The sequence below is a fragment of the Billgrantia campisalis genome, assembly GCF_022341425.1.
Classification (GTDB): Bacteria; Pseudomonadota; Gammaproteobacteria; order Pseudomonadales; family Halomonadaceae; genus Halomonas; species Halomonas campisalis.
In genome coordinates, this window is sequence record NZ_JABFUC010000020.1 from 1 (window position 1) to 55,895 (window position 55,895).

Annotated in this window: 51 protein-coding genes (1 of these 51 running past the window's edge); 19 read left to right on the plus strand and 32 right to left on the minus strand. The window is 68.0% G+C overall.

From position 1 onward, the window contains the following. Positions 1 to 215: 215 nt before the first annotated feature. Entirely contained in the window at positions 216 to 1,094 is an 879-nt protein-coding gene (gene pssA, locus HOP52_RS18170) for a CDP-diacylglycerol--serine O-phosphatidyltransferase (RefSeq protein ID WP_238978919.1), read from the minus strand. Between the two features lie 149 nt (positions 1,095 to 1,243). After that, entirely contained in the window at positions 1,244 to 2,260 is a 1,017-nt protein-coding gene (gene ilvC / locus HOP52_RS18175; protein ID WP_238978921.1) for a ketol-acid reductoisomerase, read from the minus strand. A 174-nt stretch (positions 2,261 to 2,434) separates the two neighbouring features. Here ilvC and ilvY point away from each other — a divergent pair, with 174 nt between their 5' ends. Next, positions 2,435 to 3,322 carry an HTH-type transcriptional activator IlvY gene (gene ilvY / locus HOP52_RS18180; protein ID WP_238978923.1) on the plus strand — a complete coding sequence of 296 codons (888 nt, stop codon included), beginning with the start codon at positions 2,435 to 2,437 and terminating at the stop codon, positions 3,320 to 3,322. 85 nt (positions 3,323 to 3,407) lie between these two features. Here ilvY and ilvN read toward each other — a convergent pair whose 3' ends face one another. From ilvN to rluD, 5 genes are all read right to left on the minus strand, one after another. Further along, complete coding sequence (gene ilvN / locus HOP52_RS18185) at positions 3,408 to 3,899, minus strand: acetolactate synthase small subunit (RefSeq protein ID WP_102652887.1); 492 nt, start codon at positions 3,897 to 3,899, stop codon at positions 3,408 to 3,410. Further along, complete coding sequence (locus HOP52_RS18190; protein WP_238978925.1) at positions 3,899 to 5,623, minus strand: acetolactate synthase 3 large subunit; 1,725 nt, start codon at positions 5,621 to 5,623, stop codon at positions 3,899 to 3,901. Before HOP52_RS18190 ends, ilvN begins: the two co-directional genes overlap by 1 nt. 581 nt (positions 5,624 to 6,204) lie before the next feature. Beyond that, entirely contained in the window at positions 6,205 to 8,787 is a 2,583-nt protein-coding gene (gene clpB / locus HOP52_RS18195; protein ID WP_238978927.1) for an ATP-dependent chaperone ClpB, read from the minus strand. Between the two features lie 149 nt (positions 8,788 to 8,936). Continuing rightward, the gene (gene pgeF / locus HOP52_RS18200) at positions 8,937 to 9,692 is read right to left on the minus strand and encodes a peptidoglycan editing factor PgeF (protein ID WP_238978928.1); all 756 of its coding nucleotides are present in this window, start codon (positions 9,690 to 9,692) and stop codon (positions 8,937 to 8,939) included. A gap of 10 nt (positions 9,693 to 9,702) precedes the next feature. Further along, positions 9,703 to 10,662 (minus strand): 23S rRNA pseudouridine(1911/1915/1917) synthase RluD, encoded by a 960-nt coding sequence (gene rluD, locus HOP52_RS18205; RefSeq protein ID WP_238978929.1) that lies wholly within the window; start codon positions 10,660 to 10,662, stop codon positions 9,703 to 9,705. Between the two features lie 125 nt (positions 10,663 to 10,787). Between rluD and HOP52_RS18210 the strand changes: the two genes are divergently transcribed. Next, entirely contained in the window at positions 10,788 to 11,609 is an 822-nt protein-coding gene (locus HOP52_RS18210; protein ID WP_238978931.1) for an outer membrane protein assembly factor BamD, read from the plus strand. A 112-nt stretch (positions 11,610 to 11,721) separates the two neighbouring features. Here the strand turns inward: HOP52_RS18210 and HOP52_RS18215 are convergent, their stop codons facing one another. Then, positions 11,722 to 13,353 carry an NAD+ synthase gene (locus HOP52_RS18215; protein WP_238978933.1) on the minus strand — a complete coding sequence of 544 codons (1,632 nt, stop codon included), beginning with the start codon at positions 13,351 to 13,353 and terminating at the stop codon, positions 11,722 to 11,724. A 98-nt stretch (positions 13,354 to 13,451) separates the two neighbouring features. Here HOP52_RS18215 and HOP52_RS18220 point away from each other — a divergent pair, with 98 nt between their 5' ends. Together HOP52_RS18220 and HOP52_RS18225 are read left to right on the plus strand one after the other, a co-directional pair. Then, positions 13,452 to 13,715: a PP0621 family protein gene (locus tag HOP52_RS18220; protein WP_238978935.1), complete on the plus strand. Its 264-nt coding sequence runs from the start codon at positions 13,452 to 13,454 to the stop codon at positions 13,713 to 13,715. Positions 13,716 to 13,861: 146 nt separating this feature from the next. Then, positions 13,862 to 14,407: a GspH/FimT family pseudopilin gene (locus HOP52_RS18225; protein WP_238978936.1), complete on the plus strand. Its 546-nt coding sequence runs from the start codon at positions 13,862 to 13,864 to the stop codon at positions 14,405 to 14,407. Positions 14,408 to 14,442: 35 nt separating this feature from the next. On the opposite strand, the gene HOP52_RS18230 is transcribed toward HOP52_RS18225, so the two are convergent. Continuing rightward, positions 14,443 to 14,622 (minus strand): PLDc N-terminal domain-containing protein, encoded by a 180-nt coding sequence (locus HOP52_RS18230; RefSeq protein WP_238978938.1) that lies wholly within the window; start codon positions 14,620 to 14,622, stop codon positions 14,443 to 14,445. Positions 14,623 to 14,825: 203 nt separating this feature from the next. On the opposite strand from HOP52_RS18230, the gene HOP52_RS18235 reads away from it, so the two are divergent. Both HOP52_RS18235 and HOP52_RS18240 read left to right on the plus strand, forming a co-directional pair. Next, on the plus strand, positions 14,826 to 16,109 hold the full coding sequence (locus tag HOP52_RS18235) for a TIGR04086 family membrane protein (RefSeq protein WP_238978939.1): 1,284 nt from the start codon (positions 14,826 to 14,828) through the stop codon (positions 16,107 to 16,109). Positions 16,110 to 16,228: 119 nt separating this feature from the next. Next, positions 16,229 to 18,055, plus strand: a complete 1,827-nt coding sequence (locus tag HOP52_RS18240) for a monovalent cation:proton antiporter-2 (CPA2) family protein (RefSeq protein WP_422677727.1) — start codon at positions 16,229 to 16,231, stop codon at positions 18,053 to 18,055. A gap of 7 nt (positions 18,056 to 18,062) precedes the next feature. Here the strand turns inward: HOP52_RS18240 and HOP52_RS18245 are convergent, their stop codons facing one another. From HOP52_RS18245 to HOP52_RS18275, 7 genes are all read right to left on the minus strand, one after another. Beyond that, positions 18,063 to 20,351: an ATP-dependent DNA helicase gene (locus HOP52_RS18245; RefSeq protein ID WP_238978941.1), complete on the minus strand. Its 2,289-nt coding sequence runs from the start codon at positions 20,349 to 20,351 to the stop codon at positions 18,063 to 18,065. Then, complete coding sequence (locus tag HOP52_RS18250) at positions 20,344 to 22,080, minus strand: VRR-NUC domain-containing protein (protein WP_238978942.1); 1,737 nt, start codon at positions 22,078 to 22,080, stop codon at positions 20,344 to 20,346. Before HOP52_RS18250 ends, HOP52_RS18245 begins: the two co-directional genes overlap by 8 nt. A 32-nt stretch (positions 22,081 to 22,112) precedes the next feature. After that, complete coding sequence (locus HOP52_RS18255; protein ID WP_238978943.1) at positions 22,113 to 23,156, minus strand: NAD(P)H-dependent flavin oxidoreductase; 1,044 nt, start codon at positions 23,154 to 23,156, stop codon at positions 22,113 to 22,115. A gap of 75 nt (positions 23,157 to 23,231) precedes the next feature. Further along, positions 23,232 to 23,759: a retropepsin-like aspartic protease family protein gene (locus tag HOP52_RS18260; RefSeq protein ID WP_238978946.1), complete on the minus strand. Its 528-nt coding sequence runs from the start codon at positions 23,757 to 23,759 to the stop codon at positions 23,232 to 23,234. A 227-nt stretch (positions 23,760 to 23,986) separates the two neighbouring features. After that, complete coding sequence (locus HOP52_RS18265; RefSeq protein WP_238978947.1) at positions 23,987 to 25,375, minus strand: MFS transporter; 1,389 nt, start codon at positions 25,373 to 25,375, stop codon at positions 23,987 to 23,989. A gap of 75 nt (positions 25,376 to 25,450) precedes the next feature. Continuing rightward, the gene (locus HOP52_RS18270; RefSeq protein ID WP_238978949.1) at positions 25,451 to 27,487 is read right to left on the minus strand and encodes a CocE/NonD family hydrolase; all 2,037 of its coding nucleotides are present in this window, start codon (positions 27,485 to 27,487) and stop codon (positions 25,451 to 25,453) included. A gap of 10 nt (positions 27,488 to 27,497) precedes the next feature. Next, positions 27,498 to 28,802 carry an ATP-grasp domain-containing protein gene (locus HOP52_RS18275; protein ID WP_238978951.1) on the minus strand — a complete coding sequence of 435 codons (1,305 nt, stop codon included), beginning with the start codon at positions 28,800 to 28,802 and terminating at the stop codon, positions 27,498 to 27,500. Between the two features lie 200 nt (positions 28,803 to 29,002). Between HOP52_RS18275 and HOP52_RS18280 the strand changes: the two genes are divergently transcribed. Together HOP52_RS18280 and HOP52_RS18285 are read left to right on the plus strand one after the other, a co-directional pair. After that, positions 29,003 to 30,412, plus strand: a complete 1,410-nt coding sequence (locus HOP52_RS18280; RefSeq protein WP_238978953.1) for a substrate-binding periplasmic protein — start codon at positions 29,003 to 29,005, stop codon at positions 30,410 to 30,412. Next, complete coding sequence (locus HOP52_RS18285; RefSeq protein WP_238978955.1) at positions 30,409 to 31,683, plus strand: GGDEF domain-containing protein; 1,275 nt, start codon at positions 30,409 to 30,411, stop codon at positions 31,681 to 31,683. Before HOP52_RS18280 ends, HOP52_RS18285 begins: the two co-directional genes overlap by 4 nt. Before the next feature lie 6 nt (positions 31,684 to 31,689). Here the strand turns inward: HOP52_RS18285 and HOP52_RS18290 are convergent, their stop codons facing one another. Genes HOP52_RS18290 through HOP52_RS18300 form a run of 3 tightly spaced genes read right to left on the minus strand, consistent with a single transcriptional unit; the run spans position 31,690 to position 34,132 of the window. Beyond that, a complete protein-coding gene (locus tag HOP52_RS18290) occupies positions 31,690 to 32,925 on the minus strand; it encodes a toxic anion resistance protein (RefSeq protein WP_238978956.1) in 1,236 nt (411 codons plus the stop codon). A gap of 51 nt (positions 32,926 to 32,976) precedes the next feature. Then, positions 32,977 to 33,924, minus strand: coding sequence for a cobyrinic acid a,c-diamide synthase (locus tag HOP52_RS18295; protein ID WP_238978958.1), 948 nt, complete (start codon positions 33,922 to 33,924; stop codon positions 32,977 to 32,979). 34 nt (positions 33,925 to 33,958) lie between these two features. Next, a complete protein-coding gene (locus HOP52_RS18300; protein WP_238978959.1) occupies positions 33,959 to 34,132 on the minus strand; it encodes a hypothetical protein in 174 nt (57 codons plus the stop codon). Positions 34,133 to 34,444: 312 nt separating this feature from the next. Here HOP52_RS18300 and HOP52_RS18305 point away from each other — a divergent pair, with 312 nt between their 5' ends. The 3 genes from HOP52_RS18305 to HOP52_RS18315 all read left to right on the plus strand — a co-directional run bounded on the left by HOP52_RS18305 (position 34,445) and on the right by HOP52_RS18315 (position 35,973). Continuing rightward, positions 34,445 to 35,161, plus strand: coding sequence for an AzlC family ABC transporter permease (locus tag HOP52_RS18305; RefSeq protein ID WP_238978961.1), 717 nt, complete (start codon positions 34,445 to 34,447; stop codon positions 35,159 to 35,161). After that, a complete protein-coding gene (locus HOP52_RS18310) occupies positions 35,158 to 35,466 on the plus strand; it encodes an AzlD family protein (protein ID WP_238978963.1) in 309 nt (102 codons plus the stop codon). Before HOP52_RS18305 ends, HOP52_RS18310 begins: the two co-directional genes overlap by 4 nt. A 102-nt stretch (positions 35,467 to 35,568) precedes the next feature. Then, complete coding sequence (locus HOP52_RS18315) at positions 35,569 to 35,973, plus strand: hypothetical protein (RefSeq protein WP_238978965.1); 405 nt, start codon at positions 35,569 to 35,571, stop codon at positions 35,971 to 35,973. A 331-nt stretch (positions 35,974 to 36,304) separates the two neighbouring features. On the opposite strand, the gene HOP52_RS18320 is transcribed toward HOP52_RS18315, so the two are convergent. The 6 genes from HOP52_RS18320 to trmB form a co-directional block, all read right to left on the minus strand. After that, complete coding sequence (locus HOP52_RS18320) at positions 36,305 to 37,228, minus strand: branched-chain amino acid transaminase (RefSeq protein WP_238978967.1); 924 nt, start codon at positions 37,226 to 37,228, stop codon at positions 36,305 to 36,307. Between the two features lie 117 nt (positions 37,229 to 37,345). Beyond that, positions 37,346 to 40,327 carry a bifunctional [glutamate--ammonia ligase]-adenylyl-L-tyrosine phosphorylase/[glutamate--ammonia-ligase] adenylyltransferase gene (gene glnE / locus HOP52_RS18325; RefSeq protein WP_238978968.1) on the minus strand — a complete coding sequence of 994 codons (2,982 nt, stop codon included), beginning with the start codon at positions 40,325 to 40,327 and terminating at the stop codon, positions 37,346 to 37,348. A 232-nt stretch (positions 40,328 to 40,559) separates the two neighbouring features. Continuing rightward, positions 40,560 to 40,931, minus strand: coding sequence for a diacylglycerol kinase (locus HOP52_RS18330; protein ID WP_238978969.1), 372 nt, complete (start codon positions 40,929 to 40,931; stop codon positions 40,560 to 40,562). Between the two features lie 56 nt (positions 40,932 to 40,987). Continuing rightward, positions 40,988 to 42,415, minus strand: a complete 1,428-nt coding sequence (dacB, locus tag HOP52_RS18335) for a D-alanyl-D-alanine carboxypeptidase/D-alanyl-D-alanine endopeptidase (protein WP_238978970.1) — start codon at positions 42,413 to 42,415, stop codon at positions 40,988 to 40,990. A gap of 54 nt (positions 42,416 to 42,469) precedes the next feature. After that, positions 42,470 to 42,799 carry a DMT family transporter gene (locus HOP52_RS18340; protein ID WP_238978972.1) on the minus strand — a complete coding sequence of 110 codons (330 nt, stop codon included), beginning with the start codon at positions 42,797 to 42,799 and terminating at the stop codon, positions 42,470 to 42,472. A 65-nt stretch (positions 42,800 to 42,864) separates the two neighbouring features. Then, on the minus strand, positions 42,865 to 43,569 hold the full coding sequence (trmB, locus tag HOP52_RS18345; protein WP_238978974.1) for a tRNA (guanine(46)-N(7))-methyltransferase TrmB: 705 nt from the start codon (positions 43,567 to 43,569) through the stop codon (positions 42,865 to 42,867). Positions 43,570 to 43,877: 308 nt separating this feature from the next. Here trmB and HOP52_RS18350 point away from each other — a divergent pair, with 308 nt between their 5' ends. From HOP52_RS18350 to HOP52_RS18375, 6 genes are all read left to right on the plus strand, one after another. Beyond that, a complete protein-coding gene (locus tag HOP52_RS18350) occupies positions 43,878 to 45,755 on the plus strand; it encodes a beta-ketoacyl synthase (RefSeq protein WP_238978997.1) in 1,878 nt (625 codons plus the stop codon). Between the two features lie 83 nt (positions 45,756 to 45,838). Next, positions 45,839 to 46,318 carry a pantetheine-phosphate adenylyltransferase gene (gene coaD / locus HOP52_RS18355; RefSeq protein WP_238978975.1) on the plus strand — a complete coding sequence of 160 codons (480 nt, stop codon included), beginning with the start codon at positions 45,839 to 45,841 and terminating at the stop codon, positions 46,316 to 46,318. Positions 46,319 to 46,422: 104 nt separating this feature from the next. Next, positions 46,423 to 46,671: a YfhL family 4Fe-4S dicluster ferredoxin gene (locus HOP52_RS18360; RefSeq protein WP_238978977.1), complete on the plus strand. Its 249-nt coding sequence runs from the start codon at positions 46,423 to 46,425 to the stop codon at positions 46,669 to 46,671. A 98-nt stretch (positions 46,672 to 46,769) separates the two neighbouring features. Beyond that, positions 46,770 to 48,119, plus strand: coding sequence for an MATE family efflux transporter (locus HOP52_RS18365; RefSeq protein ID WP_238978979.1), 1,350 nt, complete (start codon positions 46,770 to 46,772; stop codon positions 48,117 to 48,119). Positions 48,120 to 48,239: 120 nt separating this feature from the next. Then, a complete protein-coding gene (locus tag HOP52_RS18370; protein ID WP_238978981.1) occupies positions 48,240 to 49,550 on the plus strand; it encodes a short-chain fatty acid transporter in 1,311 nt (436 codons plus the stop codon). Between the two features lie 87 nt (positions 49,551 to 49,637). Further along, on the plus strand, positions 49,638 to 50,141 hold the full coding sequence (locus HOP52_RS18375) for an acyl-CoA thioesterase (RefSeq protein WP_238978982.1): 504 nt from the start codon (positions 49,638 to 49,640) through the stop codon (positions 50,139 to 50,141). Between the two features lie 6 nt (positions 50,142 to 50,147). Here HOP52_RS18375 and HOP52_RS18380 read toward each other — a convergent pair whose 3' ends face one another. Both HOP52_RS18380 and HOP52_RS18385 read right to left on the minus strand, forming a co-directional pair. After that, positions 50,148 to 50,474, minus strand: a complete 327-nt coding sequence (locus HOP52_RS18380) for an I78 family peptidase inhibitor (RefSeq protein ID WP_238978984.1) — start codon at positions 50,472 to 50,474, stop codon at positions 50,148 to 50,150. Between the two features lie 158 nt (positions 50,475 to 50,632). Beyond that, complete coding sequence (locus HOP52_RS18385; RefSeq protein WP_238978986.1) at positions 50,633 to 50,764, minus strand: entericidin A/B family lipoprotein; 132 nt, start codon at positions 50,762 to 50,764, stop codon at positions 50,633 to 50,635. Positions 50,765 to 50,925: 161 nt separating this feature from the next. Here HOP52_RS18385 and HOP52_RS18390 point away from each other — a divergent pair, with 161 nt between their 5' ends. Then, positions 50,926 to 51,348, plus strand: a complete 423-nt coding sequence (locus tag HOP52_RS18390; protein WP_238978987.1) for an HIT domain-containing protein — start codon at positions 50,926 to 50,928, stop codon at positions 51,346 to 51,348. A 7-nt stretch (positions 51,349 to 51,355) separates the two neighbouring features. On the opposite strand, the gene HOP52_RS18395 is transcribed toward HOP52_RS18390, so the two are convergent. The 4 genes from HOP52_RS18395 to HOP52_RS18410 are packed head-to-tail and all read right to left on the minus strand — an operon-like array spanning position 51,356 to position 54,177. Further along, positions 51,356 to 52,429, minus strand: coding sequence for a nickel/cobalt transporter (locus HOP52_RS18395; protein WP_238978989.1), 1,074 nt, complete (start codon positions 52,427 to 52,429; stop codon positions 51,356 to 51,358). After that, a complete protein-coding gene (locus HOP52_RS18400; RefSeq protein ID WP_309675203.1) occupies positions 52,420 to 53,244 on the minus strand; it encodes a DUF1007 family protein in 825 nt (274 codons plus the stop codon). Before HOP52_RS18400 ends, HOP52_RS18395 begins: the two co-directional genes overlap by 10 nt. 10 nt (positions 53,245 to 53,254) lie before the next feature. Continuing rightward, on the minus strand, positions 53,255 to 53,632 hold the full coding sequence (locus HOP52_RS18405; protein ID WP_238978991.1) for a hypothetical protein: 378 nt from the start codon (positions 53,630 to 53,632) through the stop codon (positions 53,255 to 53,257). Continuing rightward, positions 53,629 to 54,177, minus strand: a complete 549-nt coding sequence (locus HOP52_RS18410) for a hypothetical protein (protein ID WP_238978992.1) — start codon at positions 54,175 to 54,177, stop codon at positions 53,629 to 53,631. Before HOP52_RS18410 ends, HOP52_RS18405 begins: the two co-directional genes overlap by 4 nt. Before the next feature lie 324 nt (positions 54,178 to 54,501). Between HOP52_RS18410 and HOP52_RS18415 the strand changes: the two genes are divergently transcribed. After that, positions 54,502 to 54,975, plus strand: coding sequence for a Dps family protein (locus HOP52_RS18415; protein WP_238978993.1), 474 nt, complete (start codon positions 54,502 to 54,504; stop codon positions 54,973 to 54,975). On the opposite strand, the gene HOP52_RS18420 is transcribed toward HOP52_RS18415, so the two are convergent. Further along, positions 54,972 to 55,895, minus strand: the 3' portion of a protein-coding gene (locus tag HOP52_RS18420; RefSeq protein ID WP_238978995.1) for an aminoacyl-histidine dipeptidase. 540 nt of this gene lie beyond the right edge of the window; the window shows 924 of its 1,464 coding nt (coding positions 541–1,464); its start codon lies off the right edge, out of view — the gene reads right to left on this strand; it ends in the stop codon at positions 54,972 to 54,974. The two genes, HOP52_RS18415 and HOP52_RS18420, sit on opposite strands and share 4 nt — an antisense overlap.

The following is a 55,895-nucleotide window of genomic DNA, read 5'->3' on the forward strand; positions in this document are numbered from 1 at the left end:
ACGTTGCCCGTCGCCGGCAGCGGATGCGTACTTTACGGCTTTCCCCGGCGGCCCGCAAGGCCTGCGTGTAAAAAAATTTCAGCCACCCGCTCGGCCCAACCGACACCGCCATCCACAGGCACTCTGACGCTTACCGCCTGTGGATAGATCCATGGCCGCCAGAGACGAAAGCGCCCGCTCGAGGCGGGCGCAGCGTACATAAGACAAAAAGGAGGCTAGCCGGAGGCCGGCGGCTGCTTCAGCTTGCGCATCACGGCAAGGGTCGGCCCGGACGCCACATAGGCGCCGAACAGCAGCAACAGCATGACCGAGGGCTGAACGGAAATCACCACGAAGCCCAGCACGATGGCCAGCAACACCACGAAGGGAACCGGCCCCTTGAGGTCGATCTCCTTGAAGCTGTAGTAGCGGATATTACTCACCATCAGCACGCCGGACGCGGCCACCACCAGCAGCATCAGCAACTTGAACCCAACGGCATCGGCATCGAAGCTATGGAAGGTCCAGACGCTGGCCGCCACGAAGGCGGCGGCCGAAGGGCTCGGCAGGCCGATGAACCACTTCTTGTCGACGCTGCCGATCTGGACATTGAAGCGCGCCAGCCGCAGCGCGGCACAGGCCACGTAGAGGAAGGCCACCACCCAGCCGGTCTTGCCGATGTCCTGAAGTATCCAGGTGAAGGCCACCAGTGCCGGCGCCACACCGAAGGAAAGCATATCGGAAAGGCTGTCGTACTCGGCCCCGAAAGCGCTCTGGGTATTGGTCAGCCGGGCGACGCGCCCATCCAGGCCATCGAGGACCATGGCGATGAAAATCGCCACCGCCGCGGCGGAAAAGTCACCGTTGATCCCCGCTATTACCGAAAAGAAGCCGGCAAACAGTGCCGAGGTGGTGAACAGGTTGGGGAGCAGATAGATCCCCTTGCGCCGCACCTTCTTGCCGCCCTCGATCGACTCCTCGATGACTTCCGTTTCGCGCAGGAAAGCGGCAGCCAGATCTTCGTTGGTTGGCGGCGGGGCGCCATTCCCGGCACCCTCGGGCTCACCATCGCGACGCGCCGGATCTTGCTCGGTCTTGTGGGGGTCCTGACTCATGCGTCTCGTCCGTTGCCAGAATGAAGTCGCCCGCAGGCGTACCTTCATTCTACACGGTGTCGACAGGTCGAGAAGAGCGACTGCTTTTCCCTAACCCAGGAAGGGCGCGGAAAACCGCGCCCTTCTTGGCCTTCAACCGACCGCAAGCCTCAGTTCTTGGACTTGTCGACCAGCTGGTTGGCGGCGATCCACGGCATCATGCCGCGCAGTTTGGCACCGACCTGCTCAATATCGTGCTCGGCGTTCAGGCGACGACGCGCGGTCATGGACGGGTAGTTGGTGTTGCCTTCCTGGATGAACATCTTGGCGTACTCGCCGGTCTGGATGCGCTTGAGGGCGTTGCGCATCGCCTCGCGAGACTGCTCGTTGATCACCTCGGGGCCGGTCACGTACTCGCCATACTCCGCGTTGTTGGAGATGGAGTAGTTCATGTTGGCGATACCGCCTTCATACATCAGATCGACGATCAGCTTGAGCTCGTGCAGACACTCGAAGTAGGCCATCTCCGGAGCATAGCCCGCCTCGGTCAGAGTCTCGAAGCCGGCCTTGACCAGCTCGACCGCACCGCCGCACAGCACGGCCTGTTCGCCGAACAGGTCGGTCTCGGTCTCATCCTTGAAGGTGGTCTCGATGATGCCGCTACGCCCCCCACCAACGCCGGCAGCGTAGGAAAGCGCGAGCTCCTTGGCCTTGCCCGAAGCGTCCTGGTGGATGGCGATCAGGTCAGGAATGCCGCCACCCTTGACGAACTCGGAGCGCACGGTGTGCCCCGGGGCCTTGGGGGCGATCATGATCACGTCCAGATCCTTGCGCGGCTCGATCTGGTTGTAGTGGATATTGAAGCCGTGGGCGAAGGCCAGGGTGGCGCCCTGCTTGAGGTTCGGCTCGATCTCGTTCTCGTAGATCGCCTTCTGATTCTCGTCCGGCGCCAGGATCATGACCACATCGGCGCTCTGGCAGGCTTCCGGTACGCTGGCGACCTTGAGGCCGGCGGCCTCGGCCTTGGCGGCAGAGGAGGAACCTTGGCGCAGGGCCACGGTGACGTCGACACCCGACTCCTTGAGGTTGTTGGCATGGGCATGCCCCTGGGAGCCGTAGCCCACGATGGTGACTTTCTTGCCCTGAATGAGGGAGAGGTCACAGTCCTTGTCATAATACACGCGCATGGGGGTACTCCTGAAGAAAGGTGAAGAAACGATGTCAGCGTTGATGGCCACCCGCGCCGTCTGTCGCGGCGCTGGGGTCTCGTTGACCGATGGCCCCACCTTACGCCAGGACATGCATTGCGTAAAACGCTATATTTGCAATACAACATGCCGAAAAATGCAACGTACACGCTCATGGATATCCGCCCGCTGCACCAGTTCCTGGCCCTGGCCGACACCCTGCACTTCGGTCGCGCCAGCGAGCTCTGCCATGTCAGCCCCTCCACGCTCAGCCGCACCATCCGTCAGCTCGAGGAAACCCTCGAGGTAGCGCTCTTCGAACGCGACAACCGCCACGTGGCCTTGACCCACCACGGCCATACCTTCCTGGCCTTCGCCCGGGAGACCGTGACCCAGTGGGAGCTGCTGCGCCAGACGCTGAGCACCGGCACCGACGGGCTCAGCGGCGAGATCAGCATCTACTGCTCGGTCACCGCCAGCTACAGCTTTCTCTACGATCTGCTGAGCGACTTTCGGCTGCGCTACCCGCGCATCGAGCTCAAGCTGCATACCGGGGATCCAGCGGAAGCGATGACCAGGGTACTGGAAAGCGACGAGGATATGGCGATCACCCCACGCCCGCGCCGACCGCCGGGGTCGCTGGCCTTCAAGTCACTGACCCGCTCGCCGCTGGTGTTTATCGCCCCCCAGGCCGCCGCCGACTGGCTGCCCGCCAACCCCGAAGTGCCGGAGGCCAGCGCCTGGGCCAAAGTGCCGATGATCCTCTCCGAGGCGGGACTCTCCCGGGAATACGCCGACACCTGGTTCAAGGCGCTGGGCATCACCCCGCGCATCTACGCCCAGGTCGCCGGCCATGAGGCCATCGTCAGCATGGTCAGCCTGGGCTTCGGCGTTGGCGTGGTGCCAAGGATCGTGCTCGACAACAGCCCGCTGGCCGAGCGGGTGACGGTGCTGGCGGTCAAGCCGGAGCTGCCGCACTACGACGTGGGCCTGTGCGTGCTCAATCGGCGCCTCAAGAGCCCGCTGATCCAGGCACTATGGGACACGGTCGCGGAGCGCTAAGGCCGTTGGCAGCGAGGCGAGGCCCGCAGACGAAAAAGCCGCCCCGAAGGGCGGCTAAACGCTTCAAACTGTACGGAATCCGGAGTCAGAGGCTGAGCACTTTATCGCCCCGGGCAATTCCCGACACCCCGGTACGCGCCACTTCCAGAATGCCCACCGGCCCCATGGCCTGCAGGAAGGCGTCGAGTTTGCCGGCGTCGCCGGTGATCTGCACGGTGTAGAGGCTCGGCGTCACGTCGACGATCTGCGCACGGAAGATGTCCACCGTGCGCTTGACCTCGTCGCGCGCGGCCCCCAGCGCCTTGACCTTGACCAGCATCAGCTCACGCTCGATGTGATTGCCCTCGGTGAGGTCGACCAGCTTGACCACGTCGATCAGCTTGTTGAGGTGCTTGGTGATCTGCTCGATCACCCGGTCGTCGCCCACGGTGGTCACGGTCAGCCGCGACAGGGTTTCGTCCTCGGTGGGCGCCACGTTCAGCGTTTCGATGTTGAAGTTGCGCTGCGAGAACAGCCCCACCACGCGTGACAGGGCGCCCGGTTCGTTTTCCATCAGAATCGAGATGATATGGCGCATCAGGTCCGCTCCGTCTTGGAAAGCAGCATGTCACGCATGGAGCCCAGGGGCACCTGCATCGGATAGACGTGTTCCCGCGGGTCGACGATGACGTCGAGGAACACCAGCTCGTGCTTGTCGGCGAAGGTCCGTTCCAGCGCCGGCGCGAGCTCCTCCATGGTTTCCACCCGCAGCGCGGTAAAGCCATAGGCCTCGATCAGCTTGGCGAAATCGGGCAGCGACTCCATGTAGGAGTGCGCATGGCGCGACTTGTAGTTCAGGTCCTGCCACTGGCGAACCATGCCCAGCGAGGCGTTGTTGAGGTTGACGATCTTCACCCCACCGCCGAACTGCTTACAGGTCGACAGCTCCTGCATCATCATCTGGAAGCTGCCCTCGCCGGTCACGCAGACCACCTGCTCGTCCGGGAAGTTCTGCTTGATGCCCATGGCCGCCGGGAAGCCGAAGCCCATGGTGCCGAGCCCGCCCGAGGTGATGAAGCGATTGGGCTTGTCGAACTTGTAGTACTGGGCGGCAAACATCTGGTGCTGGCCCACGTCAGTGGTGACGTAGGCTTCCCCGCGGGTTGCCTCGCACAGCGCCTCGATCACCTCCTGGGGCTTGAGCATCTCGCCAGGCTGTGACGGCTCGTAGAGCTTGCCCGCTCGCTCCTCGCGCCAGCCATCGATCTTGGCCCACCACTCGGACAGCGCCTCGGGGTGGGCGACCTCCTTGCCCTGCACCAGGCTGATCATCTCGTTGATCACGCTGCCCGCCGGCCCGACGATGGGCACATCGGCGCGCACCGTCTTGGAGACCGAGCTGGGATCGATGTCGACATGGATGATCTTGGCCGTGGGGCAGAACTTGGAGGTGTTGTTGGTGACACGATCGTCGAATCGCGCGCCGATGGCGATGATCAGATCGGCGTGGTGCATGGCCATGTTCGACTCATAGGAACCGTGCATGCCCAGCCAGCCCAGGCACTGGCGATCGCTCTGCGGGTAGGCGCCGATGCCCATCAGGGTGGTGGTAATCGGATAGCCCAGCCGCTTGACCAGATCGGTCAGCCCCTCGCAGGCCCGCCCGGTGACCACGCCACCGCCGGTGTAGAACACCGGGCGCTTGGCCTTGAGCATCATCTCCACGGCCTTCTTGATCTGGCCGGTATGACCACGCGCCACCGGATTGTACGAACGCATCTTGACCTTCTTCGGGTAGACGTATTCGTAGCGCTCGGTGGGGGCCGTCATGTCCTTGGGAATGTCCACCACCACGGGGCCGGGACGCCCGGTGGAGGCCAGGTAGTAAGCCTTCTTGAGGACTTCCGGAATCTCGGTCGGATGCTTGATCGAGAAGCTGTGCTTCACGATCGGCCGCGTCACGCCGATGATATCGGTCTCCTGGAAGGCGTCGTCACCGATCAGGTGGCTCATCACCTGGCCGCACAGCACCACCAGCGGGATCGAGTCCATGTAGGCGGTGGCGATGCCGGTGACCGCGTTGGTGGCGCCGGGGCCGGAGGTGACCAGCACCGTGCCGGGCTTGCCGGAGGCCCGAGCGTAGCCGTCGGCGGCGTGGGTGGCCGCCTGCTCGTGGCGTACCAGAATGTGCTTGACCTTGTCCTGGCGGAACAGGGCGTCGTAGATATGCAGCGCCGCGCCACCGGGATAGCCGTAAATGTATTCGACGCCCTCATCCTGCAGGAATCGGGCGATCATGTCCGCGCCGGAAAGCAGTTCCACTTGATGTATCTCCCCTGGAGGTCTCGAGTGCGATCCGTGCCCACTGGCGGGCACGGGGTCGAGTGCGGCGGTATGCCGCTGCCGGCCGCGCCGGCACCTGATGCCAAACCCTGGCAAATGGCCCTGTTGGGGCCTGCACTCTCATTCGGGAACGCTGAGGCATGGCGACATGCATCATCCGTTCCCTTCACGGCGGTTAACCGCGTCGGGGCGTTGGCCAGGACGGGCGGTTGGCCCAGTCCCGGTAGTCCTTCGGCGGGTAGAGGCCCATGGCCTACCCTTCGCGCGGGAAAGGGGGGTTGCCCGCTGAGTTCCGCGCCCGCAAATCAGGAACGCTCAAGATTCCATTAGCGCTGCAACGGTGTCAACCGCCAGCCGACTTTCGCTAGCCCATCGCAGTGATTCCAGCAAGGGAAGGCCGCCCGGCGCCGGCGAAAAAAAGCGCCCGCCAACTTGACAGCAGGCGGGCTAAGGGGGTTACAGGACGCAACCTGATTTCAGTGTAGCCACTTGCAAGCGGCGCGCTCGAGCTGGTGGGTAACCGCTTGTGACAGACGGCCCACACCGGCCCCACCGATCACTCAGCGCCGGAACACCAGCTTGCCCTCCTCGGCATCCACGCGGATGACATCGCCCGGAGCGAACCGCCCAGCCAGCAGGTCCTGGGCCAGCGGGTTCTCGAGGCGGCTCTGGATCGCCCGCTTCAGCGGACGAGCGCCGAACACCGGGTCGAAGCCCACCTCGGCCAGCTGGGCCATGGCCGCCTCGCTGACCTCGAGGGACAGGTCGTGCTCGGCCAGCCGCCCGCGCAGGCGATCGAGCTGGATGCCGGCGATGGCCTGGATCTGCGCCTGAACCAGGGCATGGAACACCACCACCTCATCGATGCGGTTGATCAGCTCGGGGCGGAAATGCATGCCCACCACCTCCATCACCGCGCTCTTCATCTGCTCGTAGTTCGTATCGTCGCCGCCCATGCGCTGGATGATGTCCGAGCCCATGTTGGAGGTCATCACGATGACGGTGTTGCGGAAGTCCACGGTGCGCCCCTGTCCATCGGTGAGACGGCCGTCCTCGAGCACCTGCAGCAGAATGTTGAAGACATCGGCGTGGGCCTTCTCGACCTCATCGAGCAGCAGCACCGAATAGGGCTTGCGCCGCACCGCTTCGGTCAAATAGCCCCCCTCCTCGTAGCCGACGTAGCCGGGAGGCGCGCCGATCAACCGCGCCACCGAGTGCTTTTCCATGAACTCCGACATGTCGATGCGCACCATCGCCTCCTCGGTATCGAAGAGGAAATTGGCCAGCGCCTTGCACAGTTCGGTCTTGCCCACCCCGGTGGGGCCGAGGAACAGGAAGGAGCCGTTGGGCCGGTTGGGGTCGGCAAGCCCGGCACGGGAGCGGCGCACCGCATTGGCCACCGCGGTCACCGCCTCCTCCTGGCCGATCACCCGCTGGTGCAGGGCCTCCTCCATGCGCAGCAGCTTGTCGCGCTCGCCCTCGAGCATCTTGGCCACCGGGATGCCGGTCCAGCGCGAGACCACCTCGGCGATCTCCTCCTCGGTGACGTTGGAGCGCAGCAGCTGGTGCCTGGCGGTATCCGCCTCGCCCTCGCCGGCCTCGGCGATCTTCTTCTCGAGCTCGGGAATCACCCCGTACTGGATCTCGGACATGCGTGCCAGGTCCCCCTGGCGGCGGGCCTGCTCCAGGTCGACGCGAGCCCGGTCGAGCTCGTCCTTGAACTGGGCCGCCCCCTGGATACTGGCCTTCTCGGCCTTCCAGATCTCGTCGAGGTCGGCATACTCGCGCTCGAGCTCGTCGATCTGCGCCTCCAGGCTCTCCAGGCGCTTCTTCGAGGCCTCATCGCTCTCCTTCTTGAGATGCTCACGCTCCATCTTCAGCTGGATCAATCGGCGGTCCAGGCGGTCCATCTCCTCGGGCTTGGAGTCGAGCTCCATGCGGATGCGCGACGAGGCCTCGTCGATCAGGTCGATCGCCTTGTCGGGCAGCTGGCGGTCGGTGATGTAGCGGGTCGAGAGCTTGGCCGCGGCGATGATCGCCCCGTCGGTGATGTCGACACCGTGGTGCACCTCGTAGCGCTCCTTGAGGCCCCGCAGGATCGCGACCGTGTCCTCCTCGGAGGGCTCGTCCACCAGCACCTTCTGGAAACGACGCTCGAGGGCGGCGTCCTTCTCGATGTACTTGCGGTACTCGTCGAGGGTGGTGGCGCCCACGCAGTGCAGCTCGCCCCGGGCCAGCGCCGGCTTGAGCATGTTGCCGGCATCCATCGCCCCTTCGGCCTTGCCGGCGCCGACCATGGTGTGCAGCTCGTCGATGAACAGGATCACCCGACCCTCCTCCTGGGCCAGCTCCTTGAGCACCGACTTGAGGCGCTCCTCGAACTCGCCGCGGAACTTGGCGCCGGCGAGCAGCGCCCCCATGTCCAGCGACAGCACACGCTTGTCCTTGAGCCCTTCCGGCACCTCGCCATCGACGATGCGCTGGGCCAGCCCCTCGACGATGGCGGTCTTGCCCACGCCGGGCTCGCCGATCAGCACCGGGTTGTTCTTGGTGCGCCGCTGCAACACCTGGATGGTGCGGCGGATCTCGTCATCGCGGCCGATCACCGGGTCGAGCTTGCCGCTGGCGGCCCGCTCGTTGAGGTCGAGGGTGTACTTCTCCAGCGCCTCGCGCTGATCCTCGGCGTTGGGGTCATCGACCTTTTCCCCACCACGCACGCCATCGACGGCGGTCTCCAGCGCCTGGCGCGTCACCCCGGCCTGCTTCAGCAGCTTGCTCACCGCATGCCCCATCTCCAGGGCGGCCAGCAGCACCAATTCGCTTGCGATGTACTGATCGCCGCGTTTCTGGGCTTCGCGATCGGTGAGGTTGAACAGCTTGATCAGGTCGCGGGAAGGCTGCACCTCGCCATCGAACTGAGCGATCTTGGGCAGGTCGTCCAGGTGGCCCACCAAGCCGTCACGCAGCCGGGCCGCATCGCCGCCGGCCTTCTGTACCAGCGCCTTGACGCCGGTATCGCGGGCATCGAGCAGCGCCAGCAGCAGGTGGCCGGGGTCCAGCTGGTTGTGGCCCCGGCCGACGGCCAGCGACTGGGCATCGGCCACGGCGTTCTGCAGCTTGGCGGTGAACTTATCGAATCGCATCGGAACTCTCCTCCATCGGGGTGGCGGCGCGCTCGGACGCGCCGCTTGGCCCGGTCAAATCGTCTTGACACATTCAATGGAGTCAGGCTGGCCGGCTTTCAAGTCGGCCGCCAGGGAAAGACAGCGGGGGGTTGATTGAGGTCAAGCGCCTAGCGCAACCAGATCACGCTGGCCATGCGCCCGGTATGGCTGTCGTCGCGGCGATAGGAGTAGAAGCGCGATTCACACGCAGTGCAGAAATGGCCGCCGCTGATATGCGACACCCCCAGGCGCTCGAGGCGCAGGCGGGCCAGCTTGTAGAGGTCGGCCATGTAGTGGCCCAGGCGGTAGGGGCTGGGATCGAAGGCGCTCTCGGCCTCGGGATGCACGCCGACGAAGGCCTGATGCACCTCCGGCCCCACCTCGAACTGGGCGTTGGAGATGGCGGGCCCCAGCCAGGCCATCAGCTCCTCGGGCGGCACGCCCAGCGCCGCCACCTCGGCCTCCAGAACGCCGCCGGCCAGGCCGCGCCAGCCGGCATGGGCCACGCCCACCCGGCTGCCCCGCCGGTCGCAGAAGAACACCGGCAGGCAATCGGCGGTCAGCACCACGCAGGCGTGACCGCGGTCGAAGGCCACCGCGGCGTCGGCCTCGGGCCGCGCATCGGTGTAGTGCTGCTGCACCCGGGCCCCGTGCACCTGGTTGAGCCACAGCAGCGGCCGCTCGCCGTCCAGTTCGTCGGCCAGCAGGCGGCGGCACAGCGCCACATGATCGGGGTTGTCACCGAGGTGAGCGGCGGGGTTGAAGCAGGCGAAGTCCCCCTGGCTGGGCCCGGACTCGCGGGTGGTGACGAAGGCCCCCACGCTCTCCGGGGCCGGCCAGTCCGGCTCGATGAGGGTCGGGCGCAAGTCGGGGGCGTCGCTCATTGCGTTCTCCTCAGCGCATGGTGGCGCGGTCTTCGCGCAGGTAATCGATCAGCATCAGCAGGTCATCGGGCAGGGCGGCGCGGAATTCGACCCGTTCGCCGCTGCCCGGGTGATCGAAGGCCAGCTTGCGGGCGTGCAGCGCCTGGCGCGGGAACTCGCGCAGGATCTCCTTGAGCGGCTCGGCGGCGCCGGCCGGCAGCTTCAGCCGCCCACCATAGACCGGATCGCCCACCAGCGGAAAGCGCCGATGGGCCAGGTGCACACGGATCTGGTGGGTACGCCCCGTCTCGAGCCGACAGCGCACGTGCGTGTGACCGCGGTAGCGCTCCATCACCCGGTAGTGGGTCACGGCCGGTTTGCCGTTGACGGTCACCGCCTGGCGCTTGCGATCCTTGGGATGGCGTCCGATGGGCGCATCCACGCTGCCGCCGGCGGTCATCACGCCGGTGACCACCGCATCGTATTCCCGCGACACGCTGCGCGCCTGGAGCTGCTCCACCAGGGCGGTCTGGGCCGCCAGGGTCCTGGCCACCACCATCAGCCCGCTGGTGTCCTTGTCCAGCCGGTGCACGATCCCGGCCCGCGGCACCGCGGCGAGCTCCGGGTAGTGATGCAGCAGCGCATTGAGCAGGGTGCCGTCGGGATTGCCGGCCGCCGGGTGAACCACCAGCCCGACCGGCTTGTCAATGACCAGCACCTGGTCGTCCTCGTGCACCACCTCCAGGGGAATATCCTCGGGCGCGAAGCGGTCATCGTCCTCGAGCTCGGCCACCAGCCGCAGTCGTTCGCCGCCGGCCACCTTTTCCTTGGGTTTGCCGGGGCGCCCGTCCACGGTCAGGGCCCCCCGCTTGATCCAGCCTTTCAGGCGCTCGCGGGAGTGGTCGGCGAAGAGTTCGGCGGCTGCCTGGTCGAGGCGCATGCCGGCCAGGGCGTCGGGCACGCGGTGCTGGGCTTCCAGAGTCTGGGGCATATCGGAGAGCTGTCGTATGGGCGGCACCGGAGGACTGCGTTTTCACGCCGGGTGCTTTATAGTGGATGGGTTGTGGCCGATTCTACCATGGCCGACACGGGTTGTTGTTTGATACGAGGATCAGGATGCGCGTTTCCACCCCCGCTACACGCCTAATCGCCCTGCTGCTGGCCGCCGCGCTGGTCACCGGCTGCGCCGGCAGGTCTGGCACGGACCCGCAGGACGAGTTTGACGGCGTTGCCGAGCGCGAACTCTACGAGGAGGCCCGCGATGCCCTCGAGGCCGGACGCTACACCTCCGCCATCGAGCGCCTGGAGGCCATCGACACCCGCTTTCCCTTCGGCCAGCACGCCGAGCAGGCCCAGCTCGAGCTGATCTACGCCTACTACGAGAGCCGCGACTGGGAGGCCACCCGTGCGGCAGCGAGCCGCTTCATCCGGCTGCACCCCACCCACCCGCGGGCCGACTATGCGCTTTACATGCGCGGCCTGGCCGCCTGGCAGGCGGGGCGCTTCAGCCTCGAGCGCCTGCGGCTGATCGACATCTCCAAGCGGGACCTGGGCGCCAGCCGCGATGCCTACACCGACTTCCGCGAGCTGGTCAGCCGCTATCCGAACAGCGAATACGCCCCGGACGCCGAGCAGCGGATCGTCTACCTGCGCAACCTGCTGGCCCGCCAGGAACTTCACGTGGCCGATTTCTATCTGCGCAAGGGCGCCTATCTCGCCGCCGTGGAGCGCGGCCGCTGGGTGATCGAGAACTACCCGGAGAGCGAGGCGACCCGCGACGCCCTGGCAACGATGGTGGAAGGCTACCTGGGCCTCGACATGCGCGACCGCGCCCGCGAGGTGCTGGACGTGCTGATCGAAAACGCACCGGACCACGCCCAGCTGCGCGGGCGCACCTTCCGCCCCAGACACGTCAGCGCCCAGTCCCTTTCGGCCTGACGCCGCCCCCCAGCGGAGGCAGCTGCGCTGATCCCCTATCCGGCCCCCAACGACCGGCGCCGCCCATGCAGGCGGCGCCGGTTTTTTTCTTCAAGCTTTCAGCCTCCGGCTCTCACTCCCCCGGCTGCCAGCCGTTGACGATGGGGTAGCGGCGGTCGCGGCCGAAGCCGCGCGGGGTGACCCGCACCCCCACCGGCGCCTGACGGCGCTTGTACTCGCAGCGGTCGACCAGCTTGACCACCTTGTAGACGTCGTCGCGGTCGAAGCCGGCGGCGATGATCGCCTCGGCGCTCATGTCGCCCTCGATATAGCGCACCAGGATGGCGTCGAGCACGTCATAGTCGGGCAGCGAATCGCTGTCCTTCTGGTCCGGGGCCAGCTCGGCGGACGGCGCTCGCTCGATGACCCGCTCGGGGATCGCCGGCGACTCGGTGTTGCGCCAGCGCGCCAGGCGATAGACCCAGGTCTTGTAGACGTCCTTGATGGCGTTGTAGCCGCCCACCATGTCGCCATAGAGGGTGGCATAGCCCACCGCCATCTCGCTCTTATTGCCGGTGGACAGCACCATCAGGCCCTTCTTGTTGGAGATCGCCATCAGCAGCACGCCCCGGCAACGGGACTGCAGGTTCTCCTCGGTGGTGTCGCGAGCCGTGCCGGCAAAGGTATCGGCCAGGGTATCCAGGAAAGCATCCACCATGGGCTCGATGGGCAGCACCTGATAGCTCACCCCGAGCAGCCGCGCCTGGGCCGCAGCATCCTCTTTGGAGATGTCGGCGGTATAGCGATAGGGCATCATCACCGCCTGGACCCGCTGCGGTCCCAGGGCATCCACGGCGATGGCCAGCGACAGCGCCGAGTCGATGCCGCCGGAGAGCCCCAGCACCACGCCGTCGAAGCCGCTCTTGTTGACATAGTCGCGAAGCCCGGTGACCAGCGCGCAGTAGAGGCTCTCCTCGGGCTCCGGCTGGGGCTCGATCTCACCCTCCCGAGGCACCCAGCGGCCGTCCTCCCGCACGAACTGCACCGGCATCAGGCCGGCCGCCCAGTAGGGTGCCAGCACACGCAGTTCACCTTCGGCATCCACGCAGGCCGAACCGCCATCGAAGACCAGCTCATCCTGGCCGCCGATGGTATTCACATAGACCACCGGCCGCGACACGTCGGCGGCGCGCTGTTCCAGCAGCCGCAGCCGCTCGGCGGGCTTGTCCTGATGGTAGGGCGAGGCGTTGAGGGTGATCAGGATATCGGCACCGGCATCGCGGGCCGCATGCACCGGCCCACCGTCCCAGAGGTCCTCGCAGATCAGCAGGCCAAGCCTGACCCCCTTGTGGTCGAGCACCAGGCTTCGCTCGCCGGTGCTGAAATAGCGCCGCTCATCGAACACCTGGTAGTTGGGCAGCGCCTGCTTGGCATACTCGTCGAGCCACTCGCCGTTGTAGAGCAGGCCAGCCAGATTGTAGCTCTTGCCTTCGCGGCGTCCGGGGTAACCGATGATCACCAGCACATCCCGGGCCACCTTGGCGGCCATGCGCGAGCGCGCCTCGCGCAGCCGGGTTTCCATTGAGGGGCGCAGCAGCAGATCCTCCGGCGGATAGCCGCTAAGAAACAGCTCCGGGAACACCACGATATCGGCGCCATGCTCGATGCGCGCCTCGCGCACGGCCTCGATAGCACGATCGGCGTTGCCGGGAATGTCCCCGACCAGCGGGTCCAGCTGCGCCATCACCAGCGTCAAGTCTTGCATGGGCGTAGAAATCTCTCGAGAATCCAGGGTAACCACATTGTCCCGCAAGGGCGCCCGGCTGGCAAAACCGTGCGCACACACCAGGGAGCCGATACAGGATGAACCTGTTGCTGATACGCCTAATCATCTTCGCCGTGCTGTTCTTCGCCGGCCTGAAACTCTACCGCATGTACCGCGAATGGAAGCTGGAGCGCGAGGAGCTGCTCGAGGATAGCTCGGAGCAGGAGGGCAACGCGATGGTGCGCTGCACCTGGTGCCAGGTCCATCTGCCGGAATCCGACGCCCTGCGCGAGCGGGGCGAGTGGTTCTGCTGCAGCGCCCACCGCGACCGCTATCTGGAAGAGAAGCAGTCCGAGGAGTAGTCCCGCCGGGGCGCCAGGCGCTGGTTGACGCCCTGCCTCAGGCCCGGCGCACGCCTTTCATCAGCAATGGCTTACAGAAAGCTCGCCGTGGCGACCTAGAGTGAAGACACCCCCAGTGGCAAGGGACTTCACTCTGGGAGAGCGCCATGCATGCTGTTTTCTCAGGCGGGCAGAGCCCCCGCCGACCCCACCTGCGGACCACCACCGGCCAGCGCGGCCTGACCCTGATCGAGCTGTTGATCACCCTTGCCCTGCTGGTGATCCTGTTCGGCTGGGCGGTCCCCAGCCTCCAGGCCCTCAATGCCCGCCAGCAGGTGGCGGCCGAGGTGATGCGCCTCAAGACGGCGCTGGCGCTGGCACGCAATACCGCCATCACCCGACGCACGCCGGTGGTGGTCTGCCCTGCCGCCGGCGACTCGAACCAGTGCAACGGCGATCTGAGCGACTGGACGGCGCCCCTGCTGGTCATGCTCAACCCCGACACGCCAGAGGCCCAGGTGCTGCGCCGGCTGCCTGCCAGCCCGGTACTCTCGCTCACCTATCGTCAGGACCGGGCGGTTCGCTACACTGCCCTGGGTCGCGCCTCCGGCCATAACGGTACCTTTCGCATCTGTGGCCGACATGACACCGGCTCGCAGGTCATCGTCAGCAACTTCGGGCGCGTGCGCGTCAACGCTCAGCGGGACTGCTGATGCCCCCTTAACACCGCCAGCAACGCTGAAGACGCCTACCCCTTGGGCCCCAGCAGCAGCCAGATGATCAGCCCCACCAGTGGGAAGAACAGCAGGATCAGGATCCACAGCAGTTTGGCGACCGGCCCCGCCGGACTCTTGGCCACCTTGACGATGGCCCAGACCAGGATGATCAGCCAGATCAGGCCCAGCAGGCCGCTCACTTCAACTCCCATGGCACCCTCTCCCTTTGCTTGATGAGCCGCACGCGATCAGGCCACCACCGTCATGGGAGTGACGGCCACTGGACTATACTGCGAGCGAGCATCGTCACTCCTCACTCCACTCAGCGGCGGCAGCGAGACACGCCTCCCGATGCCATGGCATCAGGGGCCCTTGTCTCACCGGAGCGCAGCCGAGTCAAGATAGCGGGCATCGCATGATGCTGCACCTCAATGCCGACTGGCGCATGATCATTTTCCTTTCGCTCCTGGCCATCGTGGTAGGCGCCAGCGCACCGCCATCCTCGGCGGATGAGCGCCTCCTGCTCGATTGGGACCAGGCGGTGGAGAGACTCAGGATCACCGACCTGCAGGGCGAGGATATCACCGAGCTGACACAGCCCCGCCAGGAGCAGGGGCGGATCAGCGTGGCCGTGCCTGAATCCCGCCCCTTCGTCATCAAGGGTGACGAGATCGAAACCCTGCGGGTCAGCTCCGATGAGCCGCTCATCTTGCCGAATGGCCTGGTCATCCCGTCACCCTCGCCCGACACCGAAGTCGCCGACCAGGGGGGCGAGGGGCCGTCGCCACTGACCGCCGCCTGGCTGCGCCTGACCCTGGCGGCCAGCCCGATTCCGGCCGTCTGGAACCCCGTGAGTGGCGCCTATCACACCGAATTGAGTTTCGGGCTGCGACCGTCGGAGGAGCGGCTTATCACCGAGCTCGAGCTGGAGCACCCGGTGGAAGTCCGCATCCGGCTCAGGGGGCTGACGATTCAGGAGAGCCTGCCGCCCCTTCGCATCGACCGCCCCGGCCTGGCCCACGAGCAGACCCTGCGACTGAGCTTCCTGCCCTCCACGCCGAACCCCACCCTGGAGGTCAGATCCACCATCTCCGACGTCAACCTTGAGCTCGAGGTACTGCCCCGCCTCGAACTGCGTCCGGCATCGCGCCGCGTGCTGGGGCTGGGCCTGGAAAACGTCGAGGTGACCCTGGTACGGGTGGCGCCTCACGGCATGCCGCTACCCGCCGAGCAGCCCACCGATGTCGCCCTGACCCTCGATGGCGGCGGCCGACTCGAGACCGGGGCGGCGCATTTCGCACCGGGCCAGGCCACGACCTCATTCAGCCTGCGCTCCTCGGGGCTGGCCCCCATCACCGTCAACGCCTTTACCGGCAGCTTGAGCAGCGAGACCGTGATCCAGCAGCAACTCCCCTGGGGACCGATCCTCGCCGCCCTGGTCGGGGGCGCCCTGGGTGGGTATGGGCGCCGCTTCATCAAGGGCGCCCGCCAGGCGCTGACCCGGCGGCGGCTTGTCGAAGGCCTCCTGGTGGCCAGCATCGCCTATGTCGCCGGGGTGCTCGGCGTGGGCTATCTGGGGCTCCCGGGGGTCGTGGTGGCCACCGAGGCGGGCGCCTTTCTGACCGGCGCACTGACCGGCTTCATCGGCGTCAACGTCCTTGAGACACTTTCCAGCGCCGGCCACCGCCGCAGCCACTAACGCCGGCGTGGCCTTTTCGGTAACCGGGCGGCCCTGCCGCCTACTATCTGGCCCGCTTCTTGCTTGGTGTTGAGCAGGTTCCCTCGGGTAGAATGCCCTTCCCCCTAATCGACGCGGAGGTGCCATCCTTGGCCAGCGGACTGCTGCTCAATGTGCTGATCTTTCTCGCCGCCGCAGTGCTGATCGTCCCTCTGTTCAAGCGCCTGGGTCTCGGCGAGGTGCTGGGCTATCTGGCCGCCGGGGTGGTGATCGGGCCCTCGGTGCTGGCGCTGGTGCCGGATGCCGCAGGCGTGCTGCAGTTCGCCCAGGTGGGCATCGTCCTGCTGCTGTTCGTGATCGGCCTGGAGCTCAAGCCCTCGCGGCTGAAGGTGATGCGCAAGGCGGTGTTCGGCTTCGGCAGCCTGCAGGTCGCCGTCACCAGCAGCGTGCTCGCCGTGGCCGCCTGGTGGCTGGGCCTCTCCCCGGCCGCCGCCCTGGTGGTGGGCTTTAGCCTGGGGCTCTGCTCCACGCCCCTGGTGCTGCACCTGCTCGGTGAGCGCAAGGAGCTGCAGACCCGCCACGGGCGCCACGCCTTCGCCCTGCTGCTGTTCCAGGACCTGGCGGCGATCCCGGTGCTGGCAATCATCCCCCTGCTCGCCGCTGACAGCCTGATGGCCGGCGGGGCCACCCCGCTGCTGCGCGAGGTGGCTTTCACTGCCGGCGCCTTCATCGGGCTGATCGTCGGCGGCCGCTACCTGCTGCGCCCGCTGTTTCACTACGCCGCCGCGACCGGCAGCCGCGAGGTGTTCGCCGGCACTGCCCTGCTGGTGGTGATCGGCGCCGCCCTGCTGATGGAGCTGGCCGGCCTCTCCATGGCCCTGGGCGCCTTCATCGCCGGGGTGCTGCTCGCCGACTCCGAATATCGCCACAGCATCGAGGCGGACATCGAGCCCTTCCGGGGCCTGCTGCTGGGGCTGTTCTTCATGGCGGTGGGCATGATGGCCGAGATCGGCCTGCTGGCCGAGATGCCGCTGACGATCCTCGGCCTGACCCTGGGACTGGTGCTGCTCAAGGGGCTCTCGGTGGCGCTGGCCGCCCGCCTCTATCGCAGCAGCTGGAAGGAGACGGCCAACCTCGGCGTGCTGCTCTCCCAGGGCGGCGAGTTCGGCTTCGTGCTGCTCACCGCCGCGGCGGCCTCGGCGCTGCTGGACCAGGCCCTGGTCAGCCTGCTGATCCTGGTCATCTCGCTCTCCATGGCGACCACGCCGCTGCTCTTCCAGCTGCACGTGCATGGCGTGCGCCGGCTGTTCGCCTCGACGCGTCCCAAGCGCGCCTACGACCGCCCCACCGACGAAGCGCCGCAGATCATCATCGCCGGCTTCGGGCGCTTCGGGCAGATCATGGGGCGCGCCCTGCAGGGGCTGAAGATTCCCTACACCATCCTCGACATCAACGCCGACCAGGTGGAATTCGTGCGCCGCTACGGCAACGCGGTCTACTATGGCGACGCCTCGCGCAGCGACCTGCTCACCGCCGCCGGTGCCGACAAGGCCCGGGTGCTGGTGGTGGCGGTAGGCGACCCCGAGGCCTCGATGCGCATCGTCGAGCAGGTCAAGCGGCGCTTCCCGCACCTCAAGCTCTATGCCCGGGCGCGCAACCGCTACCATGCCCATCTGCTGATGCGGGCCGGGGTCACCCACATCGTGCGCGAGCTGCTGCCGGCGAGCCTCGAGCTGACCCGCGAGGCGCTCAGCGGCCTGGGCATTCCCCCCGAGCAGGCCCAGCACACCGTCGACACCTTCCGCGAGCACGACGAACAGGCCCTGCTGCGCCAGCTCGCCGTATTCGGCAACGAAAAGAAGCTGATCCAGACCATCCAGGAGGCCGCCCGGGAGCTGGAGGCGCTCTACGAGGCGGACGAGGACATCGCCACCCGGGTGGAAGAGCTGCCCGAGCGAAGGCGCTGAGCCGGCGTCAGGCGATGTGCCACCAGTCGGGCAGCCCGGCCCGTACCTCGCGGCGCGCGAAGCGGTCGTCGAACAGCACCACCACACCGCGATCCTCGGGCCCGCGGATCACCCGACCGGCGGCCTGGACCACCTTGATCAGCCCCGGAATGCGGTAGGCATAGTCGTCGCCGCGGCCGTAGCGGGCCTCGAGCCTGGCCTTGAGGGCCTCGTTGAAGGGATCGAAGGGTGGCAGCCCCAGGGTGGCCACGAAGGCGCCGACCAGCCGCTCGCCGGGCAGGTCGATGCCCTCGGCGAAGGCCCCGCCGAGCACCGCGAAACCGATGCCCGACCCGCCCGGGGCGAATCGCGCCAGGAAGGCCTCGCGCTCGGGCTCGCTCATGCCGCGTCGCTGGGCCCAGACCGGAATCGCCGGCTGGGCCTCGCGGAAGCGGGCGAGCACCGCCTCCAGGTAGGCGAAGCTGCTGAAGAAGGCCAGATAGTGCCCCGGGCGGCGACGGTACTGCTCGGCCAGGGCGGCGACGATGGGCTCCCGCGAGGCGTCGCGGTCGCGCAGCCGGGTGGAGATATCGTCGCGCACCCGCACCTCGAGCTGCTCGGCGGCGAAGGGCGAGGCGACCTGCTGCCAGGCCGTCTGGGCGGGCAGGCCCAGCAGGTCGCGGTGGTACTCCCCCGGGCTCAGGGTCGCCGAGAACAGCACCGCGCAGTGGGTCGCCGCGAAGCGCGGCGCCAGGAAATCCGCCGGCACCAGGTTACGCAGCCCCAGCACCGTGCGGCCGCGGCCGTGACGGGCGAGATCGCACAGCGAGTGGTCGCCAAAGGATTCCGCCAGCCGGGTAAAGGCCAGGGCCTCGAACAGCCACTCCTGGAGGGTCGCGTCCGCCCCGCCGGGATGTTCGGCCAGGTAGTCGATGACCGCGACGCTGGCCTGCTGCAGCGCGGCGAGGAGCCTGTCGGGCAGGCCCTCGAGCAGCCGGTAGTCGGCGTCCGGAGCATCGGCGAACGTCTCCCGCACCAGCCTCTGCCAGTGGCGCGCTACCCGCCCCAACGGCCGGGAGAGCGCCGGTGGCGCCCCGCGCCGCAGGCGATTGAGGCGCTGCTGGTCGAGCTCGGCGCTGTACATGCCGCGCCCCCGCGCCACCAGGTTGTGGGCCTCGTCCACCAGCAGGCCGCAGCGCCAGCCATCGGCCTGGGCCAGGCCGTGGAGCAGCGCCGTGGCATCGAACCAGTGGTTGACGTCGCCCACGCTCAGGTCGCACCAGCGCGCCAGCTCCTGGCCCAGGTAGTAGGGGCAGACGTCATGGGCCAGGGCCACCTCGCGCAGCGCGGTGCGGTCGAGCCAGCCGCGTTCCACCGCCGCCAGACGCGCCGCCGGCAGCCGGTCGTAGAAGCCCGCCGCCAGCGGGCAGGCCTCGCCGTGGCACGCCCTGTCGGGGTACTCGCAGGCCTTGTCCCGGGCGACGAGCTCCAGCACCCGCAGCGGCAAACGCTCACCGGCGTTGCCGGCCGCAGGCCCCGCGCCGAGGGTCGCCAGAGCGTCCAGCGCCAGCCGCCGACCCGGGGTCTTCATGGTCAGGAAGGCGAGGCGATCGAGCCCATAGCGCGGCACCGCCGTGAGCAGGGGAAACAGGGTGCCGAGGGTCTTGCCGATGCCGGTGGGGGCCTGGGTCAGCAGGCAGCGCCCCGTGGCCGCCGCCTTGTAGACGCCCTCGGCGAGCTCGCGCTGCCCGGGACGAAACGCCGCATGAGGAAAGGCGAGCCCCCGCAGGGCGGCGTCGCGGCGCCGGCGGTGGGCGGCCTCCTGCTCGGCCCAGGCCAGGAAGCGGCGGCACTGGGCGGCGAAGAACGCCTGCAGCTCATCCGCCGAGGCGCGTTCGGTGAGGCGCGTCTCGCGCCCGTCGGCAATGTCCAGATAGACCAGCGCCAGCGTCACCGCTGCGAGTTTTCGCTCGGCGCACAGCAGCGCCCCGTAGACCCTCAGCTGGGCCCAGTGCAGGGCCCGCTGATTGGCCGGCATGCGTGCCAGGCTGCCACGGTAGGTCTTGATCTCCTCGAGACAGTTGGCCGCCGGGTCATAGCCGTCGGCCCGGCCACTGACCACCAGGTCGCCGAAGGCCCCCGAGAGCGGCAGCTCGGCCAGGTAGTCCGGGGCACGCCGCTCGACCACCCGCGCATGGCCGGCGATGCCCTCCCGGGCGCTGGGCGACGGCGTGAAGCGATGATCGAGATCCCCCTGGCGCGCGGTGAAGTCGCACAGCGCCCGCACCGCCACCCGATAGCCCGCGACCTCAGCCATCAGCGGTTCCCGGCGGTGTCCGCCAGCGCACATGGCAGACCGCCGCCGGCATCCCCTGGGCATGGAAGAAGGCCAGCCAGCGGCGCTGATTGTCCTGCAGGCGGTCGCCGGGGCCCTTGACCTCGATCAGCCGGTAGCGCGGCTCGCCCGGTGCTGCCTCGGGCAGAAACTGGATCAGGTCCGGCAGGCCGGCCCGGTTGGCCTTCAGATCGGCCAGCAGGCGTTCGCAGCAGGCGCGCAGGTGCTCGGCAGGCAGGCAGGCCAGGGCCTGGTCGAGCAGCGGCTCGTCGAGCCGCTCCCAGTGCACGAAGGGCGAGGCGATGCCGTGCTTCGCCCGCCAGGTGCCGCGGATCGCCTCGCGGTAGCGGCCGTCGTCGAGGCGCGCCAGGCAGGCCGCGAAGCGCTCCCGGCGGCGGGCCACGAAATCCTCCCGGTAGAGGTCCGCCGGCCCGGTATGAAAGGGGTGGAAGAAGGCGCCCGGCAACGGCGCAAACAGCGCCTCCCAGCAGAGCAGGCCGAAGAGCCCGGTGAACAGGGCGTTCTCCACATAGGCCACCGGGGCCTCGTCACGATGCAGGTGCTCACATACTGCCCGCTCGACGCCGGGCGATACCGGCAGGCAGAGCTCGAAACGCTCCGGCGCCGACTCCGCTTCCCGTGGCAGCGGCGTCAGGCCCAGCCGGCGGCGCAGCCGCGGCCGCAGGCGTGCCAGCGCCTGGGCCTCCGCCTCTCCCGGCCCGGTCTCGGCCAGGGCTTCCGCCAGCGCATGGGCCTCGGCGTGCGCTCCCTGGCGCTCCAGCAGCCGCAGCCGGCGGATGCGCGCCGCCGCACCGCCGGCGGCCACCGGCCAGCCAGCCTCCCGGTAGAGCGTCAGGGCGAGCTCGACCTCCCCGGCCCGCTCGGCCTGGCGGCCCAGGGCCACGCCGAGCCGCTGGCGCCGGGCCACCAGCCAGGCGTTGTCCTCCGGCACCGCGGGCAGCGCATCGTTCAGCGCCGACGGGGACTCGCCGGCCTCGAGCCGCTCGCCCAGGCGGTGCAGGGCCAGATAGGCGTCGACCTCGCAGCGGCGCTGAAAGGCGCGGGAGTCGGCCGTAAAGGCGACCCGCTCGAAGCGCTGTACACCCAGCTCGGCGAGCACGAACTCGGCCCAGTCCTGGCGCAGGTTGCCGAAGAACATCAGTCGCAGCCGGTCGCAGGTCGCCATCACGGTCAGACGCACGATGCGCTCGCCCTCGGGGGCACCGGGCCACCAGGCCGCGAGCCGCCGAGCATCGGGAAAGCGCGGCGCCAGGGCCTCGCGCAGGGCGGTCTTGGTGGCCCGGCCGAGGCCGGCAGCGGCAAGCTCGGCGGCGAACACCCGGCGCAGCTCGGCCAGGCGCAGCTGACGACACAGCTCGTCGAATGAGAGCTCCGGGTCGGGCTCGACAAAACCGGCCTCGACCAGGGGCGCCAGCGCCGCGGACGTAGCGCCGATCTCCGCACTGATCTCGGGATAGACGAGCCGTGAGGTGCGAAAGTGCTCGCCCTTGCGCATCACCATGCGCACCAGCAGCGCCTGGGCGGCCCGGGGCAAGGCCTCGAAGGTGGTGAGGAAACGCCGCTCCGCGTCGTCGAGCAGGTCGCCGTGGCGCTCGGCCACCCACCCCAGCACGAACGCGAAGTTCGTCAGGTAGTAGAAGGGGTCCTCGAGCGAGGCGGTGGCAAACGCACCGGCGGGCACACTGTTCATGCATCCATGGTATCAGGCACGCCCGCGGACCGTCAGCGACCCAGCCCGCCGGCCAGCTCGGCGAGCACCTCGGCGGCGGGCACCTCACGGCAGCCGCTGGCGTTCTGCCCCGCCCACAGCGGCGAGAAGTCGCCGCTGCCCCTGGCCTCGGCGGCGGCGCGCAGCGGGCCAATGGCGGCGGTGGCCAGCGGGAAGTCGGGGGCCTGGGCGCTGATGGGGCCGAGCTCACGCATCAGCCGGGTGACGATGCCGCGCGCCGGGCGGCCGCTGTAGAGGTTTGTCAGGGCGGTGTGGCGGGCCGCCTCGCTCATCAGCGCCCGACGATGGATCGCCGAGGTGGTGGCTTCCGGGCAGCACAGAAAGGCGGTTCCCACCTGCACGGCGTCGGCGCCAAGCGCCAGCGCCGCGGCCACCCCGCGGGCATTGGCGATGCCCCCGGCGGCGATCACCGGCAGCCCCACCGCCGCCTTGATCTGGGGCAGCAGCGCCAGGGTGCCGACCTGGGTGGAGAGCTCCTCGCTCAGGAACATGCCGCGGTGGCCGCCGGCCTCCAGCCCCTGGGCAATCACCGCATCGGCGCCATGGGCCTCGAGCCAGCGCGCCTCCTCCACCGTGGTCGCCGAGGAGAGCACCATCGCCCCCCAGGCCTTGACCCGCTCGAGCAGCGCCGGGGCCGGCAGGCCGAAGTGAAAGCTCACCACCTCGGGGCGCACTGCCTCGAGCACCTCGCAGGCCTCGCTGTCGAAGGGGCGCCGACCGGCACCGGCCGGCACCGCTTCGATATCCAGCCCGAACTCGGCGTAGTAGGGCGAGAGCGCCTGATGCCAGTGGGCCTGACGCACGGCATCGGGCTCGGGGGGCGTGTGGCAGAAGAAGTTGACGTTGATCGGCCTGGCGGTGCGGTCGCGAATCACAGCGAGCTCGGCGGCCAGGGCCTCGGGGCTGAGCATGGCGCCAGGCAGCGCGCCCAGCCCCCCGGCCTCGGAGACCGCCACGGCAAGGTCCGCCCCCTGGGCGCCCGCCATGGGGGCCTGGAAGATGGGCAGGTCGATACCCAACTGACGCGTCAGCTTCATGTCACTCTCCTGAATCGGATGAATCGGGGCGCGACTCGCGGCGACCGCGAGAGGAGTCGTCCATGGGCGCCTCTGTCAACGGGTCTCGGCGGGGCGCAGCACCATGCGGGCGTCGCGAATCTCGATATCGAAACGGTTGAGAAAGCTCATGCCCATCAGCGCCACGTCGCCCTCCAGGCCGGGGCTGATCGAGCCGCGCACGTCCTTGGCCGCGAAGCCACCGAGGCTGACCTCGTCGAGGCGGGTCAGGTCGCCGCGCACCCGTCCGTTGGCGGTATTGAACCAGGCCGACCCGGTGCGCTCCAGGCCCAGCCGCTCGGCCAGCGCGCTGGGGACGGCCACATAGGTAGCCCCGGTATCGAGCAGAAACTCCACCGGCTCGCCGTTGATGCGCCCGGTGGCCATGAAGTGCCCCGAGCGGCTGCGCTCCAGGACGATCGATTCGCTCTCGCCGCCCACGGCGTTGACCAGGTGGGCATTGGGGTTGCGCTGGTCGTCGAGAAACCCGTGGAACCACCAGGAGCCGGCCGCGATGAACAGCAGCCAGAACAGCAGCATCATGCCGAGCCCGGTTCGCCGCACCGCCCTGTCGTCATCGCTCATGAAGCCCTCCCACCGCCATGGCATTGCCAAATGCTGATTCAGCATTAACACATATTCGCGCCCTTTCTGTACTAAAGGCCGTCTGCTAGCACCACCAACCACCCTCACGTCGACAATAACAAGGATAGCCTCATGCGTGACAAGAGCCTACGTTCGACCTCTCATGGACTGCATCATTTCCTGCCGAGCGGCGGGACAGCCGCCCTGGGGGGCTCACCGGACCCGCCTTACTGTTCGGCACCCCGTGCGATTGCACTGCGCGCCGCCCGATCCCGGCGCTCCCAGTCGTCGGCCGCCTGCTGGCCGCGGGCCTGGTTAACGAACAGGCAGATCACAATAGCGACGATGAACAGCGCCGCGCAGAGCAGGATCGAGGCCTGCAGCCCCACCACCGACTGCAGCAGCCCCAGGCCGATGATGCCGAACACCCCGGCGAGCTTGTTGGCCAGCCCCCAGAAGCCGAAGAACTCGGCGGCCTTGCGGGTCGGCGAGAAGAGCCCCACCAGGGCGCGGCTGGCCGACTGGCTGGAGCCCAGCGACAGCCCCGCCAGGCAGCCCACGAACAGGAACAGGTGCTGGGCCTCCCAGTCCAGGCCCAGGCGGGCATTGAGCCACTCGGTCACCTGCGGAGTGCCCCAGATGGCCAGGATCGCCGCCACCCAAAGGGTCAGCGTCAAGAGGTAGGTGACCTTGGTGCCGATACGATCCTGGAGGAAGCCGAAACCCAGGGCGCCAGCCGCCGCGGTGATCTGCACGATGATAAACATGATGTTGCGGATCGACTCGTCCCAGCCGATCACCTGGGCGCCGTAGATGAAGGCGAAGGCGATGATGATGTAGATCCCGGCCATGGAGAACAGCAGCGAGACCAGGAAGATACCCAGGTCGCGGAAACGGCGCAGCTCGTGCAGCGTGGTGGCGATCCGCTCCCAGGCGATGCGGTGGTAGGGCTTGCCGGGGGGCTGGGGGGTGCCGCGCTCCCTGACCCACAGGAAGGTGGGAATGGCGGTGACCAGGAAGAAGGCAGCGGCGAAGGGGCCCACCCAGCGGATGCGCTCGAAGTTCTCGGCAGTGGCCTCGCCGAGCACCAGCAGCGTGAAGCCGGCGGCGAAGAGCCCGCCCACGTAGCCCAGCGCCCAGCCGAAGCCGGAGATCTTGCCCATGTCCTCGGGCGGCCCCAGGTCGGGCAGGAAGGCGGCGATAAAGGACTCGCCCAGGGAGTAGGCATAGTTGGACACCACGATCAGCAGCAGGCCCAGCACCACGTAGCCCGGCGCCACGAAGTAGAGCATGGCGGTGGTGGCCACGGTGGCCAGGTAGCTGGCGAACAGGAAGCGCTTCTTGGACGCCTGGTAATCCATCACCGCCCCGTAGAGCGGCGCGGTCAGCACCACCAGCAGATAGCTCACCGCCAGCGCCAGGCTCCACAGCAGGTTGGCCAGCCGGTAGCCGTCGTCGCGGTCGCCGACGATCACCGTGGTGAACAGCTCGCCGAACACCACGGTGATGATCAGCAGGGTGTAGGCCTGGTTGGCGAAGTCGAACATCGCCCAGCCGACGATCTCCTTCTTGGAGGCTCGCTGCCGGCGCGGTGCGGCGTCGGTCATCACGCTCATGGACGCATCCCTGTGGTCGTCAGAAAGGCCAGACTAGCAGGTCCGCTTCGCACGAGACCATCGCCGAGCCCCCGTTCAGACCAAGTCGCGGGGAATCGTCTCGTCCCAGGTGCGGGCGAAGACCCGGGTCTCGCCCTCCCAGGCATCCAGGGTGGCGCGGATCCGGAACGTCTCGGCGTCGCTTGTCATCAACGTGCGGGTCAGGGTGTGAACCGTCCAGTCGCCGCGCTGGAAGGTGCGCTGCCACTCCGTCCAGCCGCTGACGCTGTCGTAGCTGCCGTAGGCGTAACAGTAACGCTCGGTGACCCTGGCGGCGATCTCCAGGTCGATATCGTCGAGCCGGTAGCGCCCCTCGTCGTGGACCACCTCGAGGGTGGTCTGGTCATTGGCCAGGTCGCGGATCACCCGCCAGGTCTCCTGGGTGGGCTGGATCAGCGTCTTGGCCAGCGGCGGCGCCCCCTCCGGTTCGCCGAAGACCGGCAGCGCCGCCTCTTCGGCAGGGCGCGGCGCCCGGGTGGGCAAGATCAGCCGGCTGCTGCCGGGATAGACGGTGAGTCGCACCGGCTGCGGCGCCGGCCAGGCCAGCGGCCAGTAGCTGGTGGAGAGCGCCAGGCGAATGGCGTGACCGGCCGGAAACTGCTGGGCGATGTGCTTGAGGCTGATCCGCACCCGATAGCGCTGGCCCGGCTCAAGGGGCTGGGGAAACTCGTCGCTGTCGCGGTGGGTGAGATTGAGTAGCCCGTAGGAGACCCGCGTGGCCTTGTCGTCGGTGGCGATATCGGAGAGGCGCAGCGCGACCATGGCCACCGGCTGGTCGGCGGAAAGCTCGAGTTCGACCTCGGGCGCGCCGCAGATCTCCAGCGGTGCCTCAAGGCGTGGGGTCTGGAAGATCAGCGACCCGCCGTCCTCGTCGCGCTGGTCATGGGGCAGGTCGGGCGGGGCGTTGTAGGAGCACCACTTGCCGGCATAGAGCCCCACTGAGAGGGGCGAACGGATATCCAGGCAGGCCGACTCATCGCCGTCGCCTTCGCCGTCGCCTTCGGGGAGCAGGTCGTGGCCCACGGTGAGCCGGAACGAGGCTGGCAGGATATTCGCCGAGGGCCAGACGGGCTCGGCCACCCAGCGACCGGGGCGCGCGTCGTAGCGCGCCGAGGGCGGTACCGACTCCTGCATCCAGACGCGCAGCATCGGCTCGTCCATGATCCCGGTCTCTTCGTCCTTGAGCCACTGGTCCCACCAGCGCAGCGACTCCTGGAGAAAGCCGATGGCCGGCCCCGGCACCCCCAGATGGGGATACTTGTGGGCCCAGGGCCCCACCAGGCCCTTGCGCGGGACATCGATGCCCGCCAGCAGCCGGAACACCGCGTTGCAGTAGCCGTCGGCCCAGCCACTGATGGCGTAGACCGGGCACTGGATGCGCGAATAGTCTTCGCACACCGAGCCGTGCTTCCAGTAGTCGTCGCGACGCTGGTGGCGCAGCCAGGTAGCGAGCCACAGGCCGCTGCCGTCGAGGCGTTCGAGCCACATCTCGCGCCAGCGCTCCCCCACCAGCTCGGGGTCCGGCGGGCAGGCGTTGCCGTCGAACATGGTCGAGGCCCAGGAGAGGTTGTCGGCCAGCAGGCAGCCGCCCATGTGGTGGATGTCGTCGGCGTAGCGGTCGTCGGTGAAGCACAGGGCGATCACCGCCTTGAGCTGGGGCGGCTGCAGGGCGGCGATCTGCAGGCCATTGAAGCCGCCCCAGGAGATGCCCACCATGCCCACCTCGCCGGTGCACCAGGGCTGCGCCTCGAGCCAGGCGAGGATCGCCAGGGCGTCATCGAGCTCCTGGGGCAGGTACTCGTCGGTGAGCACGCCATCGGACTCGCCGGTGCCCCGGATGTCGACCCGCACCCCGGCGTAGCCGTGGCCGGCCCAGTAAGGGTGCATCTGAACGTCGCGCTCGGCGGTCAGGTCACGCTTGCGATAGGGCAGGTATTCGAGAATCGCCGGCACCGGATGCAGCTCGGCGTCCACCGGCCGCCAGATACGCGCCGCCAGGCGGGTGCCATCGGGCAGGGGAATCCAGGTCTCCTCCTCCATGACCCGCCGTGGAAACCGCTCGATGATGCGCATGCCGCTCTCCTTAGCCGTCGATCTCGTCAAACCCGAAAAACAGCCGCGCGGCCAGGCTGTCATAGCGTGCGTGCAGCTGTTCCACATCGTCGGCCCCGAGCCACACATGGGCCAGCGCATAGCTGTAGCTGTCCTGTTCGGGCAGGCTCGACAGCCGCTGCCCCTCCGCAACCTGAAGCTCGATGGCGCTGCCCGGGAATTCTGCCTTCAGGGCGGCGATCTCTTCCACCGTCGGCACGCGGGTCACCCGCGCATCGCGGAAGAACACCCGGTAGAAGAACTTGGCCGCCAGGGGAAAGGCCCCCTGCCGCGACGGCATGTCCGGGCGCCGGCCCAGGGCCAGGTCGACGGTGACCTGCTGGTGACTGACGCCGTCGACCTTCTCGAAGAGATCGCAGTGGGACTGGGAGATGCGCGTATTGATCTCCAGCAGCCAGATTCGCTCCCGCACCTCGTCCCAGAAGTACTCGACGTTGAAGGCGGCATTGTCGTAGCCGATGTGGGTCATAACGGTTTGCGTCAGCTCGCGCATCTTGGCCTGCACATAGTCGGGCAGCCCGGACGGATAGCGATAGTGGAAGAAGCTCAGCACCCCGGGATAACGCAGCGAATCGACGATGCCGTAGCTGACCACCTCGCCCTCAAAGACGTAGCCCTCCACGGTGCACTGCCAACCGCCGATGACCTCCTCGGCCAGGCAGAAACCGCCATCCACCCCGGCCACGCCCGCGGGCAGGCGCGCCTGTTCCAGCACCGTGTTGAAGGGGTCGGCGATCAGGCCGATCTGGTCGCGCAGCTGCTCGATGGCCCGGTAGAAAGTCTCGGGGCTGTCGATGAGAAACCCCAGCCGCGAGCCCGACGACTTGATCGGCTTGACGAAGAAGGGGATGTAGAGCCCGGCCTCACCGATCCGCGTCAGCGCGTCATCGTCGAAGGGATCGAAGGCGGTGAAGGCCGGGATATGCTCGGGAACCACCTCCTGCTGCACCCGGCGGCTCCAGTACTTGTGCTCGCATTTGAGCAGGCTGGCCAGCGAGGTGGTGCGCGTGCCGAAGCGCTCGCAGAGGATCGGCAGCATGGTCGAGACGGGAAAGTCCATGTAGCCGACGATGGCGTCGATGGAACCCTCGAAGGCCTCGAGCCGGGCCGTGGCCTCGTCGAGCATGGCGGCGATATCGAACACCTCGGTGTCATAGACCCGCTCGGGGTCGATCACCCCGTGGAAGCGCAGCCCCTCGGCGCCGCGCAGTCGGGCGAGCCGCTCCCGGTTGAAGTCATTGAGCCCCACCACGAAGACATTTGCGGGATTCGACATGTCACTTCCCCTCCCATGGGGCAACAGGGGGCTCAAGGCCCGACTCTAGCAGCATAGTCCAACCCTCGGCGATGCTATCTAGCGTTGGCTGGCAGGTAATGACATCGCCGAAGGCATCGGCTAGCTTGGAAGCGCTTGGTGACCGCTTTGTAACGGGTGACCGCCCGACGACATGGATGACGTGGCCAGGAACACAGCGCATGAAAAAATCACTTCTGCTTGCTGTCTGTTGCGTGTTGCCCGTTCCGACACAGGCGGATCTGCAGGCGCTGACCTTCATTACCGAGGAGTATCCCCCCTACAATTTCCAGCGCGACGAGCGTCTGGAAGGGATCTCCATCGAGATTCTCGAGCATATCTTCGAGCACACCGGCACCCCGCTGACCCGGGATGACGTGCACTACTACCCTTGGGCCCGCGGCTACGACACCGCCCAGAGCGAACCGAACACGGTGCTGTTCTCCACCACCCGCAGCGCCCAGCGCGAATCGCTGTTCCAGTGGGTCGGCCCCATTGCCACCGACCGGGTGTCGTTGATCGCCCGGCGCGACAGCGACATTCGCCTGGCGGATATGGAGGCGCTGCTCGAGAGCGACTACCGCATCGCCGTGATTCACGAGGACATCGGCGCCCAGCGGCTGCTCGAAGCCGGCGTTCCCAGCGAGCGCCTGCGCCCGGCGATCAGCAACGTCAGCGCCCTGCGCATGCTCGACCGCGGCAGGGTTGACCTCTGGGCCTATGGGGAGGACGTGGCCTTCTGGCTGATAGAGGAGAACGGCCTGCCGAACACCGACTTCATGCCGGTGCTGAACCTCAGCGAGTCGGACCTCTACTATGCGCTGCATCGCGATACCGACCCGGCGCTGGTCGAGCGCATGCAATCGGCGCTGGATGCCCTGCGCCGGCAGGGCAAGCTGCGCGAGATCCTGGATGGGGACACCACCGTCTTCAATACCGAGGAGTATCCCCCCTTCAACTTCCTGAATGCCGACGGCGAGGTCGATGGCCACTCGACGCAGCTGCTCCGGGCGACCCTCGAGGAGGCCGGACTGTCGGCCACCTTCCGTCTGCTGCCCTGGGCACGTGCCTACACCGAGGCCCGACTGCGCGACAACCACTGCGTCTACTCGACGACCCGAACCGAGGAACGCGAGCCCCATTTCACCTGGATCGGCCCCCTGGCGACCAGCCACTGGGCGGCCTTCACTCTCGCCGACAGCGACCTCCACCTCGACTCGCTGGACGAGCTCGAAGGGCTGCGGGTGGGCAGCTTCCGCGAGGACGCCGTGGGGCAGTTCGTGGAACAGCAAGGCCTCCCGGTGATGGTGGCCGCCGCCGAGCACGAAAATATCGCCCGGCTCGAGGCGCGGCTGATCGATGTCTGGGTAACCGGTGAACAGACCGCCCGCCACCTCGCCGCCGATGCCGATATCGCGCTGCGCCGTCAGTTCCATTTTCGGGAGGTCGACCTCTATCTCGCCTGCCATCCATCGGTCTCCGCCAGCTTCGTTGCCCGCCTCCGGGCCGCCCTGGCCACGCGCCTCGACGGCGAGCCGCCCGACCTCCAGCATCCCAGCTACCCGCAGCCCTCGGCGGAGCCCGACGCATGAGCCCCCCTCCCCCGCGCCCGACTATCGGGGGACGGCACAGCCTGACCGCCAAACAGGCGGCGCTGACGCTGGTCATCGCCCTGCTGTTGAGCGTAATCGCCGGGGGGATCGAGCTGGCCTCGGATGCGCGCACCATGCGCCAGGAAGTGCAGAGCCAGACTCGCCACATGCTGGACCTGGTGCAGGGGACCGCCGCCGAAGCCGCCTTTCAGCTCAACCCCGAACTGGCCGCCCAGGTCGCCGATGGCCTGGTTGACGGCGAGCACGTGGCCCGGGTGGTGATCCGCGACGACTTCGAGCGCATCATGGCGGCCCGGGGGCAGGCCGGGGAAGCCGCCGCCGGCCGGCTCACCCGCGCCCTGTTCGGCGACAGCCTGCACTACCACAGGCCGCTGACCTACCAGCTGGATCGCAGCGGCCCCGCCGACACCGTGGGCGAGATCGAACTGACCCTCTCCCTGGACAGCCTGGGCCAGGCCTTCATCGACCGCAGCCTGCTGATCGTCTCACTGGGGGTGCTCAAGGCGCTGGCCATCGCCGCGCTGGTGGTCGCCGCCTTCCACCTGGTCATCACCCGGCCACTGCTGAGGGTGCATGCGGCGATTGCGGCGAGCGACCCACAGCGCCCGGGGCAGTGGCCCAAGCCGCAGCTGAAAGGACACGGCAACGACGAGCTGGGCCATCTGGTGGAGAGCCTCGACGGCCTGCTCAAGGCCTTCCAGCACGGTCTGGATCAGCGCGACCGCTTCCACCAGATCTCCACCAGGGATGGCCTCACCGGCATTGCCAACCGGCGGCGGTTCGACAGCTTCCTGGCCGACTCGTGGCAGCGGGCACAGCGCTCCCGAACACCGCTGTCGGTGATCTTAATCGACATCGACAATTTCAAGGACTTCAACGACCACTACGGGCACGTCAGCGGCGACGACACCCTGCGCGCCGTCGCCAGCGCCCTGACCGACACGGTCACCCGCGCCACCGACCTGGTCGCCCGCTACGGTGGCGAGGAGTTCGTCTGCGTGCTGCCCGAAACCGACCTGGAGGGCGCCCGGCGGGTCGCCGGCCGTATCCGCGAGGCCATCCTGGCCCTGGGGATCCCCCACGCCCGCTCGGCGGGGCGCGACCGGGTCACCGCCAGCCTGGGAGTGGCCAGCGCCATGCCCGGGGAGGACGGCATGACCTGCGAGCAGCTGCTGGAAAGCGCCGACCGGCAGCTCTATCACGCCAAGCGGCAGGGGCGGGACCGGATTGCCTCCTCACACCTCGAGTAGCCCACCTCAGCCGCGCTCTCCCCTGCCATCCGGCGTCGCGCTCCGTCCGCCCGGCGGCTCCTCCGGCTGGGCCTCGCTGCCCCGCTGCAGCCGCTCGATCGCCTCGCCGCCCTGCCTCGCCAGGGTCCCGAGGCGGTTGATTTGGTCATCCAGCTGCGGCAGCGCCTCCTGCCGATAGCGGGATAGATCGTCGATGGCCGCCATGACATCGCCGAAGGCCTCCTCCAGCGACTGCATGTCGAGCAGCGCCGAGGAGGCGCGGGTCTGGATCTCCACCCCCTGGTGGCGCAGCGCCTTGGCGGTGCCGGCGATCATCTCCGAGGTGGTGGCGTTGAGGGACTCGACGCGGTCCAGCACCAGCCGCTGGTTGGCCAGCGCCAGGGCCACGGCGATGGCCACGGTGAGCGCGGAGACGGTGACATGGATGGCCCGGTCCACCCCGCGCATCAGCTCGCGGTTGTTGCGGATGATCACCTCCAGCGCCAGCACCCCCTGCTGGCTGACCGCCACCTGCTGCTGCAGATCGACGATGCGCTGACGCAGCGGAAACAGCAGCTCCTCCTCGATGAAGCGGCGCCGGGGGCTGTCATCATCGAGACGCGACACGGCCTGATGCAGCCGACGGTCGATCAGCCGGCCCAGGGCGATCTGACGGTTCAGCCCCGCGAGGATCTCGCGCAACGCCTCCTGGTCGTCGCCCAGGGTCAGGTTGTCGCGATGCAGCATGTCGCGTCCGGCCTCCAGGTCGGCAATGATCGCATCCAGCGCCTGCTGGGCATTCTCGAACTTGCGGAAGTAGCGCTGCAGGCGGCTGCCGGCGCCGGGGATCTTCGCCAACACCCGGTCGAGTCGCCCCGTCGACAGCCGGTGCTGGCGCGGGTCCAGCGCCTGCATCTTGCCCCGCAGGTCGACCAGCGCCTGGGCCACCGGCCCCCCGTCGTCGCCGTGATGCGCCAGCTTGCGCAGCGGCGTCTGCAACATCGCGCTCTGATGGGCGGCCTGCTGCTGGAGCTCGAGCCCCATTTCGTCCACCGCCCGGCGCTGCTGCGCCAGGGTCGCGGCATCCTCGGCCCCGGCCAGGACCTCGTCGGCGAAGGCCTCGGCCATGGCCACCAGCTCGGGGTCGTGGTTCACGGCCTCGTCATGCTCCTCGGCCTCGGGGGCCGTCTCCACCAGCTGGCGGGCGATCTCCTCCACCGGCGGCAGCGACAGCCGGGAGCCCTTGTCGGACTGCTGATTCATATGCACCTATATCCCCCTGAGTCCTACCTCAAAGCTAGCAGTGTGCCGCACCTAACGCTGTCCGCTGCGCCCGTAGCGCTCGGCGCGCCCAACGAAGCGACGCAGCTCCTCCAGCGCCTGGTCGGTGGCCACCGAGGCCTGCGGTCGGCCGGTCTCGATGCGCGCCATGGCCACCGCGGTATCGTCGAGCACGGTCAGGGCCGACTCGTTGCGCGCGGCGAGGTGGCGCAGGCGCCGCTCGGTGCCTTCGATCAGCTCCAGGCGTCGCTTGAGGGCGATGCGCTCCTCGACGGTCAGCCGCTCGCCCTCGCGCTCCAGGCGGCGGCGCACGAAATCGCCGTCCAGCCCCACCACACCGCGGGCCTGGGAGGCCATGGAGGTGAGGTTGTCCACCGCCCCGAGACACACCTCGGTGACCAGGGTGCGCGAACGCTCGAAGGCCAGCTCACTGCGGTCGAAGCGCCCTTCCAGCACCGCCATGACATGGCAGTAGCGGCTGTAGAGGCGGTCGGCCTGGATCGCCAGGTCGGGACGGCGCACCTCGAGCAGTGCCTGCTTGGCGCGGCACAGGGCCAACACCAGGTCGTCGGCCTCCACCGGCGGGTTGGCCGGGTCGAGCACCGCCACCCCGGCCTCGCGGGCCTCGCGCTCCTGCTCGGCCCGGCGGCGATTTGCCTCGGCCTCGAGCCGAGCCTCCAACCGCTTGCGATGGCGCCGCTCCCGCCAGCGATACCAGCGGCGCTCGACCGGCAGGGCCACGGCGATCGCCACCAGCCCCGCCAGCCATCCCGCCAGGCTCGGCCCGAAGCCGCCCCACAGCGAGGTCAGCCACAGCAGCATGCTGAGGAAGGGAATCACCAGACAGTAGCGGAAGATCACCTGCAGGCGACCGGGACGCTCGGTAGGCACCGCCAGGCGTGGATTCGCCAGCCCCAGCAGGCACCAGGGCACACAGGTGAGAAAGAGTCCGTAGGCAAATCCCTGCAGGAATCCCAGCATAGGCCTCGCTATCCGTTACCGATCGACGCGCCACTCACAGCAGCAGGGACAACGCCAGCGCCAGCGCCCCCACCAGCAGCGCGGTAATGACGGCAATATCCACTGCACGGTCGAGCCAGCGGTCGAAATCCACTTTGGTGCGACGGCGCGGCTGACGACGTCGCGTTGCGCCGCGGCGCAGGCCGCGTCTCGAGCCAATGAGCCGCATGGTGGAAATCCGATGTTACCGTATTGCCTGAGCTTACGACGTGCAGCCCTCGCTGACTACCATTGCCCACTGCGTCGAGGAACGGGCCCGCAACCGGCTGCCGTGATACCCCACCGGGGATTGCATCCTGGCACCGATGGCCCGATGCTATAGAAACACAGCAGGCTAAGCATTTTCCCGACCGGATCCCACCATGCCGCCACTCACCGACAGGCCTCTCTGCGCAGCGCTTCCCCCAGCGCCCCACCAAGCCGACCGCAGCGCCTCCCCTCACCCTACCGGCGGCGCGGGTATCACCTTGGCTGCGCGGATATGACGCGCCCCACGCCCGGAGCCCAGCTGGATCTGGCCGGCACCCTCGTCGGCATTCGCCGTATGGCGCCGCTGAGCCTGTTCGTGATCGTGTTCGGGCTGGCCTTCGGGGTCGCCGCCCTGTCAAGGGGCCTCTCCGGTCTGGAAGCGGTGTTGATGAGCGCCCTGGTCTTCGCCGGTGCCTCGCAGTTCGCCGCCCTGGAGCTGTGGGGCCCCCAAATCCCGCTGCTGCCGCTGATCGCCATCACCTTCGCCATCAACGCCCGCCACCTGCTGATGGGGGCGGCCATCCAGCCGTGGCTGGCCCACCTGCCAGCCCGGCAGCGCTACGCCAGCGTGGTGCTGATGAGCGACTCCAACTGGGCCATGGCCGCCGCCGACTACCGCAGCGGCGCGACCAATGTCGGCATGCTGGTGGGCGGCGGCATCGCCCTGTGGCTGGCCTGGGTGCTGGGCACCCTGCTGGGGGTAGCGTTCGGCAGCGGGATCGAACAGCCCGAACGCTTCGGGCTCGACGTGATCATGGGCTGCTTCCTGCTGGCCATGCTGGTGGGAGGACAGCGTGATCTGGGCATGCTACTGCCCTGGGCGGCGGCGGCACTTGCCGCCCTGGCGGCCATGGCCTGGCTACCCCCCCACGCCCACGTAATCGTCGGTGCCCTGGCCGGCGGCCTGGCGGGCCTGCTGCTGCCGAGCCGCGGGGAGACGCCGTCGTGAGCCTGCCAACGACGCTTGCCGGCACCTTGGCTGCCCTGGTCATCATGGCCCTGGTCACCTACCTGACCCGCTCAGGCGGCGTCTTCATCATGTCGCGCCTGCCCATCGGCCCACGGGTGGAACGTTTCATCAACGCCATGGCCGGCTCGGTACTGGTGGCGGTGATCACCCCCATGGCGGTTCAGGGCGACTGGGGGGCCCGCCTGGCGCTGGTCGCCACCCTCGTTGTGATGCTCGCCACCCGCCGGCCGTTGCCGGCCATCCTTGCCGGCATCCTTACCGCAGCGCTGTGGCGGCTGTGGTAGCCTGCCGGCAACCGGAACATTTATCCCTTAGCGCCCTCCAAGGGCCAGCCATTCGATACGCCGGTGCATCGCTCAGGCGTACCCCTTCCGCTGGAGACGTCCATGACCGACCCCCACGATCCCCGCCGCAACCCCGCCTGGCACGCCGCCCAGCAGTGGCGGGAGCGCGCCCGCCAGACACGCCCATCCGGGGGCCTCGGCGGGCTGAAGATGCTCCTGACCTGGCTGCTGTTCGGCATCATGCTGATCATCGGTACCGTGCTGGGGCTGTTCTTCCTGCTGCTAGGCTGGGCGATGCTGCCCATCGTTCGCTACCGCATGAAAAAGCGGCTCGAGCGACTACGCGCCGAGCAGGCCGAAGACGTGGGCGGGAGCGTCCACTATCGGGAGGCCCGCTATCGGGAGGCCCGCTATCGGGAGACATACTCAAGCCGGGGCGACGAACGCGACCAGCAGGTGCTGGAGGGCGACTACGAAGTGAAGGCCGACGACGAGGCAAAAAAATGACTCTTCGCAGACTGGCGTGAAAAGGCTTTGTGGGAGGGACGGTTCGACGCCTCGACTTCAGCTCGCGAAGTAGCGCGGAGCGCTACCAAATGGGCGCCTGCGGCGCCTTCGCCCGGCAGAGCCGGCCTCCTACAATGCACCTCCAGAACTGATTCACGCTAAGTTGCGATGAAGCAAAAAAATGACCCGTCGGATGCGACGGGTCAACAAGTGATAGGGGCCAACTGACGGCTTTCGATCGAGTCGATAGTCTGACGACGGCCGCGTCCTTTGCTGAGCCGTCGAGGCCCCGCGTAGCCACGCCGCGGGGCCTCCAATGTTCCGTTCGCTCTTAGGCCACCGGCGTCAGCCAATCGGCATCCAGGGCCTGCTTGCCGCGCACCAGGTCGAAGTACATCGACTGGATCTGCTCAGTGATGGGGCCACGCCTGCCGGCACCGATGGAGCGGCCGTCGAGTTCGCGGATCGGCAGCACTTCGGCGGCGGTGCCGGTGAAGAAGGCCTCGTCGGCGATATAGATCTCGTCGCGGGTGATGAGCTTCTCGCGCAGCTCATAACCCAGGTGCTCGGCCATGCGGAACACGGTGTTGCGGGTGATACCGTTGAGACAGGAGGTGAGCATCGGCGTGTAGATGACGCCGTTCTTGACCACGAAGAGGTTCTCACCGGAGCCTTCCGCCGCATAGCCCTGGGGATCGAGCAGCAGGGCCTCGTCGTAGCCGCCGCGCTGCGCCTCGGCCAGCGCCATCATCGAGTTGATGTACTGGCCGTTGGCCTTGGCGCGGGTCACCGAGATGTTGACGTGATGGCGGGTGAAGGAGGAGGTCTGCACCTTGATGCCCAGGTCGCGCGCCTCGGGCGCCATGTAGGAGGGCCACTCCCAGGCGGCGACGATCACGTGGGTCTTGAGATTGTCGGCACGCAGACCCATTCCTTCGCTGCCGAAGAATACCATGGGCCGCAGGTAGGCCTCCTTGAGGCCATTTTCGCGCACCGCCGCACGGCACGCCTCGTTAATGGTCTCGCGGTCGAAGGGCATGGGCATGCCGAGGATCTTGGCGGAGTCGAACAGCCGGTCGGTATGCTCCCTGAGACGGAAGATCGCCGCTCCCTTATCGGTGGCGTAGGCGCGCACCCCTTCGAAACAGCCCATGCCATAGTGCAGGGTATGGGTCAGCACATGCACCTGTGCATCGCGCCAGGGAACCAGTTCGCCGTCAAACCAGATGAGACCGTCGCGGTCAGCCATCGACATAGTATTCGTCCTTTGTCGTGAGTCGTGGTGTTCGTCGTGTGTGAAGCGTGTTTGGAAGCCGCGATATCGAAGGCGGCGTGCCGCAGGGCACGCCGCCGTTGAATCCGGGTGGCCGGATCAGGATGCCGGTTCGAGCAGTCGCTGCCAGAGGACGGTGACGGCCTCACGGTGATCGCCGACTTCCGACTCTCGACCAACGCTCGGCTCGCGGGTCAGCGAGGCGCGGTGGGCGGCGCTGCGATAGGCCAGATAGGCATCGCGCAGGCGCCGACAGTCGCCCCCCGGTAGCCGGCCGGTCGCTTCCAGTGTCTCCAGAATACGAATATTGTCGCTGTAGGCCAATAGATCAGGCGCATCATGGCCCATGGAGAGCACCGCGAACTGGCATAGAAACTCGATGTCGACCATGCCGCCGGCGTCCTGCTTGAGGTCAAACGCCGCACTTGCGCCCTTGCTGCCCAGATGGTCGCGCATCTTGCGACGCATCGCCACCACCTCCTGGCGCAGCGCCTCGACGTCGCGCGGGCGGCCGAGAATCTCCCGGCGCACGGCGTCGAAGCCCTCGGCCAGGCGCGGATGGCCAGCCACCACCCGGGCCCGCACCAGCGCCTGATGCTCCCAGGTCCAGGCCTGGTGGCGCTGGTAGTCGGCGAAGGCCTCCAGGGAGGTCACCAGCAGGCCCGAATTGCCCGAGGGGCGCAGCCGCATATCCACCTCATAGAGGGCCCCCGCCGGAGTCACCGCGGTCAGCAGGTGGATGATGCGCTGGCCCAGGCGGGTGAAGAAGACCGGCGCATCGAGGGCGCGCGCGCCGTCGGTAGCGGCCTGGGAGTCGGCGTCGTGGATGAACACCAGGTCCAGGTCGGAGCCGTAGCCCAGCTCGATGCCACCCAGCTTGCCGTAGCCGATGATCAGGAATTCCGGCTCATCGCCGGCACGCTCGCCGTCACGCCCCTGCGGATAGCCATGCTTGCGCACCAGGTGGCGCCAGGCCATGGCCAGCACCGCCTCCAGCAGGACCTCGGCGATATAGGTCAGGTAGTCGCTGACCTTCATCAGGTGGCGGGTGCCGGCCACGTCCGAGGCGGCCACCCGGAGCACATGGGCGTGCTTGAACACCCGCAGCGCCTCGAGCTGGGCCTCTTCGTCGTCTTCGGGGATGCGCCCCAGCGCCTGGCGCAGCTCGTCAGCCAGGCTCGCCTTGTCGGCCGGGGTGTAGAGCGTCTCGGGGGTGAGCAGCTCATCGAGCAGCTGCGGGTGGCGCGCCAGCTGCTCGGCGATCCAGGGGCTGGCGCCGCACAGGTGCATCAGGTGGCCCAGCGCCTCGGGGTTCTCACGCAGCAGCGCCAGGTAGGCGGTACGCCGCAGCACGGATTCGATCAGCGGCAGCACCCGCTCCAGCGCGGTATCCGGCGCCTCGCTGCGGGCCACCGCATCGAGCAGCAGCGGCATCAGCGCCTCGAGCCGCTCGAAGCCGATGCGCTGCATGGCCTGCACCTGGCGTGAGTGGCGCAGCGTGACCAGCCGCCGCCGCGCGGTGTCGGGCTCGGCAAAGCCCGCCTCCTCGAGCAGCACGCTGGCCTCCTGCTCGTCGAGCTCGCCGCACCACAGCGCGCGCCACTCGTCCAGCGACCCTCCCGCCTCTTCGGGCGACTCGTCGGCCTCCTCGACCTCCCCCTCCGGGTCGGCGATCACCGCGTCGAAGTGCTGCCGCACCCGCTCGCGGACCTCTTCGAGCCGCGCCATGACCGCCGGCCAGTCGGCCATCTCCAGCGCCAGGGCCACCCGCTCACGGTCATGGTCGTCGCCGGGCAGGCTCTGGGTCTGGCGGTCCTCCAGCGCCTGCAGGGCGTGCTCCAGGTCGCGCAGGAAGACGTAGTCGGGGAGCAGCTCCTCGACCACCTCCCGAGGCAGCAGCCCCAGGTCGGGCAGCCGCTCCATCGCCGTCTTGAGCGAGGTGACCTGCAGCTCGGTGTCGCGCCCGCCGCGGATCAGCTGGAAGGCCTGGACCACGAACTCCACCTCGCGGATGCCGCCCGGCCCCAGCTTGATGTTGGCCTGCATGCCGCGGCGCTTGACCTCGCGGTTGATCAGCGCCTTCATCTCGCGCAGCGACTCGATGGCGCCGAAGTCCAGGTACTTGCGATAGACGAAGGGGCGCAGGTTGGCGAGCAGCTCATCCCCCGCCTCCCGGTCGCCGGCCACCGGCCGGGCCTTGAGCATGGCGTAGCGCTCCCATTCGCGACCCTGATCCTGGTAGTAGCCGGCCAGCGAGGCGAAGCTGCCCACCAGCGGGCCGCCGTCGCCCAGCGGACGCAGCCGCATATCGACCCGAAAGGCGAAGCCATCGGCGGTGACCGCGTCAAGCGCGGTAATCAGCCGCTGGCCCAGCTTGGTGAAGTATTCCTGGTGCGTGAGCGGCTTGCGCCCGCCCTGGGTCTCGCCCTTCTCGGGAAAGGCGAAGATCAGGTCGATATCCGAGGAGAGATTGAGCTCGCCGGCGCCCAGCTTGCCCATGCCCAGCACCACCAGGCGCTGCTCGCTGCCGTCGCCGCGCGGCGCGGGCCGCCCCCAGCGCGGCGCGAGGTGCGCCTCCAGCCAGCCGAGCGCCGCCTCCAGGCAGGTCTCGGCCAGCCGCGACACCGCCGCGGCAGTCGCCCACATGTCGGTGCCGGGCGGACGCGTCAGGTCGCGCCAGACGATGCCCAGCATGCGAGCCCGCCGAAAGCGGCGAATGGCGGAATGCAGGGCGGCCTCGTCCTCGGCCGCCTCCAGGCGCTCCTCCAGCCAGTCGCTCAGAGTAGCGGGCTCCGGGGCCTCGTCCAGCTCGCCGCTGGCATCCAGGTGCAGCAGCCAGTCGGGGTGGCGAACCAGGGTCTCAACTGCGAAGTCGGAGATCGCCAGCACCCGGGCCAGCTCCCCACGCCGGGAGTCGGCGAGCGCCTGCCAGCTCTCCGAGGGCGGCTCCTGGCCGGTCATCTCGGCGACGTTGTCGGCCTGCACCAGGCTGTCGTGGAGGCGCTGCCAGGCCTGGGCCAGGGGCCCCCTGAGTACCGCGGGGATGTCGCCGGTGGGCAGAAAGTCATCGCTAGGGACCATGGGCATCTCGTCTTTTCGCCGCTCGAATGCCCCCAGCATAGCGAAGCCGGGGCGCCTGCGGCACCCCGCAGCCGATTCCCGCCCTTTAGGGAAGCGCTGAACAAATCACCGAGCGAGATGAAGCGCAAGGCGCACGGAGCACAGGAACCGGAGCCTATGGGGTATAGGTGAGGATTCCGCGCACCGCGCAACGCAGCGATTCGCTCGTGTAGGCTTTTGTGCAGTGTTTCCTTCAGCCGAGGAGCTTCTGGCCCGCCAGCAGGCCCCAGGTCAGCCCGGCCAGCACCAGCGTCAGCATCACCGCCGCGGAGCTGATGTCCTTGGCCCGCCCGGAGAGCTCGTGGTGCTCGGTGCCGATCCGGTCCACCACGTTCTCGATGGCGCTGTTGAGCAGCTCCACGATCAGTACCAGCAGGGCGCTGCCGACCAGCAGGATCCACTCCACCGGCCCCTCGCCGATCCACCAGGCCAGCGGCAACAGGGGCACGCAGAGCGCGAGCTCCTGACGAAAGGCCGACTCATGACGAAAGGCGGCCCGCAGCCCCTGGAGGGAGTAGCCGGTGGAGTGGACCAGGTGCCGCCACCCCGTGTGTCCATGCTTCATATCGCCGCTTCCCTGTTGCCGAAATCGTCTTGTGCTGCGAATGCGTGGCCGAGCCGTCAGTGGGCGTCGATCATGCGGGTGAGGTCCTCGGCCAGAGGGTCGAGGACCTGGGCCCAGTTGAGCCAGGGCGTATTGGCGGTACCGTTGACCATCACGCTGAACACCCCCCAGCGCCCGCTGCGGGTACGAAAGTAGCCGCTCACGGCGCGCACCGCCACCGGCTGGTTGAGGGTCCCGGTCTTGAGCATTACGTGATGCTGGAAGGTCGGCGACCCGCGTCGGATGAAACGCATCACCCCGTTGCCTGGCGACTGGAAGCTGGCCACGAAGCTCGGAAACAGGGCGGGGCGATGGAACATGCTGGCCAACAGGGCGTTGGCCCCGCTGGCCGAGAGCCGATTCTCCGGGGTCAGGCCGCTGCCGCTGAGCAGACTGAGCGGCCCGTGGTCGGGGATGCCGGCCACGAAGTGTTCGATGGCCGCCGCGCCCTGCTCCAGGTCGGCCCGCGGCGTCTCCACCAGGTTGAGCGCCAGCACATCGGCCATGAAGTTGTTGGAGTAGTTCATGGTGCGCAGCAGCAGCTCCTGCAGCGGCTTGCCGTCCACCGCCGCCAGGGTGCGCGCCCCGGCGGGGGGCGGCTCGATGCTCACCGCGTAGCTCTCGCCCACCCGGATGCCGCTCTGTTCGAGCATCGCCTTCAGAGTGCGGGCGGTCTGGCGGGCCGGGTCACTGCTGGCGCGATAGACCTCCCGGGGCACGGCGTTGAGCGAGATCTGGCCACGCACCACCATGACGTCCTTGCCGTCGCGGGTGATCCGCTCGGCATTCAGCTCGGTGCCACTGTTGGGCGGCCGGGTCTCGACCCGATTGTCGATCTCGACGATGGCAACCTGGCTGTCGCAGCTGGTGATGCTCGCCGGCGACCCGGCGGCGGCGCCGGGCGCCACGCTGACGCACCAGCTGCCGAAGTTGACGCCCGCCGAGGAGAGCAGCGCGCTGTAGGCATTGGCCACCCGGGTCTGCGCCTGGCAGCGGTCGGTGGTGATGCACGCCACCGGCCCATAGCGCCACTGGCTGACCACCAGCCGGCCATCCACCTCGCGCACCCCGCGCTGGTGCAGCCGCTGCGCCAGGCGCCACAGCTCCTCGGTGGTCAGCGCCGGGTCGCCGCCGCCGTCCAGCAGCAGGTCGCCGCGCAGGACGCCGTCCTCGAGCTCGGCATCGCTGACCAGCCGGGTGGTGAAGCGGTGCTGGGGCCCCCAGCGGTCCAGGGCCGCCGCCGCCACATAGGCCTTGGAGACCGAGGCCGGCGACAGCTGCCGGTCGGGCTCGATGGCGCCTAGCACCTCATGACTATCCAGCAGTCGCGCCTCGGCACCGACCAGAAAGCCTCGCTCGGTCAGGCGAGCCAGCTCCGTAAACCCCGACGCCATGGCCGTCATCGGCAGTAGCAGCGCACACAGCACAGCGAATCGACGCAACATCTTGTCTCCACTTAGCAGTCATCGACGCCGGGGCGCCTATGAGGCCGCACCGGTTCAGTGTGCGGCAAAACGGGAAAACACCTGAATCACCACCACCCCGCCAATGATCATTGCCATGCCCAGCAGTGCCGGCAGGTCGGGACGCTGTCCATACACCACCAGGCCCACCAGGGCGACCAGCACGATCCCGAGCCCCGCCCAGATGGCGTAGGCAATACCCACCGGGATGCTGCGCAGCACCAGCGACAGCAGATAGAAGGCCAGCACATAGCCGACCGCCACGGTGACGCTGGGCCACAGCCGGGTGAAGCCATCCGAGGCCTTCAGGGCGCTGGTGGCGACCACCTCGGCCACAATGGCCAGGGCCAGATAGACAAAGGCCATGAGCAACTCCTCAAGGGGGGGGGTGAACAAGGCTTTTAGACAGCGCCTATGGGAATCCCGCCATTCTAGCCATCCGCAGCCCCGGCGTCAGGCTGGGGTACCAGAGAGGGCGAATGGGGCAACGCAGCCACCAGCCGCCATAGGGACTGACCGCTAGCATGATACTTTTGTTCGAATGGCGTGAGGCAGGGGTCCGGAAGGTGGGGGGCCAACTCGGCCTGTTCGCCCGTCGCCCGCTCCACCGCCAGGGCGAACTCCTCCACATAGAGCCGCCAGTTGGAACGCAGCTCGAGCCGCCCCCCCAGCGCCAGCAGCGCCGGAAACACCGGATGGCCATGCCAGCGCATCTTGAGGTGCGCCGCCTTGGGGTAGGGGTTGGGATAGAGCAGGTAGTGGCGCTGCGGTCGCCAGTCGGCCGCCAGTGCCAGGCGCCAGAAGTCCACCAGGTCGGCGCGCACCAGCAGGGCATTGGCCGGCAGCGGGCCGTGATCGCGAGCGAGACGATCGGCGCTGCGATCCACGCCGATGACGGCATGCTCGGGGAAGCGCTCGGCCAGGCGCCGGGTGGATACCCCCACCCCGCAGCCGGCATCCAGAATCAGCGGCGCGCCGCGCCGGCCGAGCCAGGCGTCGGCCTGGGCAAAGGCGTCGCGGGTGTGCGCGGCCAGCGGCTTGCGCAGCGGGTGGGCCAGGGCACGTTCGACGCGCCGGATCAGGTCGTCATGAGGGCCTGACTGATTGGTGGTGACGGTGCGGGAGGAAGCGTGCATGGACGGTCGCTGTGCCAGGCTGCGGGGCCATGCATTCTACCAGCCGCGCGGCACAAAAAAATGGCGCACCCTCGGAAGAATGCGCCCAGATACCCACTCGTATGACTCAAACAGCCCCGTCATCATAGACCGGGCACCGGCAGTTTTCAAACGTTTGTTTCAGCGCCGGCCACAAAGGCCCAGCGGGGCGCCCCATGACGGGGTCGCGAGGCGGGTGCTATGATCGGCCCTCTCATATTAATAACCCTGACTCGCATCAACAGCACAGTGAGGAAAGCGGCTTGTCTCATTTACCGGTGATCGTCGGCATGGGCGGCATCAACGCCGCCGGACGCACGTCTGGCCATCAAGCATTTCGTCGCACCGTGATCGATGCCCTGACCGAAGACGACCAGCAGACGCTACTGCTGGGCCTGGCCGCCTTGATGGGGCTGGGCAGCCACCGGGGCGACACCTGGCACGATGCCGACGGCGAGCCTGTCGGCGCCGCCGAGCTGGCCGAGCGGTGCCGCGCCCAGGTGCTGGATCATACCCTGATCCGGCGCATCGAAGACCCGCGTTTCAATGAAGCGGGGCTGCCCGCCAACCGCCGGGCCAGCCTGGGCCTGGAGGCGCCACTCACCTTCCGGATACGGCGCCGCCAGCTGCCCGACCAGGTACCGCCCACCTGGCAGGTCCGCGAGATCGATCGCCACACCTTGGAGGTCACGGTACCCGCCGGTGCGCTGGATGTGCTGCTGCCGGAGACCCGGCCAGCCCAGGTGCGCGCCGCCGGTCAGCTGCCCAGCGGCTTCGACCCCAGCAAGCTCTACCGCAGCGTCCACCATCCCCGCGGCCTCTCCATGGCGATCTTCGCCGCCAGCGATTGCCTGGGCGACAGCGGGCTGTCTTGGGATACCCTGCGCGACCGCCTCGACCCCGACCAGGTCGCGGTCTATGCCGGCAACTCCATCGGCCAGCTCGATGACGAGGGCTGGGGCGGCCTGCTCAAGAGCTTCGTCTCCGGCAACCGCGCCACCTCCAAGCAGATGCCGCTGGGCTACGGTCAGATGCCGGCCGACTTCTTGAACGCCTATGTGCTGGGCAGCGTCGGCGGCACCGGCGCCGCCCTGGGGGCCTGTGCCAGCTTTCTCTACAACCTGCGCCTGGGGGTCGAGGACATCCGCAGCGGCCAGCGCCGGGCGGTGATGGTGGGCACCGCCGATGCGCCGGTGACCCCGGAGATCATCGAGGGCTTTCGCGCCATGGGCGCGCTCGCCGATGACGACAGCCTCAAGGCGCTGGACGCCCTGGAGCTGCTCACCGACGCCGACTACCAGCGCGCCTGCCGCCCCTTTGCGCGCAACTGCGGCTTTACCATCGCCGAGTCCAGCCAGTTCGTGCTGCTGCTGGACGACAGCCTGGCCCTGGAGGTGGGCGCCGAGATCCTTGGCTGCGTACCCGCCGTCTACGTCAACGCCGACGGCTGGAAGCGCTCCATCTCGGCACCGGGCATCGGCAACTATGTCACCCTGGGCAAGGCCACGGCCCTGATCCGCGACATGCTCGGCCCGGAGGCCCTTCGTCAGCGCAGCTTCCTACACGCCCACGGCACCAGCACGCCGAAGAACCGCGTCACCGAGTCCCACGTCTTCGACCTGGTGGCCCGGGCCCATGGCATCGACGCCTGGCCGGTGGTGGCGGTCAAGGCCTTCGTGGGTCACTCCCAAGGCGGTGCCGCCGGCGACCAGCTGGCCAGCGCCCTGGGCAGCTTCGCCCACGGCCTGCTGCCGGGCATCCCCACCCTGGACGCCGTGGCCAAGGACGTGCATGCCGAGCGCCTCGCCTTCTCTCGCGTACCGCGCGCCTTCCAGGCCGATACCGCCTTGATCAACGCCAAGGGCTTCGGCGGCAACAACGCCACCGGCGTGGTGCTCTCCCCGGCGGTGACCGAGCGGCTGCTGGCCCGGCGTCACGGCGACGCCGCCCTGGCCGCCTGGCGCGAGCGCCGCGAGGCCACCCGCGAGGCACGCGCGGCCTACCTGGCCCAGGCCGACCACGGCCACTACCGGGTCCGATATCGCTTCGGCGAGGGCGTGCTGGAGGGACCGGAGCTCGAGGTCAGCGCCGAGCGGATCGATATCCCCGGCTATGCCTGCCCGGTCTCCCTGGCGCCGGACAACCCCTTCGGCCGCCTGGACGACTGAACCGCGGCGGCCGGCGGATATTGTCGGCCGGGCCGCTGGCGGTTACCCTGACCCACCCAGCAGTTCCAGCGAGCGGCGAGCGAATGAACATCGCGGTCTATCCCGGCACCTTCGACCCCATCACCTACGGCCACTTCGACCTGATCGAGCGCGCCTCCCGGCTGTTCGACCGGGTGGTAGTCGCAATCTCGGCGAGCCCCGGCAAGGGCCCAACCCTGGCGCTGGAGACCCGCATCGCGCTCGCCGAGGAGGTGGTCGACGAGCTCGACAACGTCGAGATCATCGGCTTTTCGGGCCTGCTCACCGACCTGCTGGCCGAGCAGCAGGCACGCATTATCCTGCGCGGCCTGCGCGCGGTCTCCGACTTCGAATACGAACTGCAGTTGGCCAACATGTACCGCGCCCAGGTGCCGGAGCTGGAAAGCGTCTTCCTGACCCCTGCGGTGGAGAACTCCTATATCTCCTCCACCATCGTGCGCGAGATCGCCAAGCTCGGCGGGGACATCTCCCGGCTGGTGCATCCCAGGGTCGCCGAGACGCTGCACAGCCATTATAATACCTGACTAAAATACTCGGCGATCCGCGCCACCCCTGTCGCCGTCCTGCCCCAGCCGAACACCCTCGGGCGGAGGGGCCAGGCGCTCGGACCCATTCGTGAGGTAGCCCCATGGCCCTGCTGATCACCGACGAATGCATCAACTGCGACGTCTGCGAACCCGAATGTCCCAACGGCGCCATCTCGCCGGGGGAAGAGATCTACGTCATCGACCCGAGCCTGTGCACCGAGTGCGTCGGCCACTACGACGAGCCCCAGTGCCAGCAGGTCTGCCCGGTGGACTGCATCCCGCTGGACCCGAACCGCCGTGAGACCCACGACGAGCTGATGGCCAAGTATCGCCTGATCACCGCCGCCTGAGCGGCGTCGCCTGTACCGCCCGCCCCGCTCCGGCGGAGCGGTTGCGTTCCGGCAAGCCCAGGGCCAAGATGGCCCGTTTTCATCCCTGAAGGTTTGCCGTGAGCCGCACGACCGCCACTCCCGAGGCTTCCCGCCACGCTGCCGACCGCCGCCGAATCTGGACGCTGGCCTGGCCGATCATCCTCTCCAATATCACCGTGCCCCTGCTGGGGCTGGTGGATACCGCTGTAGTCGGCCACCTGCCGGACTCCCGCTACCTGGCCGGGGTTACCCTGGGCGCCACCCTGTTCAGCTTTCTCTACTGGGGCTTTGGCTTCCTGCGCATGGGCACCACCGGACTCACCTCACAGGCGGTGGGAAGGGAGAGCGACGGCGAAGTGCGCAACCTGCTGGGCCAGTCGCTGCTGCTGGCGGCGGGCATCGGCACGGCCCTGATCCTCTTCTCCCAGCCACTGATCGCCCTCGGCCTATGGCTGCTGGATGGCAGCGAGGTGGCCACCGCCCTGGCGGCGGAGTACGCACAGATTCGCATCCTCTCGGCGCCGGCGGTACTGGCCAACTACGCCATCCTCGGCTGGTTCCTCGGCCAGCAGAACTCGCGGGTGACGCTAGCCATCCTGGTGCTGACCAACGGCGTCAATATCGCCCTCGACCTGCTGTTCGTGGTCGGGCTTGGCATGACCAGCGACGGGGTGGCCTGGGCCACGGTGATCGCCGACTACACGGCACTGGCGTTCGGCGGCGCGCTGGTGATGCGTCAGCTGAAGCTGCTCGAGGGCCGCTTCCTGCGCGAGCGTCTGCTGCGGCTGGGCGCCTACGGCGAGCTGTTCCACGTCAACGCCAATCTCTTCGTACGCACCCTGGGGCTACTGTTCGCCATGGCCTTCTTCACCTCCCGCGGTGCCGTGCAGGGAGATACCGTGCTGGCCGCCAACGCCGTACTGCTGCAGTTCATCATGCTCACCGCCTACGCCCTGGACGGCTTTGCCCATGCCGCCGAGGCGATCGTCGGCCGCGCCGTGGGCCGTCGACGCTGGGACGAGTTCGCCGCCGCGGTTCGCTCGGCGGCCTGGTTCTCGCTGATCACCGCCGCCGCGGCCGCGCTGGTCTTCGCCCTGGGCGGTCAGTACCTCATCTCCCTGCTTACCAGCCTACCGGAGGTGCGCGCCACCGCCGCCAGCTACCTGCCCTGGATGGTCGCCATGCCGCTGATCACGGTGTGGAGCTACCTGTTCGACGGCGTCTTCATTGGCGCTACGGCAATTCGCGAGATGCGCAACAGCATCTTCGCCGGGCTGGCCGTTTACCTGCCGGTATGGTGGCTCAGCCAAGGCCTGGGCAACCATGGCCTGTGGCTGGCTTTTCTGACCTTCGCCCTGGTGCGCTCGGCGGTGCTGACCGGCTACTACCTGCACTACCGACGCACGCGCTGGCGCCCATCCCTTTGACAGCGGCTCTCGGGGCCGGCAACGTTGACCAGTCGAACGTGCAACCTTCTGAGACTGCGCTATTTTTTCTCAGACGACCCGTAGGCACACCGTTTACAACAGAGAAGAAGCGAAACCGCCATGCTCAAATACCTTTCCCGGCCCGCCGTGAGGCTGGTCGAGCGCTACCTGCCCGACCCCTACATTTTCGTGCTGCTGCTGACCGTGATCGCCGCCGCCGCCGCCATCGCCGTGGAGCGCCAGACACCACTGGCGGTGATGCGCTTCTGGGGCGACGGCTTCTGGAACCTGCTGACCTTCTCGATGCAGATGCTGCTGGTGCTGGTGACCGGCTTCATGCTGGCCAGCTCACCGCCGGTGAAGCGCCTGCTGCAGCGCCTCGCCGCGCAGGCCAAGAACGCCGGGGGGGCCATCGTACTGGTCACCCTGGTCTCGCTGGCGGCCAGCTGGATCAACTGGGGCTTCGGCCTGGTGGTGGGGGCGCTGTTCGCCAAGGAGCTGGCGCGACTGGTGCGAGTCGACTATCGACTGCTGGTGGCCAGCGCCTACTCCGGCTTCGTGGTCTGGCACGGCGGCCTGGCGGGCTCCATACCGCTGACCATCGCCACCGACGGCCACTTCACCGCCGACCAGATCGGCGTAATCGGCACCGGCTCGACCATCTTCTCCTTCTTCAATCTGGCCATCGTGGTATGCCTGTTCATCAGCATCCCGCTGGTCAACCGGCTGATGCTGCCCGATGAAAAGGACAGCGTCTACGTGGACCCCAAGCTGCTGGGCGAGGCCCCCGAGACCAAGGGCCGCATCACCCGCCCCGCCGAGCGCCTCGAGAACAGCGTGACCCTGGCCTGGCTCGTGGGCATCCCCGGGGTGATCTTCCTGCTCGATCACTTCCTGCTGCGCGGCGGCGGGCTGAACCTGAACATCGTCAACTTCATGTTCCTGTTCCTCGCCATCGTGCTGCACCGCACGCCACGCAGCCTGCTCGAAAGCCTGCACGAGGCGATCAAGGGCGGCGCAGGCATCGTCATCCAATTCCCCTTCTACGCCGGCATCATGGCGATAATGGTCCAGTCGGGGCTGGCCCAGACCATGTCCGAGGGACTGATCTCCTTTGCCACCGAGACCTCGCTGCCGTTCTGGTCGTTCCTCAGCGCCGGCGTCGTCAACCTCTTCGTCCCCTCCGGTGGCGGCCAGTGGGCCGTGCAGGCGCCTGTGATGCTCCCCGCCGCCGAGGCGCTGGGCGTTGATGTCTCCCGAGTGGCCATGGCCGTCGCCTGGGGCGACGCCTGGACCAACCTGCTGCAGCCGTTCTGGGCGCTGCCGGTACTCGCCATCGCCGGCCTGAAGGCCAAGGACATCATGGGCTTCTGCCTGATCCAGCTGTTCATCACCGGCGCCATCATCGCCGTTGGGCTGACCTGGTTCTGAGCGCCGCCAATGCCTCGGACAACGCCTCGCCCCCAAGCCGGTGGCGAGGCGTTATGCTGGGGAAGACACCCCTAAGGAATACGACAGATGGAAGCCTACGACATGCCCGGCCAGCACGAACTCTCGATGACAGTGCTGATGACACCCGACATGGCCAACTTCAGCGGCAAGGTGCACGGCGGCGCCATTCTCAAGAAGCTCGACGAGGTAGCGTACGCCTGTGCCAGCCGCTACTCGGGCCACTACGTAGTGACGCTGTCGGTGGATCAGGTGCTGTTCAAGCAGCCGATTCATGTCGGCGAGCTGGTCACCTTCCTGGCCAGCGTCAACCACGTGGGCCGCTCCTCGATGGAGATCGGCATCAAGGTGGTGGCCGAGAACATCCGCGACAAGGTGATTCGCCACACCAACAGCTGCTACCTGACCATGGTGGCGGTGGACAGCGAAGGCAAGCCGGCACCGGTACCGCCGCTCGAGCTGGCGACACGGCAGCAGAAGCTGCGCTTCGAGAAGGCCGCGCTGCGCAAGAAGCTGCGCAAGCAGGCCGAGGAGGAGGAGCGCCGCGCCCAGGCGGCCCACGACGACAATTGACGGCGGTCAACCGCAGCCGATGGCGGTGATCACCCCGTCCTCGTCCAGTCGAACATTGAGGCGCTCGGCGCGATATTCCAGGGTGTAGGCGTAGCCGGGGCGCATCACCCGCAGCGCCTGCGCACCGCTGGTCTGCTCCAGGGCCTCACCCAGCGCCTCGCTGTATTTCTCACCGACATGCGCCTGGACCCGCTGGGCACCGCAGGTATCTTCCTGGCGGTCGGCGGCAGGCGGCGGCGGGGCCGGTTCATGGGGCGGTGGCGTGGTCGGCATCGCGGTACAGCCCATCAGCAGCATACCGGTGATGGTCGCAAAAGCGGGTTTCATTGGCATGGGACATCCATTTCTCGCCTGTGTCTTAAAGGGTATCTACAAAAGGACTGCTCTCGACAATAAGCCGTTATCTGAATTATCAGCTGTCAAATGAGGAAATGAACGAAGCGGGCCTTCCCGCTCCGTCCTCAGCACACAGCGTGGCCGCTGCGTCTATGTCATTCAGCGGAGCGTTGAATCGCCTCGCCACCGCGCTCGATGTCCTGCCCGGCCCCGCGTATGGTATTGCAGCCGCTGAGCAACGACAGCGTGAACAGCGAAATCAGCATCACGGCTAGTATCCTTTTCATGGCTATCTCCTTGTGCGCCCCCGGCGCATGAAAGCACCGGACCTACTCTCTTCAATCTAGCACTGACGCTGCCCGCCTGCGTGAATAATGCTCCATCAGCCGATTGGCCAGGCGCCTGTGGCATCATGCAAGGACCGCCCTTGGATGATAAGGAGAGCAGGATGGCCCCCTTCGAGCCGGACGAGCGCCTGGTGGCAGACAGCTACCCGGTCACCGAACTGCCGCTGTGCCAGCTGCGGCTAATGGACGACGCCCGCTTCCCCTGGCTGGTGCTGATACCGCGCCACTCCGGAATCCGTGAGATCTTCGAACTCAGCGAGGCCGACCAGCAGCAGCTGTGGCGAGAGGCGGCCCGTGTCGGCCAGGCCCTCAAGCGGAGCCTCAAGGGCGACAAGCTGAACGTGGCAAGCCTGGGCAACCAGGTCGCCCAGCTGCACGTTCATGTGATCGTGCGCCGCCGCGATGACGCCGCCTGGCCGTACCCGGTGTGGGGCCACGGCACGGCGGTCCCCTACGACCTGGACAGCCTGGCCGCCATGCGCGACCGGCTGCTGGCCCAGATCGAGGGCCTCGACCTGGAGTAGCGCCGGCTCAGCCCCCGAAGGGGCTGGCACGCGACGGCGCCTCGCCGCTGCGCGCGGGCGGCTCGCCCAGCAGCGGCGCCGAGCCGGGCTGACTGACGCCGGTCACCGACAGCGACACTCCCAGTATCAGGATCGCCAGGCCGCCGCCCAGGGCCGCCCAGCTCAGCAGGCGACCGGCGCGCTGCACGCCACCCTGGCGGGCGAGTCGCCTCTCGGCCCAGCCCCGGGCCACCACGCTGGCCAGCGCCAGCCCCGACACGGTCAGCGCCGTGCCCAGCGACATCACCAGTACCGCCGCCACCCCAACCACGAACTGGCCGAGCAGGCTCGCCGCCCCCAGCAGCAGCACCGCGCCCGTGCAGGGGCGCATACCGATGGCCACCACCGTCGCCAGGGCGGTACGCCAGTCGGCAGCCTGCTGCGGGTCCACATGATGATGGCCGCCGCAGCAGTGATCATGGTCATGCTGCGGGTCATGACCGTGATGGGCGCCATGGCCATGAGAGGAGTCAGCAGCGAGAGAGTGCGGCGCCTGCCGGGCGGAGACGGCGCCGCCCGGCATCGGACGGCGCAGCTGACGAATCGCCCGCAGGCTCAGCCAGGCCCCCAGCAGCGCCACCATCAGGAAGCTGGCCTGCTCGACCCATACTACGCTGCCCATCGCCTGGCGGGTCACCCAGCCCAGGCCGTATACCAGCACCACCACCAGGCCGATGGCCACCACCCCCTGGAGCAGCGAGGCGGCGAAGGAGAGCCCCAGGGCACGACGCACGGCGCCCCCCTGCGACAGCAGATAGGTGGTCAGTACCGCCTTGCCGTGGCCCGGCCCGGCGGCGTGGAAGACCCCGTAGCCGAAGCTGATACCGAGCAGCACGGCCCAGGTACCCGCCGAAGGGGAACCGGAGAGCTCGGTGATCGCCAGGGTCAGCGCCCGATGCAGGTCCCGCTGCCAGGCCACGATCTGAAAGCTCAGCGACTGAAAGCCCCCCTGGAAGACCAGGTGGAAGAGCAGCGCGGCCAGCAGCAGCCCGGCGCCTGCCAGCCACCATTTCCCGCCCAGGCGAAGAACCGCTACTCGCATGTCACCTCCCCGGTCTCGGCAAAGTGGCGCCCGAGGCCCGGTACGGCCTCGTCGGTAATATCGAGCATGGCCGCCTCCATGACCCGCTCCGGATCCGGGTCGGCGGGCACGATACGCGTGGTGCAGGCGAGCTCGCCCCCCACCACCAGGGCATCGTCCAGCGGCGTATTGTCCTCCGCCTCATGCACCACCTCCAGGTAGTAGGTGGGATCGAATACCTTGTAGTGCAGGGTCTTGTCCCGCAGCGGCTGCGGCGTCGCCAGCGGCAGCAGGAAGATGAACTCAACGCGCCCGCCACGCGACATCACGGTGTACTCGCTGACCTCACCCAGCGCCAACCGCTCGCCGTCGAGCCGCAGCTCGGTGAAGTAGTCGTGTGGGCGCAGGTTCTCGCGGATCTCACCCCCCAGTTGGTCCAGTCCGGCCTCGAGCCCACCGCCACCGGCGGCGTGCTCCAGCTCCTCGAGTATCACCAGGCTATAGAAGGGATCCATCCGCCAGGCCTGGTGCAGCCCCTCCAGGCGCCCCTGATCATCGACTACCAGCCGCATGCGCATGTCGATCCAGCCATGCGGGTGGGCCAGGGTCAGCCCCGGCGCCAGCAGTAAGGCAGCGGCCAGGGTGGCAAACCCTAGCCAGCGTCGCAAAACGAGACAAGACAGTGTCATGGTGAGGCAGGTGCTCCCGATGGTGAAACGACTACCGATGGTGAAACGACTACCGATGGTGAAACGACTACCGATGGTGAAACGACTACCGATGGTGAAACGACTGCCGATGATGAAACGACTGCCGGTGGGGGAACTGGGCCCCATGGTGAAACGGCTACGGCGTTTCTGCCCAGGGCCCCAGCCCCAGGCGTGACTCGAGGGCGGCGAGCAGCGGGTCGAGTAGGTGTGGCGGCAGCGGCCGACCGCCTCTCGTCGCCGTCAGGCTGGCGCGGGCCCCCTCGCCCTCCGCCGTCACCGACAGCTGAACTCGATAGCCCGGCCAGCGGGACAGCACCGCCTCGGCACGCCCCAGCTCGGCGTCGGCATGACGGATCACATAGCCCTGATCGGCCAGCAGGTTGATCCCCTGGCGCAAGGTGGACTCCGGGGAGGCGGCGTAGCCGAGCTCCCGGGACTCCGGAGCCATGCCACCACCGGTCGCGCAACCGGTCAGCCCGGCCGCCAGCAGCAGCGCAATCAAACAGCGCATCATGAGGCCTCCCGCGGGTCGACCCGCTCCAGCGCCTCGCGCAGCTGACGGCAGTAGTCGGCATCGCTGGCGCTGCGCGATTCGCGCTGATCACCCTGCCAGTCGATCACCTGAATATCCCGGCTGATCCGCACCGCCTGCCCATCGGCCACCAGCGAGACCCGCTCTAGCCGGGTGGCATCTCCGCGCATATAGCCGACGCTGCCGAAGCCGACCATCACGCCGGTGGAGAAGCCGCCGCCGCGCCCCACGCCATAGCTGCCGAACCAGGTGGGCCGGGACCAGCTGTCGTAGGGGTCACCGTAGCCGGGCACACGGCGACGCCGCTCGACGCTGATCACGCCCAGCGCCGGGTCGGTATGGCGCACCTCGTAGCCTTCTCCTTCGAATACCGCGGCCGCACGGCGCACCCACTCGACCGACGACACCTCACCGGCCTCCCAGCGGCACTCGGCGGCCGGGGACGGTTCGGCCGCGGGCAGCGCGCTGGGCGTGGTCTCACAGCCGGCCAGCACCAGCAAAATGGGCATCGGCCACCAGGGGCGCATGGCATCTCTCCTGAGCCGCTTTCGGTTGGAATTGGACAGTCTACGCCGACCCGGGGCTATGCAACCACCGCAGCCAGCAGCCACGACCCGGCATCGACGCTCCTTGAGAGTCCCACCGACACCAAGGGTTCCTCGGTCTGCCGCCGCCGGCGGCAAAATGGCGCAGCCCCTTGAAAAGCAGACCGCCGAACGGCATCCCATGGGGAGAGGCTATGGCGGCGATGGCAAGATTTGGCTTACCCACTACCCATCAAGCGCTTACACTGGTCACCTGTTTTCCAGAGCCTTTATTCCGGAACCGAACGCGACCAAGGAGGCACTCGCATGACCGACACCAACGCCATCGGCCTGCATCACGGCAGCGCCAGCCAGCTGGCCGACAAGCTCAACGCCCTGCTGGCCAACTACCAGATCTTTTACATGAACGTACGCGGCTATCACTGGAACGTGAAGGGGCCGCAGTTTTTCGAGCTGCACACCAAGTTCGAGGAGTTCTACACCGACCTGCTGACCAAGGTCGACGAGGTGGCCGAGCGCATCCTGACGCTGGGCCACACGCCGGTGCACGCCTACAGCGACTACGTGGCGATGGCCGAGATTCGCGAGGACAAGGACGTGCACGACGGCGAGGCCTGCGTACGCGGCGTGCTCAAGGGGTACCAGACCCTGATCGAGCTGCAGCGGGAGATCCTCGCCCTGGCCGACGATGCCGACGACGAGGGCACCGCCGCCCAGGCCGGCGACTATATCCGCGAACAGGAAAAGACCGTTTGGATGCTTAACGCCTATCTGGGCTAAGAGCCCTCGGCCAGGTCCTCGACCAGCGCCCTGAGCAGGCTCCAGAACTCTTCCACGGACTCCAGCTCGACACGCTCATCGGGCGAGTGGGCACCGCGGATCAGCGGGCCGAAGGAGATCATCTGCATCCCGGGGTACTTGCCGGCGAGAATGCCGCACTCCAGGCCCGCGTGGATCACCTTGACCGCCGGATCGCCGCCCAGCTGCTGACGATGCAGGCGACAGAAGCGCGCGAGCAGGGGGCTGTCGGAGGCCGGGGTCCAGCCGGGATAGGCGTTCTCGACCCGGGTCTTCGCACCGATCAGCTCGAACAGGGCGCGGAACCGGTCGGCGATGTCCCGGGTCGCGCTGTCGCGCAGCGAGCGCACCAGCGCACAGAGATGAAAGCGGCCATCCTCCAGCCCAACCACCCCCAGGTTGTTGGAGGTTTCCACCACGCCCTCCACCTCGGGGCTCATGCGCTCCACCCCGCAGGGCGCGGCGTGCAGCGCCGCCACCAGCATGCGACTGGCGTGGGCATTGAGCGCCTGGGCCGGGGGCGACATCAGCGGGTGCAGGGTCAGCGTGAGCCCGTCGTCGACCCCGGCCAGCTCGCCACGCAGCTCCTGCTGCAGGGCGGCGACCCGCTCGCTGGCGGCCGCCGCCTCATCGGCCGGCAGCACCAGGGTGGCGAATGCTTCCCGCGGCAGGGCGTTGCGCAGGGTGCCGCCATGGTAGTCCACCAGGCGCGCATCGAAGGCCTCCAACGAGCGCAGCACGCGCACCAGCAGGCGGTTGGCGTTGCCGCGACCGCGGTGGATGTCGATCCCCGAGTGACCGCCCACCAGGCCGGTCAGCGACAGCCGCAGGGCCACCTCGTGCTCGGCCAGCGGGGCGGTCGGCAGCGCCGCCTCGACCACCACGTCGGCACCGCCGGCACA

Excerpts from the sequence above, each read along its gene's own strand:
- pssA (WP_238978919.1), bottom strand. The coding sequence starts at position 1,094 with ATGAGTCAGGACCCCCACAAGACCGAGCAAGATCCGGCGCGTCGCGAT.
- ilvC (WP_238978921.1), bottom strand. The coding sequence starts at position 2,260 with ATGCGCGTGTATTATGACAAGGACTGTGACCTCTCCCTCATTCAGGGC.
- ilvY (WP_238978923.1), top strand. The coding sequence starts at position 2,435 with ATGGATATCCGCCCGCTGCACCAGTTCCTGGCCCTGGCCGACACCCTG.
- ilvN (WP_102652887.1), bottom strand. The coding sequence starts at position 3,899 with ATGCGCCATATCATCTCGATTCTGATGGAAAACGAACCGGGCGCCCTG.
- clpB (WP_238978927.1), bottom strand. The coding sequence starts at position 8,787 with ATGCGATTCGATAAGTTCACCGCCAAGCTGCAGAACGCCGTGGCCGAT.
- pgeF (WP_238978928.1), bottom strand. The coding sequence starts at position 9,692 with ATGAGCGACGCCCCCGACTTGCGCCCGACCCTCATCGAGCCGGACTGG.
- rluD (WP_238978929.1), bottom strand. The coding sequence starts at position 10,662 with ATGCCCCAGACTCTGGAAGCCCAGCACCGCGTGCCCGACGCCCTGGCC.
- HOP52_RS18210 (WP_238978931.1), top strand. The coding sequence starts at position 10,788 with ATGCGCGTTTCCACCCCCGCTACACGCCTAATCGCCCTGCTGCTGGCC.
- HOP52_RS18215 (WP_238978933.1), bottom strand. The coding sequence starts at position 13,353 with ATGCAAGACTTGACGCTGGTGATGGCGCAGCTGGACCCGCTGGTCGGG.
- HOP52_RS18220 (WP_238978935.1), top strand. The coding sequence starts at position 13,452 with ATGAACCTGTTGCTGATACGCCTAATCATCTTCGCCGTGCTGTTCTTC.
- HOP52_RS18225 (WP_238978936.1), top strand. The coding sequence starts at position 13,862 with ATGCATGCTGTTTTCTCAGGCGGGCAGAGCCCCCGCCGACCCCACCTG.
- HOP52_RS18230 (WP_238978938.1), bottom strand. The coding sequence starts at position 14,622 with ATGGGAGTTGAAGTGAGCGGCCTGCTGGGCCTGATCTGGCTGATCATC.
- HOP52_RS18235 (WP_238978939.1), top strand. The coding sequence starts at position 14,826 with ATGATGCTGCACCTCAATGCCGACTGGCGCATGATCATTTTCCTTTCG.
- HOP52_RS18245 (WP_238978941.1), bottom strand. The coding sequence starts at position 20,351 with ATGGCTGAGGTCGCGGGCTATCGGGTGGCGGTGCGGGCGCTGTGCGAC.
- HOP52_RS18250 (WP_238978942.1), bottom strand. The coding sequence starts at position 22,080 with ATGAACAGTGTGCCCGCCGGTGCGTTTGCCACCGCCTCGCTCGAGGAC.
- HOP52_RS18255 (WP_238978943.1), bottom strand. The coding sequence starts at position 23,156 with ATGAAGCTGACGCGTCAGTTGGGTATCGACCTGCCCATCTTCCAGGCC.
- HOP52_RS18260 (WP_238978946.1), bottom strand. The coding sequence starts at position 23,759 with ATGAGCGATGACGACAGGGCGGTGCGGCGAACCGGGCTCGGCATGATG.
- HOP52_RS18265 (WP_238978947.1), bottom strand. The coding sequence starts at position 25,375 with ATGAGCGTGATGACCGACGCCGCACCGCGCCGGCAGCGAGCCTCCAAG.
- HOP52_RS18270 (WP_238978949.1), bottom strand. The coding sequence starts at position 27,487 with ATGCGCATCATCGAGCGGTTTCCACGGCGGGTCATGGAGGAGGAGACC.
- HOP52_RS18275 (WP_238978951.1), bottom strand. The coding sequence starts at position 28,802 with ATGTCGAATCCCGCAAATGTCTTCGTGGTGGGGCTCAATGACTTCAAC.
- HOP52_RS18280 (WP_238978953.1), top strand. The coding sequence starts at position 29,003 with ATGAAAAAATCACTTCTGCTTGCTGTCTGTTGCGTGTTGCCCGTTCCG.
- HOP52_RS18285 (WP_238978955.1), top strand. The coding sequence starts at position 30,409 with ATGAGCCCCCCTCCCCCGCGCCCGACTATCGGGGGACGGCACAGCCTG.
- HOP52_RS18290 (WP_238978956.1), bottom strand. The coding sequence starts at position 32,925 with ATGAATCAGCAGTCCGACAAGGGCTCCCGGCTGTCGCTGCCGCCGGTG.
- HOP52_RS18295 (WP_238978958.1), bottom strand. The coding sequence starts at position 33,924 with ATGCTGGGATTCCTGCAGGGATTTGCCTACGGACTCTTTCTCACCTGT.
- HOP52_RS18300 (WP_238978959.1), bottom strand. The coding sequence starts at position 34,132 with ATGCGGCTCATTGGCTCGAGACGCGGCCTGCGCCGCGGCGCAACGCGA.
- HOP52_RS18305 (WP_238978961.1), top strand. The coding sequence starts at position 34,445 with ATGACGCGCCCCACGCCCGGAGCCCAGCTGGATCTGGCCGGCACCCTC.
- HOP52_RS18315 (WP_238978965.1), top strand. The coding sequence starts at position 35,569 with ATGACCGACCCCCACGATCCCCGCCGCAACCCCGCCTGGCACGCCGCC.
- HOP52_RS18320 (WP_238978967.1), bottom strand. The coding sequence starts at position 37,228 with ATGTCGATGGCTGACCGCGACGGTCTCATCTGGTTTGACGGCGAACTG.
- glnE (WP_238978968.1), bottom strand. The coding sequence starts at position 40,327 with ATGGTCCCTAGCGATGACTTTCTGCCCACCGGCGACATCCCCGCGGTA.
- HOP52_RS18330 (WP_238978969.1), bottom strand. The coding sequence starts at position 40,931 with ATGAAGCATGGACACACGGGGTGGCGGCACCTGGTCCACTCCACCGGC.
- dacB (WP_238978970.1), bottom strand. The coding sequence starts at position 42,415 with ATGTTGCGTCGATTCGCTGTGCTGTGTGCGCTGCTACTGCCGATGACG.
- HOP52_RS18340 (WP_238978972.1), bottom strand. The coding sequence starts at position 42,799 with ATGGCCTTTGTCTATCTGGCCCTGGCCATTGTGGCCGAGGTGGTCGCC.
- trmB (WP_238978974.1), bottom strand. The coding sequence starts at position 43,569 with ATGCACGCTTCCTCCCGCACCGTCACCACCAATCAGTCAGGCCCTCAT.
- HOP52_RS18350 (WP_238978997.1), top strand. The coding sequence starts at position 43,878 with ATGGGCGGCATCAACGCCGCCGGACGCACGTCTGGCCATCAAGCATTT.
- coaD (WP_238978975.1), top strand. The coding sequence starts at position 45,839 with ATGAACATCGCGGTCTATCCCGGCACCTTCGACCCCATCACCTACGGC.
- HOP52_RS18360 (WP_238978977.1), top strand. The coding sequence starts at position 46,423 with ATGGCCCTGCTGATCACCGACGAATGCATCAACTGCGACGTCTGCGAA.
- HOP52_RS18370 (WP_238978981.1), top strand. The coding sequence starts at position 48,240 with ATGCTCAAATACCTTTCCCGGCCCGCCGTGAGGCTGGTCGAGCGCTAC.
- HOP52_RS18375 (WP_238978982.1), top strand. The coding sequence starts at position 49,638 with ATGGAAGCCTACGACATGCCCGGCCAGCACGAACTCTCGATGACAGTG.
- HOP52_RS18380 (WP_238978984.1), bottom strand. The coding sequence starts at position 50,474 with ATGCCAATGAAACCCGCTTTTGCGACCATCACCGGTATGCTGCTGATG.
- HOP52_RS18385 (WP_238978986.1), bottom strand. The coding sequence starts at position 50,764 with ATGAAAAGGATACTAGCCGTGATGCTGATTTCGCTGTTCACGCTGTCG.
- HOP52_RS18390 (WP_238978987.1), top strand. The coding sequence starts at position 50,926 with ATGGCCCCCTTCGAGCCGGACGAGCGCCTGGTGGCAGACAGCTACCCG.
- HOP52_RS18395 (WP_238978989.1), bottom strand. The coding sequence starts at position 52,429 with ATGCGAGTAGCGGTTCTTCGCCTGGGCGGGAAATGGTGGCTGGCAGGC.
- HOP52_RS18400 (WP_309675203.1), bottom strand. The coding sequence starts at position 53,244 with ATGGGGCCCAGTTCCCCCACCGGCAGTCGTTTCATCATCGGCAGTCGT.
- HOP52_RS18405 (WP_238978991.1), bottom strand. The coding sequence starts at position 53,632 with ATGATGCGCTGTTTGATTGCGCTGCTGCTGGCGGCCGGGCTGACCGGT.
- HOP52_RS18410 (WP_238978992.1), bottom strand. The coding sequence starts at position 54,177 with ATGCGCCCCTGGTGGCCGATGCCCATTTTGCTGGTGCTGGCCGGCTGT.
- HOP52_RS18415 (WP_238978993.1), top strand. The coding sequence starts at position 54,502 with ATGACCGACACCAACGCCATCGGCCTGCATCACGGCAGCGCCAGCCAG.